The sequence below is a fragment of the Cysteiniphilum marinum genome, assembly GCF_014857925.1.
Taxonomy (GTDB): Bacteria; Pseudomonadota; Gammaproteobacteria; order Francisellales; family Francisellaceae; genus Caedibacter; species Caedibacter marinus.
The window spans coordinates 1-56,661 of sequence record NZ_JACYVZ010000017.1 but is presented as its reverse complement, the minus strand read 5'-3'; the positions used below and the strand labels follow the sequence as shown (position 1 = coordinate 56,661).

The following is a 56,661-nucleotide window of genomic DNA, read 5'->3' as shown; positions in this document are numbered from 1 at the left end:
TTTACAGGGTCAATACGCCCTAAATTAACGATCCAATCTATCATCTATCTGCTCCAACCAAGTTAATATTATACACTTGATTAGAATTAAACCGGTGAGCTGTAGATTTAATCATCTCATCTCCTTTGTTGTAATTAGTTCAAGGTGCACGAAATATAAAGTAACCGTAGTTTTCCCATCTCGGCTCTGTTAGAGAATGAAACAATATCAAACACAAATAAAGAATCGAATAATAACAAAAAGTAATGGCTAAATTTATTAAAGTTCGCCCTTCATTAAGCAGGGCTGTTTGCACTCTAAAGAATTTCATCGGTTATACTAAAAGAGCTGGACTTCCCCAAGTTTTTATCAAACGGCAATCCCAATAATCATTTGAATCCATGAATTTCTATGCTTTTTAGCTCAGATCCATCATTTTGACAAACCCTGAGCTTATTCTGGTGCTTATCAATAACTTTCGTGCTGTAGAAAAGGTGTATTGAGGTTTAGTGACATTATATACGTTGTAAACGTCATGTTGACTCACAACTTGCTTAGAAATCGCTGATCATAGCACAACTTAAGATGTTTTATAACACCAATGCCAAGGTTCATAAATAAACCCGTACACATTGTCTCGTGGATAGCTTAAAGTGAATTGGAACTCATGGGCATGCTTTAATAACCATTTAAAAGCTTTGGTTTGCTCAAAGCTTTCTGTTAGCACTTCATCCTCCTCATCTGAGGTAAAATCCAAAGCACAGCCCGTGTGATGCTCACTAAATCCAGGTAAAGCTGATACTTTTAAAATATCCTCTAGCAATAAACCTTTATTTAACTTATTTAAAATAATATTGGCTTGATATAGGTAACTACGAAATGCTGAAACGATCATCAAGTTAACACCCTCTTGCAAAGCACTTTGCTGCATTTTCAGCCATGCATGATATGCCTCATGTTGCATATAATAATCTCGATCAAACACATCTTTACCACCACAGATGAGCGTCGACTCTGGGCATTCTTTAAAAAATGGTTGATTTGCGTTATCGGCAAATGCTATTGGCAAAATCGCATAAGCACTATCAAGCTTGTGATGATTATGAGGCATTAGCTGGCTTTCCTTGCATAAATAAACTCTCGGCAATTTCGATTAATGGTTCATGCAATAGCTCAAGCGGTGTTTTTTCAAACCCTGGCATTTTTGAGCTTGTGCTATTAATATGCACTTCATCAATAAGCTGGTTCGTTCTTAGATCATATATTTTAATACTTAACCCAACTTGATCAGCAACACCAGTTAATAATGTGTAACTTTCTGTCCATTTATTGATTCTAGGCAAAATAAAATAGTCATACTTCTTATCACGTGCTGCTAAATATTCAAACTGTGCCGACTGAAAATGTGATGCTAGCGTCAGTGTTTTAAAATGATCTTTTAGTGCATCGTTTAGTGCTAATAACGTTTTCTTCGCACTTTCTGGATAACTATGCAAATCATCATAGCCATTATTAGGATACGCCATATAAGCGCTGGAACCATTGGGCAACTTTACCAAGCCATCACGAAAGTGAATATCATTACGCTGTGCTGCGACTGTCTTTTGCATCGAGTTTGCAACGATTTCATGCGTGCTTGCACAACCTGTCATTAAAAAGCAAAGACCTAAAAAAAGCTTTTTCATTCTTGTTAAAAACAAAACTAACGATACAAATATTATACAGGTTATAATACTAAGACCAAGTAAACGCAGCGCTTTTTTTGACTTTTCCTACAGTCCTGAAATCAGTGACATCAACTCACTGCGGCTTTTCTCATCTTTTCTAAAGATTCCTCGCATACAACTTGTCACTGTTGATGTTTCAGATTTATGCACGCCTCGTGTAGTCATACACTGATGCATTGAATCAATAATTACGGCAACACCTTTGGGTGCTAGTGCTTTTTCAATCGCCAAAGCAATCTGCATAGTTAAGCGCTCTTGTGTTTGTAGGCGTTTGGCAAACACATCTAACACACGCGCTATTTTACTGATGCCTACAACTTTACCATTCGGCAAATAAGCAACATGCGCTTTACCAATAATTGGCACCATGTGGTGCTCACAATACGACTCTAAGCGCATATTCTTTAAAAGCACAATCTCATCATAGCCTTCAACATCTTCAAATGTCTTTGATAGGATCTCATCAGGGTCTTCCTCGTATCCCTTGAAAAATTCAGCATATGATTTAATAACACGCTTGGGTGTTTCAATTAACCCTTCACGATTAGGGTCTTCACCAATATATTCTAATAACGTCTTAATTGCTTCTTCAGCTTGTTGCACGTTTGGCTTTTTTATCATATTTTCTACTTCGTTATTTATTTTTATCAAATGCTATTTTAATACCCTGCAACACCAAATCCGGCACAATGGCATCAAATAACCCAGAGACATTAAATAATTGCGAAAACCCACCCGTTGCAATCGTTATTACTGTATTTGGGTCTGTTTTCAATTCCTGAATCATTGCTGATTTAAGCTCTTTTAATGCACCTAAATGTCCATAGTAAATACCCGATTGCAGATTAGTATCAGTATCCTTGCCTATTGCCATCATTGGTTTGACAATACTCACTGACGATAGCTGAGCAGCATTACTACTTAATGCTTCAAGTGAAATACGCACGCCCGGCAAAATAGCGCCACTTAAATAGGCTTTATCTTTACGCACCACATCAAAAACTGTCGCTGTACCCAAATCAATCACCAAAATATCTTTATTGGCAAATAACTCAACAGCAGCAATGCATCCTGCAATTCGATCAGCACCAACCTCTTTGGGTGTTGCCACTTGCATCTTTAGTCCTGTTTTGACACCAGGTTGCAAGAAAAATGGTTCAAAATCAAAATACTTTAAAATGGCAGAACGCAGTGAATAATTAATTGCCGGCACCACAGAGGCAATAGCAACACCCGTTATTTTATTTGGATCAAGACTATTCTCACTTAGTGCTTGCCTTAGAAAAATACCTATTTGATCTGAGCTGCCATGCGCTGAAGCTGTGTTATAACGAAACTGTAATATCAACTCATCATCATCAAAAACACCCGCATGAATATGCGAGTTGCCAACATCTAAAGTAAGTAACATTTATCTTTTAAATATTTCCGCTTAGTTTGAGTCGCAGTATATACCCATCATTAATTCATTTACAGCATTAATCAATGTTTTTTAAGTGTCTGAGGCTATTATTTTTTACGGTTTGCGTTATGATGGCGACAAGTTTATTCGACACTACATATTGAAGTATAAACATGGCTAATTTTGATCGTCATTTTTATCGCATTTTATTGCTTATTATTTTGCTGACTGCCGCAGGGCAAATGACTAATACCATTTATGTGCCTGCACTCACACAGATGGCGCATGAGTTTTCCGTTAGCGTTGGTCGTATGCAAGCCGTGATTGCTTGCTATCTATTTCCTTATGGTTTGCTCCAATTCTTTTATGGCCCTTACTCCGATCGCTTTGGTCGCAAGCCAATGATTTTAATCGGTATTGTCTTTTTTACACTGGGATCTATCTTAGCTATTTTTGCAACGCACTTTATAACCCTTTTAATTGCAAGCTTCCTACAAGGAAGTGGCATTGCTGTTGCCGGTGTTATGGCGCGAACTGTTATGCGTGATTTATATTCTGGCACGAAGCTGCATAGTGCTAATAGCATTATGGCAATTGCACTTATCTTTGCACCCTTACTTGCGCCTTTGTTGGGAGGTTTTTTTACTGATCTTCATAGTTGGCGTGCTATCTTTATCTTTCTTACAGTTTACGGCATTCTGCTTCTTATTATTCAATGGATTTTCTTCCCTGAAACTAACCAGCAGAAATCAAACAAAGGTAACCTCTTAGCCAAATATAAAACCGTATTAACCAATGGTAACTTTATCATCAATCTTATTTTATTGATCGTTGCCAATGGAGGCATCGCTGTATTTGAGGTCAGCTCAGGCGCCTTGTTTACTTCTGTTTTAAAACTTTCTCCAGCAGTTGCTAGCTTGTTGTTTATCATCCCTCTGCCTTGTTATATGTTTGGCAGTTTTCTCTCAGCACGCCTTGCACGACGCTATAGCCTTGATCGCTTATTACTCATTGGTTGTTTTACCCTTTTGATTAGCGGTATTGCACTTGGTTTGTCCTATTATATATTTGGTGTAACAAGTCTGAGCATTATTCTACCAGGCTGTTTGTACTTCTTAGGATGCGGGCTGATTTTCCCTACCGCAACCACCAAAGCATTAGAAGAATTCCCAAGTATCGCAGGAACAGCAGGAGCTGTTTTGGGTGGTGCGCAAAACTTCGGTGCTGGATTATTAACGGCATTAGCTGCCTTTATTCCTTTAAAGAATCAACTACCTTTGGCAATTATATTATCCACTTTGTCTGTATGCGCTTTAGTTAGCATAATGATGAGTCAGCGCTCACGCATTGTGAGAGTAAATTAAAAGTTCAAAGACATCTTTTGTAATTCGCTTACAGGCACTTTTTTTACTTCTTTTTGCACTTTGCCATCTTTACCCAACCATTCTCTTGTTACCGTAGCAGTCTTGCCGTCTTGATTAGTTTGAATGCTTACGGAATTAAATGAACGCTGCATCTGATTAGCATTATTAGCATTCGGACTTGCATTTGATGCTAGCGTTTTTGGTGCAGGCTGGACTGCTGCTTGTGCTGGTGCATTTTGTGATTGTGCTTGACTCATTTGCTGCTTTAACTGCTGCATTTGCTGTTGAAGATTATGTGCTGCCTGTTGATATCTTTGCTCAAATGCCTGACGTTCAGCTTCTAACTGTTTTTGTTGCATATTAAGTGCATTCACGGCTTGTTGGTATTGTGTTTGCATTTGCGCATGTTTAACTTGTGCCGTATTTACCCACCCCACTTGTCCTGTTTGTGTGTCCGCAACTTTAATCCAGTTGTCTTTTTGGAAGAATTGAATATATTGATTTTGATTCTGATCAGTTAGCTCAGATACCACTTTAGCATTAGTATTTGGCTCATTGTAAACTTGATAAGTCGCGGCAAAAGCAGCACTAGAAGTTGCAATTAAACCCAAAGATAATAATAGTTTTTTCATGTTAATTCCTTAAGTGTTAAGTTAATTTAAATCGTCAATCAAAAGATTGATTATGCTTAAAAACACAACAAAATTAAAAGGGAAATCTTAACAAAAACTTAAGGGTTCAAGCACTAGATATAAAAGACTGAAATTCATTCATACAAAAGCTCTAACAGATACTATCGAAACTAAAACCATTTCAATAACAAACGAACAAATTGACGTGTTTTAGCACTATATAACTTAGGCGTATAAAAGCTACCTGCAGTGCGCTTACTTAGCTCACTCAAAGTCGGATAGGGTGCAATGAAACTTGCCATATGTTTGACTTTTAATTTATTCTTAATGGCAATTGTCCATGGTGTAATAAGCTCTCCGGCACTCTCACCCACAATTGAAACGCCCAATATATGACCTTTACTAGTGACTGCCACTTTGATTAAACCATTAGTTGCGTGACTTGCTTGTGCCCGATCATTATCGGCAAAGCTTAATTGTAATATTTGGGCTCCCTGTTTTTCAGCTTTTTTAATCGCTAACCCCGTATGCGCAATTTCAGGTGTGGTATATGTCACCCAAGGAAAGCTGGAATGATCAACTTTAGCCGGCAGTTTAAACAGCATATTCTGAATAACAATGCCTGCATGATAGCCCGCCATATGCGTAAATTGTAATGGACTGGCAATATCTCCAATAGCATAAATATGTTTATGATTAGTGCGTAAGCGTTTATCGACATTAACGCCATGTGGCGAATAGACAACACCTGCTTTATCCAAATCAAGTTTCTCAATATTTGGCATGCGCCCTGTCGCCATTAAAACATGGGATGCTTGAAGTCGTTTTTGTTGCCCATTATGCTCGTAATCAATATATTTAATATCATTATTATCTTGGCTAAATGATTGAATTTTTACATTCGTCATAACATCGATACCAAGCTTGACAAATTCATCCATCACGATGGCTTTGCAATCACTATCGGCAGGACCCAGTATTTCAGAGGCCGCTTCCAACAATGTTACCTGTGAACCAAGTAAAGAATAGCTTTGGGCAAGCTCACAACCTATTGGACCGGCGCCAACAATCACTAAATATTGTGGCAATTCGGTTAAATCAAAAATGGTTTCATTCGTCAGATAGTCAATCTCAGATAATCCTGTTAATGGCAAAATGCGTGCACGTGACCCGGTTGCTAATACGATATATTTTGCGGTGATACGATACTCACCTGCTTCAACTGTTTTTGCATTGATAAAACGAGCATTGGCATTAATCACCTGAACACCAAGCGATTCAAAGCGTTCAACCGAGTCATGTGGTTCAATTGTTGCAATCACTTGATGAATGTGCGCATGAACTGCTTTGAAGTTCACCTCTCCATGTGCTTTGACTCCAAATTGTGGCGCTTTGTTTATATGATGCTGTATGCGTGCTGCTTCAATCAGTGCTTTAGATGGCACACAACCATAATTCAAACAGTCGCCACCCATTTTACCTCCTTCGCACAATACCACTTGAGCACCCATTTGTGCAGCGCCCGCAGCAACAGACAAACCACCTGATCCGCCGCCAATAACACAAATATCTGTTTGTATATTTCTTATCATCTGACAAAATCCCTACTATCACATAACAATAAAGTTTAACATTTAAAATGCGTATAACAATAAATGATCATTTATCTAATCCGCATCTGAGATTCGCGGGGACAGCAATATCCATATATTTTGGATTAGGTAGATTTAAATTTGCCATAAGATCAGCATATTCATGGGCACTATTAACCTGTAATCTTGGATTGAAGCGTTTTTCCTCATAAATACTGCTTGAAGTATGGCCGTTATAGTCGTGACCTGGGTAAACGATTAAATGATCATCAAGCTTTAATAGTTTGTTTTTAATGCTGTCATATTGTGCATAAGCATCACCATTTTGAAAGTCAGTCCTGCCTGTTCCACGAATAAGGAGGGTGTCTCCTGTAAAGACAAAGCCATCTAAAACAAAACTATAAGAGTCATCTGTGTGCCCTGGCGTATATATGGCTTTGAGTTTAAGTCCATCAAAATTAATAGTTTCATCTTCTTTGATTTTAATAGACACACAATCAGCTCTAGACTGCTCACCCATTATGCTTTGACAGGCCAGTCGTTCACGAAGTGTTCCAAGTGCAGTAATATGATCAGCATGAACATGGGTATCAATAGCAGCAACTAACTTCAAACCCAACTCATTAATTAATTTTTCATACATATGCTCATGACCTTTCACTGGATCAATAATCACGCCTTCGCGCCCAACACCTGATGCAAGTAAGTAGGTATAAGTATAGGTATCAAAATCAAATAATTGTTTTAAAATCATAATTATCCTTCCTTGTTTTTTATTTTGTTAAACGGTAGAAACATTAATACGTTTGCAAGCGCACAAGTGCCAGATAGTCCTGCAAATAATAATCCTGCACCAAAAAAGGCGCTTAAGATATTAAACCAAGGCGAAACGGTATAAGAAAGAATAATACCTAGCACCACCATAAAACCAACAATGATTTGTACTTGACGCATAATGGGAAAAGGTGCTTTAGCATTAATAACGGTTTGCAGAGTTGCTTTTTTCCATGCATTGATTCCTCCTTTCAGGATATATACTTTTTTAAGGGGAAGTTTTGCAAAAAAACCTTCTGCTTGAAGCGTTCTATTACCAGATTGGCAATAAAATACAACAATCTCATCTTCTGAAAAAACATGAGAATTCAACTCGTTTAAGGTTTTGTTTATAGCGCCTTCTATATGTTCTTTTGTATATTCATCAGGTGTTCTGATATCAATTAATTTAACACGTTGATTTTGGCAAAGCTCATTATATTCATTGATTGAGATATTTTGACAATAGTTCATTCGTTTCTCCTTTATATAGATTGTTCTAAATTAGAATATTCTAATGTTTTTGCTAAATTTTTTTATTTACAGTAAATTTCATAAAGTGTATCAATAATCTTTTTAACATTTGGATCTTTAAGCTGATAATAAACTGTTTGTGATTCTTTTCTTGTGGTGACAAGTTTCTCTTTGCGTAGCACCGATAAATGTTGTGAAAATGCAGATTGACTTAGGTTTGAATATTCCGCAAGCTCACTCACAGAAAGCTCTCCTTGTGTTAAAAGACAGAGAATCATCAGCCTTGACTCATGTGAAATAGCTTTTAGCAAGTTGGCAGCTTTTTGCGCATTCTCACGCATAACAATTAAATTGGTCATACTATAAAATCAATTATTCAGTTACATTAGAATATTCTACATTAGACTTTATTAATATATCAAGCTATTTTTATTCTCTGATCAGTGAAACATTAATTCACTTGGAAATTTTGTTTTTGTGAAAACGCTCAAAAGCTTGATATTAAAGGGGTTGTGAAAAGTATACTTTCTAAATTTGACTAAACACATATGACGATAAGCTATATGAAACAAGGGTTAAGCATCATATCTGAAAAAAACTAATGCCATCTGGAATTAGCTCCTACTAATCTATATACTTTCTTCTTCAAATATCACTAACCTAAAGAGAAATACAAATATGAGTAAGCAAGAAAACAAAAAACTAGTTGTGATCACTGGTGCCAGCTCTGGCTTTGGTGCAGCAATTGCTAAAAAATTAAGTGCCGATGGTTTTCCATTACTACTAATTGCAAGACGTTTAGATAAACTTGAAGCACTTAAGTTACCTAATACCATTTGTGCTAAAGTTGACATTACTGATCGCAATGCTTTTGAAAAAGCTGTAAGAGACGCTGAGCAAAAGTTTGGGAGAACCGACTGTCTAATTAATAATGCAGGTGTCATGCTACTTGGTCAGATTGACAGTCAACATGCAAGCGAGTTCTCCAAAATGCTTGATGTTAATGTCAACGCCCTACTTAATGGCATGCAAATTGTTCTTTCTGATATGAAGCAGCGCAATGAAGGAACAATTATTAATATTAGTTCAATTGCCGGAAGAAAAACCTTTCCTAATCATGCTGCTTATTGTGGTACTAAGTTTGCCGTGCATGCAATTAGTGAAAATGTTCGAGAAGAAGTTGCCGAACATAATGTCCGTGTAATCACTATCGCACCAGGTGCTGCTGAAACTGAATTATTAAGCCATACTTCATCATCAGAGATAAAAGCTGGTTATGAAGCATGGAAAGATGATATGGGTGGCGTTTTATCTGCTGATGATGTTGCTAATGCCGCTATCTATGCTTATATGCAACCACAAAATGTTTGCATTCGCGAAATTGTCATTGCGGCAACAAAACAACAACCTTAATTGATATATATCCATCACAAAGTGATTCGTGGTGGGATATTTATCTGACTTTAACCTTAAGCCGCACGTCCATTTTGTGATTTGGCAAGTTTAGCTGAAGAGTAAGCCATCACACGCCATACCTTGCGTTCAGTTTTGAATTTACGCTTTAGCTCTTTGTAACGCTCTTTTAACTGGATAACTTGTGTTGAAGACAGTTTATCTTTCTTTGCTTGCAAACAAGCTTGTTTGGCTTTGGCCCAATCTTTAATGCTATCAAAAAGCAATTTATACTGCGTCTCTAAGCGCTGTTCAAAATCAACAACCAGCTTGATATAACGCTTATCTTTAAGCTTATTTTGTGCATGTTTCAATTGCATCGACGCGCGTGCCGCTTCAATCACGGGCTTTGGTGTGGTTTTTAGATCATATGCCCAACCGATTCTTGATGCGCTAAAAATAATCCATTTAGAAGGATCAAAGTCATACCATTTAACACCATTGCGATAGTCTCCAGCATACTTGTGATGATAGTTATGATAACCCTCGCCATAAGTGACCAATGACAAAATAGGATTATCACGTGCGGTATTCTCATCAGAGTATTTCTGTTTACCCCAAACATGCGCCAATGAATTAATAAAGAATGTAAAATGGTGATTAAGTACTAAGCGTAGTAAGCCCGCTAATAACAAACACCCACCGATACTGCCATAGGTAGCTCCAATAAGCATTGGCAATAATACACACATAAAAATAGCTAATGGCACATAGTATTTATGTTGAAAAGCAACGATCTTATCTTTCTCAAGATCATTTACGTTTTCAATTTTACTCACTTTTCTTGGCAACTCTCTTAGCATCCAAGTGAAATGACTATACCAAAAGCCTTTGGTTGCTGCATAAGGGTCAAGTTCCTTATCGTCAACATGACGGTGATGCTTACGATGATCCGATGACCATTTGATAATACTGTTTTGCAAAGCTGCCGCACCAAATAGCATAAAAAAGATCTTAAGGGGTGCTTTTGCCTTGTAGGCGCGATGCGACCACAAGCGATGATAGCCTGCAGTAATCGACAAGCCAGTTGCTATCATAAAAAAGGCAAACCAAAGCCAGTCAGCCAAGGAAAAGCCATAAGTTACGGCATAATATGGAATAAATATTAATGCCGCAATCGGTGTTAACGTTAAAATCAGCACACTTTTCATATCAAGTGGTCGTTTTTCTACATTGTTTTGCATACGTATCCTTTTCTAAGTTAATTCAGCAAAAAAACAAAAATGCGAAAACGCAAAGAGAAAAATAAATTTCCACTGCTCATCTTATCGCAAATCTCTAAAAATACTAGGATTATTTTTCGCACAATGACAAGGCAAAAGCACTAGCCCCTTTAATACCCACATCAGTATCCATCACAACAAAAACCGGAATTTCTTTCATTAGCCCCGTCATACGTCCTTTATCATGGAAGTTTTTCATAAAGCGACCATCCTGCATTTGTTTAATAAGCTTGGGCGCAATCCCTCCGACAATATAAAGTCCACGTTTTGGTAAAGTGGCTAGCGCCATATTTCCAGCGACTGCACCATAAACCCGAATAAAGATATCAACAGCTCTTAATGACATCGGGTCCCCCTTTTCAACGGCATATTGCGTGATCAGCTGTGCTTGATCGCCACCTTTGTGCATATCACGTCTTAGTTCAGGTGACTCTGGTTGATTATATAAAGGGTTAGCTACGACGTATTTATAAATATTAACAAGACCAGGACCGCAACAAATACGCTCAATGGAAACACGATGAAGCTTCTTCTTTAAGAATTGAAACAAGCCAATTTGTTCATCATCAACAGGTGCAAAATCTTGATGCCCTCCTTCGCTTGGGTAAACAAAGGTCTTGTTATCATGTTTGGTAACGATTCCCATACCAATGCCAGTGCCCGCACCAACCATTGCAATCGGTGCATTTTGATCAATCGGCGCTTGTTGCAAACAGACTAAATCTTTAGTCTCTACCGAATCTAGACCATAGCCAATTGAGGCAAAATCATTGATCAACTTAACCTTACTAATATCAAGCGTTAAGACTTCAGCTAATTCAGTTTCGGTAAGTCCCCACGGTAGATTGGTAAATTCAATCGCACCATTTTTAACAGGGCCTGCCACAGCAATGCAAGCAGCTTTAATCAGCGCTTTATCAATCGCCGATTCGGCAAGAAACTTCTCAATAATGGCGGATAAGCTTTTAAAATCAACGGCTAAATACTTCTTGGCAAATAATACTTTTGACTTTTTGTCTTTACACTCAGTCAATTGCAAACGTGTATTGGTTCCACCAACATCACCAGCTAATACAATCATCTATTTTATCCTTGTTGTTTAACAAATTAAATCATGGCTAATAACTCACTACAACGGATGTAGTAAGTCAAATATTTTCTCAGCAAGCATCTTTTGTGCTTTGGTTGTTGGGTGAACATAATCCCAAAATAAATGTGTCTGTGGATCATGTTCAATGGGAATATCTGTTTGGATTTCACCATTAGCATCAACACCACCAAAGCTTCTAATGCAGGCTTCCGTCGCATTATCAAAACCAAATGCCATCGGGGTTTCTAATGCTTCGTGCAATAAAGCATAAGCATCAAATAAATGAAGCTGCACGAAAGGATATTTTTCTTTAAGTTTATTAACACCTATTTCAAGCTGCTTATTCTGCTTGATAATGTTACGCTTGATATATTTCTTAAGCCAAATAACTACAGGCTTTGGAAAAGGTGTCACCTCATAAGCGGGTGCAACAGTCACATCTGGCACATTCCAAACAACAATCCTCTTAGCACCAAGCTTAATCACGCGATCAATACTAGAAAGTAAATCACTGGCAACGCGATAGACCGCGGGGAAGTTTAAGAAAGGTTTTTCATTATGCACAGCAAATAAGAAGTTATTGCCACCACCATTTAGCATAATAAGCGCATCATCGGCAAAGCGCCCTTGTCGTGCAACATAGCGATCAATCTGATTTTGTACTGAAAAAGAATGCGCTGTTAATAGTGATTTTGGATTTTTACCTGAAGTGCATGCGCCACCTATGGCATAATTATTTACTTTAATATCTGCTGTTGTTTGCTGCTTTTCCTTGAGCATCTTACCAAGATACTCACAAGCAACCAATCCATCACTAAAACGGCCACGGTCATAAGGTACTCCTGGAATTTCCAGTGTTTTAATTAAATTGCCATTATCTTGTAGGCTATCGCCAAATACTACAATACTACCAACAGTCATCGTTAGCTCCTTCAAAAAAATTAACCATCCACTGCGCAACTACCCTACCGTGATCACGCACTCTCAAGCTATCTATGCCTGATTCAAAGCAATGTGATAATACTTCTTTTTGCTCTTTTATTAACAAATGATTATGTGCACGCAACATCTCTGGATGTGCTTGCATTCCCCACACTAAATTTTCAATGACAAACATTTGTACAGGACAAAAGGTGTTTGTGGCAATCAAAGTGGCATTTTGCGGCAGCTCAACCACTTGATCTTGATGATAAAAAGCCAAGCTCAAATGATCGTGAAACGGGCACATCCAAGCTTGTCTTTCAAGTATTTTAATGCACTGCACACCAACACCCCAGCCTTTTACAGAGCGTTCAACACGTCCACCTAAGGCTTGCGCTAGGATTTGATGACCAAAGCAAATACCAATCATCTTTTTGTGTAAACCAAACAGTGTCTTTATGTAATTTTCTAGGACACAGATCCATGGCAGACGTTCAAATGATGTTGCTTTGCTACCGGTAATAATAAATTTGTCATAATGATTGATATCCTTTGGGTATTCACCAACGGTCACATCAAAAACATCAATATCGACAATGGTTGAGACTTTCAAAAAAAGATTGGCAAACATATCAGGGTAATTGCCTCCTGAGACACAGTGGCGATATTCCGGAATATGATCAGCTTGCAGTAAGGCTATTTTCATTAAGATCTCTTTGAACCCCAACTCTTTAAATCATCTCTTTGAGCTGCATTAACGCTGCTTTTGATAACTTGAACGTATAGAGTTTACTGGCGTGTTCTTTATCTGCTTTAAAGCCAATTACCCCATCATCTAAGTTCAAGATCTCTTCAATCTGAATTGAGTTTTCTTTGTCGTCAAGCTTATCTTGTTTCTTATACCATGTTTCTTTAGCACGCTTAATCGCTTGACGATAAGCGCCATGAATTTTATTCTCTCGCACTTTTTGCACAAATTGATTGGCAACTTGCGGTAATTCATCTTCAAGCTTTTTCAATTCATACAGTGTACGCACATCATCGATCAAACCATCTTGACTTAACAGGCGAATTGCTTGTGACGATTTGGCAAGTTTTAAGCGCATTGATACCCAGCTTGGTTCACGCCCTAAAGACTCAGCAACTTCTGCTTTATTCACTTTACGCTTCATCACAAGCTCAGTTAGCGCATCGGCCTCTTCAAATGGGGAGACTTTTTCACGTTGCTCGTTCTCAAGCAATTGAATAATTAAAATATCATTATCTGCTTCATCACGTAAAATACATGGCACATTTTCAAGTTTGAGCTCTTTTGCTGCTCTAAACCTGCGCTCACCAGCAATAATATGATAAAAGCCATCATCCTTTTTAGGCGTTACAATAATCGGTTGAATAATGCCCTTTTGCGCAATACTCTGCGCCAAAGTATCAATATTTCTAAAGATTTTACGCGGCTGATTGGGATCAGGCATTAATTCATTTAAATTAATATTAAGCAATTCACCTGATTGTGCCGCATGCTCGTTTAAAGTTTTAAGCTTAAGTGCCAATAGCGCTTCTTTTTTATTATCAGCGCTGCCATCAGTGCTCCCCAATTCATGCACCCTTTTTCTATTGGCTAAGGATATTTTGGCACTCATGCAGTCACCCTTAAGAATGAAGCCACGATTTCCTTAGCTAGTCTTCTAACTTGAACATGGACATTGCTCTCAGGCGCGTAATCACCGATATACATACCAGAGGCTTCAGCTTCGACAAACTTAACACTTTGCGGAATAAACGTGCTAAATGATTTACCTTCTTCTTCTAGCACATTAAGCAAGCTACGCGACATATTTGAGCCTTTAACAACGCGATTAGCAAGTAGCTTATAAGGGCGATCAGCAGTTAACGCCAGATCTTTTGCTTCAAGAAGACCTGATAAATCCATACCACTGGGTGCCGCCGGAATAATCACTAAATCTGCTAATAAAGCGGCCTTTAAGGCAGCCGTTTGGAAATTCGGTGGCGTATCAATGACGATATAATCCACCTTTGATTTGACTTCTGCAATTGCCTCTCTGGCATGCTTTTCATCCACCTGAATAACATTATCAGCCGAGTCTTCATTTTTAGCTGCCCACGACCAAGCATCTGGCTTGTCTTTATCCATATCAATAACTAATACAGAATGACCTAATTCCTTAAGTCCACCATAAATATTCATTGCGGTTGTTGTCTTACCAGAGCCACCTTTTTGTTGTAAAAGGGCAATTACTTTTGCTGTCTTCATCTTCAACTGATTAAGTTACGTTTAATGCTTGTGCCAGTATATAACACTCATCAAGCATTTTACAGCCTTTCTGCCATGGCTTTTTTGCTTTATTCCGTATGAAGCTTAGTGTTTATTTTGATTCACCGGCTTAGTTTGACTATACTCTCCTCCAAGCTTGACCCAATAACAAAAAACAAGGATGCATTATGCATAACAAAGCCTCAAGTAAACCCACTAAATTCGATTCAAATAAAGCCAATGAGCTCGATGATCTGCTTCTTAATTTATATCCGGAACCCGCCGATAATTTTGATAAAGATGAACATATTTTCTCACTATCCATGTTAGATGGATATCTCACAGCCGTATTGCTTTGCCCTGATATGATAGATCATGAAGATTGGTTAGAAGGTGTTTGGCAAGAAGATGCACTACCTCAATTTAAATCTGAAGCAGAAAAAGAAAAACTGATCAAGCTATTAATTGCTGAACATAGTCGTGTAAAAAAAGCATTTGCCAATGAGCTAACTGAGTTTGAACCACTTGTTTATCACGAGATGCATAATGATCAAGCATTGCCCGCGATTGATCTATGGCTTGATGGTTTTGAGCGTGGCTTTGAGTACTTCGTAGACGCTTGGATATTAAATCCGCAAATTGAAGCCGTGATTGATGATATTTTAGGGTTTGATGATGATTGTGATTTTGAGCATCTGTCATTGGATCAACGTAATAAGTCACTAGAAAGACTCACTGACTTAATTATTCAGTTATATGCATTAATTTGCAGCAACCCGAATGCCAAATAAAATAGGACGACATTTGTATGATGAAGAAAGATCTTGCTACAACATCTTTTTGCCTTTTGTTGGCGCTTTCTGCGCCTGCATATTCTGACACGCATACTTCAAACAACAATACAAAGACGATCACTGCGACTGATGATACTAAAACGAAACAATTCAATAATGAATACAAAGCATTCAAACCGGAAGCATATCCTTTTGGCATCGGCTTTGGTGGTATTTTTTCGCCAAATCCTTATAAAAACACCTCGCCAACCATCTTACCCATCCCCGTCATTAGCTATCAAGGAGAAGATCTCTCGATCAATGGACCATATATTGCTTACCGATTTTTAAATACCAAGCACACTAAAACACAAGCGCAGTTATTTTTATATCCTGAAACATTTAGGGCCAGTCAAAGTGATGATCCGCAGTTACAACAGCTTGATAATCGCAACTACCTTGTAATGTTGGGACTCACCCAGGGCTTCAAAAGCACTTATGGGAATTTAGCATTCGCTGCTAATATTGATGTTACAACGCGCACCAATGGTTATTTGCTAAGTGCTGAATATAGTAAGCGCTTGATATTGCCAGTAAATACAAATTTAATTTTCTTTGTTACACCTTCGACTGGTTTAAGTTATAGCAGCAAGGAAATCACTGATTATTACTATGGAATTACAGCGCCTGAGTCACAGAAATCAGGGTTGCCACAATACACAACAAATGGCACACTTAGTCCTTATATTGGTTTGATGACAGCAGTAAACTTTTCAAAACATTGGAATATCTTCATTGCCACCAGATTAAACCGTTTATCAAATGAAATTTATAATAGCCCAATGGTCAGCAATCAATATATTTTTACAACTGTTGTTTCCTTTACTTACAACTTTGCTTTATAGTTTAGGTTTATTATTTAGATTGTTTGATTGCATTTAAATTGAGCCACCCACTCAATCACACCATATTTTTACTTCAATAGACGCCTTTTTTGATAAACATAGTATACAGCGGGTAGTAGCAATAGCGCTAAAATAGTTGCACTAATCATGCCTCCCACCATCGGTGTTGCAATGCGCTGCATAACCTCTGACCCAGTTCCTGTTGCGAACATAATAGGAATCAAACCAATAATAATCGTCGCCACCGTCATTGTGATTGGGCGCACGCGCATTAATGCTCCTTCAATAATAGCGAGTTTAATATCATTATCTGTCAATGTTTCTCTATTAAGGGATTGTATCGTTTGATTCATATAAACCAGCATCAGCACACCAATTTCAACGGCAACGCCAGCTAATGCAATAAAACCAACGCCTACAGCTACTGACAAATTATAATTCAAAAGATAGATTAACCAAATACCACCAACGATAGACAATGGCAAAGTCAATACAATCATCAATACATCAGCGACTCGTCGGAAACTTAAATACAATAACAATAAAATAATTGCCACAGCAATGGGAACAACTTTTAAAAGTTGTTGATTAGCGCGCTGCATATACTCATATTGCCCTGAAAAGCTCAGTGCATATCCAGTTGGTAACGGTAGTTTTTGATCCAATAGCGCTTGTGCTTGATGGATATAACTGCCAACATCGCCCTTGATATCAACCAACACAAGTCCTGTTAAACGTCCATTCTCACTTTTAATCATCGGTGCACCTTTATCGATATAAATATTAGCGACTTCCGATAAAGCAATATGTGCACCTGTTGGTGTCACAATCGGTAATGCTTTGAGTTTTTCTAAAGAGTCTCTATCGTATTGTGGAAATCTTAAGTTAACAGGATAACGTTCCAACCCTTCAACGGTTTCGGTGATATTCATCCCCCCTACTGCCATGGAGATGAGTGATTGAATTTCAGCAATGGAAAGTCCATAGTTCGCCGCCTTTTTGCGATTGATATCAATATTGATATAACGTCCACCTTCAGAGCGATCGGCATAAACTGAGGTTGTGTTAGGCAACTGATTTAACAGCTTCTCAATCTTGCTACCTAAAACTTGAATCTCTGCTAAATTATCACCTGATATTTTAATACCAATCGGTGTTTTAATCCCTGTTGACAACATATCAATACGTGTACGAATTGGCATCACCCAAGCATTGGTGACACCTGGCACTTTAACGACTTGATCAAGTTCTTGTTTGATCTTTTCAAATGTCATGCCTTTGCGCCATTGTGACTTAGGCTTAAACTGAATCACTGTTTCAATCATGGTTAAAGGTGCTGGATCGGTTGCCGTTTGCGCACGACCAATCTTACCAAAAACAGTTTTAACCTCAGGAACTGTTTTAATCAAACGATCTGTTTGCTGCAATACCTGCTGCGCTTTTCCAATGGAAACACCTGGCACAAGTGTCGGCATATACATCAAGTCCCCTTCATTCATATCAGGCATAAACTCATAACCAATATGCTTTAACGGATAAAGCGTTATTGCCACAATAATTAAGCATGCCAATATCGTTGTTTTTGGAAACTTAAGCACCCCATTTAAAAATGGCTTATAAGCTACCATTAGAATACGGTTTATTGGGTTTTTATGCTCAGGCACGATCTTACCACGGATTAAATAGCCCATCAGTACCGGCACTAATGTAATTGAAAGACCAGCTGCCGCTGCCATGGCATAAGTTTTAGTATAGGCTAAGGGCGAGAAAAGCTTGCCTTCTTGAGCTTGCAAAGCAAATACGGGCAAGAAGCTTAAAGTAATAATTAATAATGAAAAGAAAATAGGCGGACCGACTTCAGCAGTAGCTTTGGCAATTAGCTGCCAGCGATTATCTTTGGTCACCACATTATTTTCAAAGTGTTTATGCACATTCTCAATCATCACAATAGCAGCATCCACCATTGCACCAATAGCAATGGCAATCCCGCCAAGGGACATAATATTAGCATTGATCCCCTGAAGGCGCATAATAATAAATGCGCATAATATGCCAATTGGCAAACTGATTAACACTACGAGTGAAGAACGAATATGAAACAAAAATACCAAACAAACCAATAATACGATGATCAGCTCTTCGATCAATTTATCACTTAAATTATCAATCGCATTATGAATAAGCGTGGATCGATCATAGGTTTCAACAACTTCAACCCCAGCAGGTAGGCTTTTTTGTAAAGACTGTAGCTTAGCTTTAATCGCCTTAATGGTTGCCAATGCATTTTCACCATCACGCATCACAATGATGCCGCCAACACTGTCGCCCTCGCCATTTAAATCAGCAACGCCTCGGCGCATTTCAGGACCGATATTAATCGTTGCAATATCTTTAAGCAGTATCGCTGTACCATTTTGCATGATACCAACGGGAATGTCTTTGATCGATTGTAAATTTTTCAGATAGCCATTGGTTCTAACCATATATTCAGCTTCTGCCATCTCAAGCACTGAACCACCCACTTCCTGATTAGCATCAATAATGGCTTGCTTGATTTTATTTAAGTTTAAGTTATAAGCACGAATGGCATTAGGGTTTAAAGTGATTTGATATTGTTTAACCATACCACCAACGGTTGCAACTTCTGAGACGCCAGGGACAGTTTGTAACTCATACTTTAAAAACCAATTTTGCAAGCTGGTTAGCTTTGAAATATCCATACTATTTGATCGATCAACTAAAGCATATTGATAAATCCAGCCAACCCCCGTGGCATCTGGACCCAAAGCACTTTTTGCAGATGCCGGTAACTTATTTGAAATTTGGCTTAAAACCTCTAGAACACGTGAGCGCGCCCAATAAGGATCTGTGCCATCTTTGAAAATAATATAGACATATGAATCTCCAAAGAATGAATAGCCTCGCACGCTCTGGGCACCTGGTACTGATAACATTGCCGTTGACAATGGATAGGTCACTTGATCTTCAACAACTTGCGGTGCCTGTCCTGAGTAATTGGTTTTGACAATGACTTGCACATCAGAAAGATCCGGAATGGCATCAACAGAGGTTGTTTTAATGGCGTAAATACCTGCAACAATTAATGCAATTGTTGCGACGATCACTAAAAATCTATTCTTGATTGACCAGTAAATTATATTTTTTATCATAGCCCATCTCTTCCTTAATGTATTGTGATTTTAGTAATCACATAGTCATTGGCTTGTTTCTCAAACTCAAAATGAATACGTTCAGAGGGTTTTAATGCATCCAAGTCAACCTTATTTGAAACACTAAAAGGCATTGTCATGGCAGGCCACTTAAGTGCCTTTATTGGTTCATGTGATAAGATGATGACATGCTTTTCTTTATCTATTTTTTGCACTACCCCCATTCCTTGATAAAGACTAGATTTTGATTGTTTTGACATCTTATCCATTTTTGCTTGAGGCGGATGATTGGCATTAAGACGTTTTAAGCTTGCTTGAACATTGGATTCTGAGTCGATTAAAAATAGACTTGAGGTAACGATATTATCATTTGCTGTCAACCCTGCCAAAATTTGCGTATAACCATTTGCTTCAAGCCCTAATTTCACTTCTTGTGCGCTAAATTGAGCTTGTCCATTTTCTAAGATCACATAATTAAGATCTTTCAAACGAATAATTGCCGAGCTTGGTACTGTTAAAGATTTATCTAATTTTTTCGATAAAATGCTAACATCCATATAAAGATTTGGCTTAAGCAATTGATCTTTATTATCAAGTGTTGCCCGAATTGTCACGGTTCGCGTCACTGGATCAATTGTTGGTGAGATAAATGTAAGTTTGCCTTTGAAAATTTCATTAATACCATTGATCTTGCCACTGATTTGATCACCAATATTAAGATACTGCACCTGACTAGGGAAAACTTCTGCATTTAACCATACGGTGCTTAAATCAACAATAGACATAATGTTTTTATCTGGTGTGATATACATACCTTCTTTGGCTTCAAGCTCAGAAACTACGCCCGAAATTGGCGCATAAATATCAATGAGTACATCGGCTTTTTTGTTTTTTTCAATACGCGCTATCTGCCCATCTGAGATCCCTAGTGCGCTAAGTTTAAGCTTAGCAGCATTGATATAGTCTGTCTGATCAGTATATTGTGATGTTTCTGAGCTAGTCGCAATAGGTTTGCTTTGTAGCGCAAGTACAAATTCCTGTTCTGCCTCTAATAATTTTGGCGAATAGATCTGGGCTATTAGCTGACCTTTTGTTACTTCTTTGCCAACTTCAGCAACTTGAAGTTTACGTATCCAACCATTTTCATAGGTGTGCACATGTTCAACATAGTTATCATTTTCTTTAATAACACCTAATGCATCAATGTTAATACGCAAGCTTCGGTATTTCACGGGTTCCACTTGCACACCAATATTATTCATCACATCAGGTGAAATTTTCACACCATTTGCTGTAGATGACTCAGCATAAACAGGCACTAAATCCATCCCCATTGGCGACTTTCCTGGCTGATCTCTTTTGTAGTTTGGATCCATTGGTGCCACCCAATACAGTGGTTTTTTAGCTCTCTGATCCACATTTTCTTTGTTGCTTTGCTTACTTTGATCTAAAGGTAATGCATAAAAAATGGCAAAACCAATCACCCCTCCTAAAACAATTAGCCCAAGATTTTTAAGTTTTACATGCTTATTTTTTGTGATTTCTTCCTGCATTTATCCGCCTCCAAATACCCTATTAACTACGCTACAACGACTGTGCCTTGATACATATTCATCTGACAACTAAAGTAATATACCCCTTTGGGGAGCTTACCAAGTTTGATATGAAAAGATTCTTGCAATGGTAATGTGTATTGTTTATTAAGCTCTTTAAAAAAGATGACTTCAGCACATGCACTTTTATCAATGCGTAAGAACTCAAGATTGATCTCATCACCAACATTAAAATGCAGACTTGCTGGTGTATATACCCCATCTTTAACAGTGATAATCGCTATATTATTTTGTATTTTTTCAATCTTTGCTTGTGACAACCAAAACCAATACACGACAAAAATGGCAGCAATAATTAATACAACATTCACAATAATCGTAGTCATGCTGCTTCTCCTTGAATTATGCTATTGTTTTTTATTTTTTTAACTTTAAAAAACCGTAAGCGATTGGCATTAGTAACAACCGTGAGTGATGATGCAGCCATTGCAGCTGCTGCAATGATCGGACTTAAAAGCACGCCAAACACTGGAAATAAAATGCCTGCCGCTACTGGAATACCCAAGCCATTATAAATAAAAGCACCAAACAGGTTTTGCTTGATATTCTTCATTGTAGCGCGTGAGACTAAAATGGCATCAGCAACACCGATTAGTGAGCTACGCATCAAGGTAATATCCGCACTTTCTATCGCAATATCCGTACCATTCCCAATCGCAAAACCCACATCTGCTTGTGCTAATGCTGGTACGTCATTAATCCCATCACCAACCATGGCAACCGTTTCGTTTTGTTGTTGTAAAGCTTTGATATGCTTAAGTTTATCCTCTGGCATACTTTCGGCTAAGACATTATCTATACCAAGCGTTTTAGCAATTGCTTGTGCGGTTTGTTTATTATCACCTGTGATCATCGTAATTTGGATATTATTGCGCTTAAATATATCAATGGCTTCTTTGGCATGTTCTTTAACAGGGTCAGCAACGGCGATAATGCCGCTTAATATCTTGTTAATTGCTACATACATGACCGTTTGACCTTGATGACTTTTAGTTGCAGCAAGTGCTTCTAGCTTGAGATTTTTAAGCCCATGATTTGCCATGATTTTATGATTACCAATAATAACAGGCTCATTATTGACCTCTCCGGTCACACCAAGTCCGGTATGACTCTGGAAATTATTAATGGGTAATAACTCTGCTGAATTTAACGCTTTTTTGACAATTGCCTCAGCTAATGGATGCTCAGAATGTGCCTCTAAACTCGCCGCTATTTTTAATAAATCCTGTTCATTAACACCATCAACACAAGCTACACTTACGACCTCAGGTTGCCCTTTGGTAATCGTACCGGTTTTATCAAGCACCACGTGTGTTATTTTACTGGCAGTTTGTAAGGCTTCACCATTTTTGATTAAAATGCCTAGTTGTGCGGCTTTACCCATCCCGACAATAATAGAAATTGGCGTTGCCAAGCCTAGTGCGCATGGACATGCAATCACAAGTACTGTAATACCTGTGACAAGGACAAAACCAATACCAAATCCCAAATTAAACCAGACAAGTGCTGCTGCAATTGCGCATAATATAACAAAAGGGACAAAATATCCTGATACCGTATCGGCAAAGCGCGCAATAGATGGCTTGGTATTTTGCGCTTGTTTTACCAATGCAATGATCTGCGCAAGTATCGTATCTTCAGTGAGTTTAGTCACCCGATAGTTAAAGCTCCCTGTTTTATTGAGAGTACCTGAGAACACTTTGTCTGACATCGACTTTGCAACAGCTATGGGCTCACCAGTTAACATAGACTCATCAACATAAGAGCTACCCTCGATAATCTCACCATCTAGTGCAATTTTAGATCCCGGCTTAACACGAATCACATCACCTAGCTTCAGCTGATCAATGGCAACCTTCTCCTCTTGCCCATCAGTATTAATACGATAGGCAAATTTAGGTTGCAAACCAATAAGTTGTTTAATAGCTTCGGATGTTTTACCTCGCGCCTTGTGCTCTAACCAAGCACCAAGATTAACCAGTGCTATGATAATAAGTGCTGCCTCAAGATAATTATGTCTGGCATTTTCAGGGATTATTGCTGGCACCATAATCACAATTATTGAATAAATCCACGCAGCTATCGTGCCTAAACTAATCAGCGTATCCATTGTCGCATGATGCTGCAAAAAAGCTTTATAGGCCGATTTATATAAATGTGCAGCTGATGTAACCATAATAACAAGTGTAATCAGCGCCATAATAAGCCAAAATATATTGATACTATGCGGCATAATTACTGGCGAGTATGAGCTCATACCATAAAACATTAAAAACAAGCCAAAAACACCAGGGATAATTACCTTCTGCCATAGCTTAGGTTTTTCCGCTAATGTGGCTTTCTCTGAGCCTTCGGTGATTTCTTCAGCAATATAACCTAATTGTTTTAAGCATTGAATAATATCTAGTGCTTTAAGACTTGTTTCAACCTGAAGGGTTCTATCGGCAAAATTAACGCGCCCTTCTGTGATTTCTGGCATTTTAATAAGCGCTGATTCAATCTTGCCAACACAGCTCATGCATGAGACATTTTTCAATGCAAACTCATACTGATTTATTTCTGCATTACTCATGATTTTTTTTGCTCCTTTTTACTTCTTGTTGCTCCTTGCAGCTTTTTCCCATTTTTCTGATTTTGATAAAGGTCTTTCAAAATCGGACAGTCTTTGCTTTCTGCCTTACCATCACAAGACTGCTCAAGCTTTGTAAGATGCTGCTTTAGCTGCGTCAATAGTGTAATTTTCTCATTAACATCTTCTAGTTTCTGCCAAACTTTTTTCTTAACCTCCACGCTTGATAGATTCTTATCCTCAATGGCAAATAGCTCAGAAATTTCTGACAAACTAAAACCAATATATTTGGCATTTTCAATGAAACGAATCTTATCAATGATCGATTGATCATATTGTCGGTAACCACTAGCACTTCGTTTGGGCTTTAATAAACCAATCTTTTCATAATGTCTTAAAGTGACCGTTGTAATCCCTAATTGCTGCGAAAGCTCACCAATATTCATAACATCTCCAGAGGATTATCTTTCGTTAGTATAGTCAATATAAGATTAACCTTAGGGTTAAGGTCAATGAATTAGTTTGAAATATTTTATCTGCTGACTCTCCTAATAAAATGTTACATACCAATACATCTTATCTAAATAAATATTCTTACATCTTTGGAATAGTATTGATCAAAGGAACTTTTGTTTAAGTGAGTGAGGTAGATAATGAGTAAATAAAAAGATGCTAAGTTTAGAAAAAGCAACTGTTATCACCACTAAGCTCAAGCGATAGCAGGTGAAAGCTTGAATAAAATATATGATCACATTAAATTTAAAGAGGTAAATGATGTTTAAAAACAAAGTCTTATACACTACGACACTGCTGACAAGTTTAATTTCCTTGGGCTTTTCTCTTGAATATCAAGCCGAAGATCTAAGAACTCGACCATTGCAGTGGGAGGATCAGCAATTTTGGTATAATTTACACGCATCCCAATCCGTTTGTTCTTATTTTCGAGATGGCAAAACACGAACTGCAGATCAAGTTGACTTTCAGTTTGTCAGAAGTTTAGCGAGATATGAAAATAATGACCCTCGTTACATACATGTTATAGAGCGAGGTATTGGGAATGAGTGGATACCTGTGGGCACAGTAGTTTTAGGTGGATCAGAAAAACCTAATTTCTTAGAATGTGCAATACTAATGCACCCTATCTATGATTCAAAATCGAAATGTTTCATTGATGATAAAAACATCAACTCTTCAGAACAGGTTCAAAAGCGTGTTAGTGAGGATACGCAATTAGTCGCAATTTGGGGAGAGGGAATTGCTTCGCGTATTGCTAAATGGGGTCTAAATGAATACACTCAAGATTTAAGAAAAAAGTCCGTATCATATAAATGGTTTGAAAAATCGCATGAGTATCATGAAAGCTTTGATGGTAATAGTATTTTAGGTATTCTTGCCACAACATCTCACCCAATATCTAAACATTTTCTAGAAAAGCACGGTTTCTCCTGCCAAGGTGAAAAAGAAGACTGTAAATGGGGGCAGAAGTATGTATACGAATATAAATTTAGTAACTAACAACCTTTAGATCATTGCAATAATTAACCATACTTTTAGGGTGTCAATCAATATTCTAACGGTGAAAACATAAATTTAACCTTCAGCATTTTCCTGCATCAATTTTTTATACTTCTTCTCGATCATCTTACGCTTCAGTGCCGATAAGTGGTCGAAGTAAGTAATTCCATCTAAGTGATCAATCTCATGCTGAATACAGCGTCCATGATAACCATCACATTCCATTTCATATGCTTCACCAAACTCATTTAAGGCGCGCATTTTAACCCACTCAGCACGTTTAACTTTAGCTGAGACGCCAGGGAATGACAAACATCCTTCCTCATCATCAATTTCACCCTTGCGTTCGATGATTTCAGGGTTAATGGCTACGATTTTTTGATCTTTATTCTCAGAGCCATCCATAATAAACAAACGCATATTAAGTCCCACTTGCGTGGCAGCTAAGCCACCACCATGCTCTGCGTACATTGTTTCAAACATATCAGCAATCGTTTGACGTAACGCATCATTAATCGCATCAATAGCAACAGGATCTGCCTTTTTCTTTAAAAAGGGATGTGGATATTTTAATACAGTTAATCGTGCCATATTGATAAAGCTTCATTTATAACAATTTGTAATATGCGCGTTAGTCTACCATAAATTGCTTTTGAGCTTAACCACTTGTCTCACACTTTCCAATCAATTGGCAATAAATCATGCGCTAATAAATAATTATTTGTTTGAGAAAAGTGTTTCGAGCCAAAAAAGCCACGATGCGCCGACAAAGGTGACGGATGTGGAGACCTTAAAATAAAATGTTTATCGTGATCGATTAATTGTGCTTTTTTTTGCGCAGGAGCCCCCCACAATAAAAAAACAACATGACTTTTATTCTGGCTAATCTGACGAATTACATGATCGGTAAATTGCTCCCAACCTTTATTAGCATGCGAATGTGCTTGATGCGCCTCTACTGTTAAAACGGTATTGAGCAAGAATACACCCTGCTTTGCCCAAGCACTTAAATCGCCTGTTTTCGCAATATCGACATTCAAATCATTGTGCAACTCTTTATAAATATTCATAAGTGACGGCGGTAGTTTAACACCTGCCTGCACTGAGAACGCCAAACCATGAGCTTGATTGATATTGTGATAAGGGTCTTGTCCGAGAATAACAACTTTTAGCGATTCAAATGGACATAATTTAAATGCATTGAAGACATCTTCCTTTTGCGGAAAAATTTGTTTTCCTTGTTGTCGCGCATTATTAACAAAAGCCAAGGTTTCTTTAAATTCAGTGCTTTTTTTATAATCAGCCAAAACATCTGACCATGAGAGCAATGAGATATCTGCTTTCATCTTAGTTATGCCCTGATGACATTAAGCTCACTGGCCATACGAAACCACTCAGCTGCCATTCTATAATCACCACTATTATATGCGTGCAAACCACGCAACATCGGTGATTTATTATAGGCATTACGTTGCACGCCAATATAATACCAAAGACTAGCTGTTTTCATATCTTTGGCAACGCCACAACCAAACTCATACATATAGCCAATCACTAAAGTGGCATTAGTATCCGCACTTCGCGCAAAAGGCAAAAGCTGCTGATAAGCAAGAGGGCAATTGCCTTGTTCAAAATTATGATACCCCAACTGATAGTTTTGTATCTCATCACTTGTCAATTTAATGGAAGATAATAAGGCACTGGCATCGGCTTGAACCTGACGTTGCGAGGTATTTAACGTCAGCTTACTTTCATAACGACTATGCAAAGCATCTACCATAATGCCCGCAAAGATAAACAACAAAATGACCAGAATAACCCACTGCATAGGCTTTGATTTTTTTAACTTCAAAACAATCTCCTAGTTTGAATTTTGCGCCAATAACTCACGGCGCTGACGCACGACCTCATACATAGCAACACCAGCTGCAACTGAGACATTGAGACTCGATACTTGACCTTGCATTGGCAGTTTAGCAAGATAGTCACACATCTTACGCGTACCAAAGCGAAGACCTGAACCCTCAGCCCCCATTACCAAAGCAATCGCACCGCTAAACTCGCTATCATAGATCAAACTCTCAGCTTCACCAGCTAACCCTGTAACCCATATACCTTCATCTTTTAAGACGCCAATAGCACGCGAGAGATTAGTGACTGAGACAAGCTTCATGCTACTTACTGCACCACTGGCAACCTTCTCAACCGTTGCATTGATCGTCGCACTGTTATCTTTTGGGAAAACGATAAAATCAACCCCCGCAGCTTCAGCACTTCTAATGCATGCACCTAAATTATGCGGGTCTTGAACGCCATCAAGGATTAAAATAAAAGGCGTTTTTGAGCAACTTGCGACAAGGTCGGATAAATCACTTTCTTCATACAACTTAATGTTGCTTTGGCAAGCTGCCAATACATTTTGATGCACCACATCTTCAAGCTCATGAGACTGTAGTAATGATTGAAATTTCTCCTTATTGACAAGCTTAAACTCAATATTTTTCTTGGCCATCAATGACTTTAATTCACCCAATCTTGGGGATGTATCTTTACCTTTAAGACAATAGATCACTTTAATACCATCGGCATGTAGTTTAAGACGCGCCTTGATCGCGTGTATTCCATAAAGTAGTGACATAATTAATTAAAAACTCTCTTTTCTTTGACCTTTCGGCGCACGTAAGTATAAGTGGCCAATTGGAATTCCTTCAACATGTAACCCATGGGTAATCCGATCAACGATTTCTTGGCATTTTTCTTTACACTCCTCACCACGAAACCCTTTGGTTACTAACCAGTCTGCAATTTCATTCAAAAACATCTTAAGCTCAGATAATAATTTTTTATTGCGTTCATTCGGACTATAGCGAAAGCGATTAAAATCAAGCGGTTGACTCCACTGACGATACAGATTACTTAGCTCAAACACCACATCCGTGACCATTTGCTCAATCGCAAGCTCAAGCTTGCCCTCGGGCATAATATGCATTTCACGCATCGATTGAATCTGCTCACGCCTAACATCTGCAATGGTTCTCACAGGCTCATTTTGCAGCTCACTTAAACGCTTCCTGTTCGATAAAGTGACTTTATTTTTGGACATAATTACTTAGCTTATGAAGATATATGTAAGGCATTATATACTTAACACTACATTTTTTGCAGCGTTTTCTTGGCGTTTTACACCAGCCATTAGCTCACCATTTGGTACTTGAATGATATTTAAATAAATCAGCAAAATTTATAATGATTTTTATCCATAGACTGATACGATATTGATGTCTAGGGTATAAAATATTAGGGAGATTACTCAAGTGCAAGCACACAAAGTAGGATTATTTTCAGCCATCGCCATTCCAGTCACATCAATGGTTGGTTCTGGTTGGCTTTTTAGTGCACAACTCAATGCACAATTAGCAGGAAATTACGCATTTATTGCGTGGATAGGTGCGGCTTTTATCGCCATTATTGTTGGATTATGTTTCGCAAAACTTTGCGCACTTTTCCCTGAGCGTGGATTAAATGCCAAATGCGTATCACTAAGTCATGGTAAAGATTTTGGTATGGTCTTTGCTTTTGCCATCTGGTTTGGACTGTTGGCGATGATTCCAACTGAGGCACAAGCAACAGTGCAATATTTAAGTCCATTTATCAAGTTTACGACTTTATATCATGGTGAGAGTCTAACTTGGTCAGGTAAGCTATTTGCGATTATTATCTTAGCGGTTTATTTTATCGTGAATTACTTTGGCATTAAGCTATTAGCCTATGTCAACAACATCTCAACTGTTTTTAAAATCAGCATTCCAACACTAACTATTATCGTTTTATTAGCTGCACACTTTGATACCACGAACCTTAATCTTGCGGTTAATCACTACACAGCAAGCTCGATTCAAACCGCACTGATTGGTGCGGGTCTTGTCTATGCGTTTAACGGCTTTCAAGTGGTTGCATCATTTGCCAGCGAGATTAAAAACCCAACGCGCAATATTCCATTAGCGATTATTATCTCTGTTATTGTCACCCTGATCTTGTACATGCTACTGCAATTTACTTTTATGACGGCAATGCCGCATGATGTTGCAGCTAAAGGTTGGGCGGCTCTTAATTTCTCAAGCCCTTTAGTTAACTTAACCATGCTCCTTGGCTTGAATTTCTTAACCATTTTATTAATTGCTGATTCGATCGTGAGCCCATCAGTTACTGGCTTAACCTATATGGGTTCTTGCTCACGAATGCTTTATGCGATGGCTGAAAAAGGACAAATGCCACGCTGGATTGCTAAGTTATGTCCAGTGCATCATCTCTCTAAACGTTCGTTATTTTTAAACTTCATTATTGGCATTGTTATTTTGTTAAATTCTGCAAGCTGGGCATCATTAATGGTAATCACCACGGGCTTTAACATATTAGGTTATATGGGTGCGCCACTTTCATTAGCTGTGTTAGGTAGTCGCAAACTATCAACCAAACTGATGACTTTATTTGTCTTTATTGTACTGGCGTTGCTATTAGCCACCCTACCAGAAAAAGACTTTTTACTGAGTAATCTTGCTGTTACTGTCATGATGACAATTTATGCTGTACTGCAAATAAAACAAGGAGGCTTTAACTGGTTTGCAGTAAGTTTTGTCATATTCTTGTGGATTTTGATGATAGTGGCAAGCTCAGCAATTGCCACTATTATCTTGGCAATTGTGTTCTTTTTAATTGTCACCAGTCAACGTTTCGTGACCAAATTAGGGCATTCACTGAATAAATAAAGATTTATAAAAAGCTACTTTGGATAAAATGACGCCAATATTTCTTGGTCTTTATCACTCTTTATCTTGTATGACTTAATATGCTGATACAATTCACTATATTCCACAAACTCACCTTTAGCATATAGTGCTTTGTTCACAGCAGTAAGCATTACCTTAAGCGCTTTATTATCAATGACAGAAGCAACATCCATTGCACTGTACAAGCTTTGATTGAATAAAGCATTACCCCAAGAGACAATTGCATTATTAACTGCCACTAAATCTTTATGATCGCATGCGCGTTTTATCTCTTTAAGCGTCTGATCAATATCAGGCTTCTCAAGTGATACTTTTTCATGTGAAGTTGGTGATACTTTCTTAGATTTAAACTTGCTAATAATAGTAAGCAATAGGATCAATGTAACTAACCATAAGATTGCAAAGATAATCGTTAACACCATCCATAATTTGCTATGCACTACCTTAATGACTGTTTTTGCAGGCTGTGCTACAGAAGCTGTATTTATCGCACTGGTTTGCACAGGTGTTATCACTTTGCCAGGCAGTACTTTAAAGGTTTGGGCGGGCAAAATCGCTGTTTGCATAGTCTGTGATTTCACATCAAACCAATGCACTGTAATCTTTGGAAACTCAATAATACCTTTCTGTGTTGGGATATAAGCAACCTTAAAGACTTTACTTGCTGCCGGTAGGTTATTCTCCACATAATCTTTGCTTTGCGCTTTATCTGGATATGCATTCACACTATCAGCATGTGGAAAGGTTAAATTAGGCAAGCTAGCTGCTTGTACACCTGTTGCTGTTAATACAATCGTGCGCGTTACCGGCTCACCAACGGTTAGCTCATTGGAATCACTCGACCAGCTATCCTTTAACGTAACTGAATTGGCAGGTAACCAATCATTAATGTCAATATTTTGTGGAATTGGCTTCACATGCAACGTTAATGGATTTGACTTCACCAATATTGGTTTGGCACTTTGCATGGCAAAAAATGAATTTGGGTTGTTTTGTAGAATCGCTGCCTGAATGATGCTTTGTGGAATAGTAATCTCACCTGCCTGATTGGCTGTAATTAAAAACTGCTGCTCAACCACATTATAGGTTTTACCATTTTGTTGTGCTTGATATTGACTATTTTTGCCAAAAGACTCAATCGTTGCATTAGCTAATTGTAGTGGCTGCATACTTAAATTAGATAATGGCTCTGCATAGTATAGTTTCAAAGTATAGAGCACTGGTGTATTAACATAAGCACTATCACTGGAAAGAGATGCATCTAAAAAGACATTTGCCGTTTGTTTACCATGAGATCCTTGTGCTGCCTTTGTTACCGTAATTGTCAATGGCTTAGTTTGCTCACGCCCAACAGTTAATGCTGGAATGGTGATGTTTCCAGTTTTTTTAGGTAATAAAGTCACAATGTAAGAAATATCTGAAGTGCTTTTGCCATTAATAACGCTCGTCTGACTACTGGTACTGGTACCATAAACATCAAAATCTTTCTTCAATGGTGCCAAATCAGGATGTTCATTCATATCATCAAGCTTAATCGTTAGCGTCAAACTCTCACCATCTGCTACCTGTGTGCGATCAACTGATGCAGAAACAGCAGCATGCAATGGTTGCACCATAAACATAAATAACGCAGGTATAAGTATAAGAATACTCATTGTTCTTTTGATCTTTTCCATCTTGTATGCCTTATTTACTCTGCTGATAAATCTAATCATTATTCCCTCCATTTTGCGATGTTTGACGTCGCTCATAGTCTCTTAAGAATTTCTGCTTCAATAATCCACCTGGATCATCTGGAATCTGTGACAAAATCGCATCAACTTTCTTCTGACGCAGTGCATCTTCACGTGCTTGTGCACTTGAAATTGCTACCTTTTGTGACTGATCATGATCATCTTCTTTGTCTTTTTTATCTTTTTCATTCTCTTTTGCTAATGCTTGTGATCGCTGATCTTTTTGACTCTTATCATTATCTTTGTTTTTCTCACTTTGAGCACTTTGAGCATTTTCAGTCGAGGATGTATTATCCTGTTGCTCTTTTTGACCTTTTTGACCTTTTTGACCTTTTTGATTTTTTTGTTTTCTTTGCTCTTGCTGCTGATCTATATTCTGCTGATCATTGCTATGATTACTTTGACTCTGTTCATTCTGCTTATTTTTCTTATTTTGCTCATTCTTCTTACTATCTTGATCACTCTGTTGTTGATTAGCATGTGACTGATCTTGTTGATCTTGTTGATCTTGTTGATCTTGTTGATCTTGTTGATCTTGTTGATCATTTTGATTCTGATTATTTTTATTACTTTGTTTATTTTGCTTACTTTGGTCATCTTGCTGATTTTTCTGATCACTATTTTGTTGACCCTGCTGATTCTGCTGATTCTGCTGATTCTGCTGATTCTGCTGATTTTGATCTTTTTGATCTTTTTGATCTTTTTGATCTTGCTTATTATTTTGATTGTTTTGACTATTTTGCGTATTCTGTTGTTTATTCTGCTGATCTTTATTCTCTTTATTTTGAGAATTTTTCTGATCCTGCTTTTGCTGATTTTTTTGTTGTTGTTGCTGTTTTAATAGATTCTCAATATACTCAAGATTGGCCTTAGCATCAGCAAAGTCACTCTCTTTGGCTAACGCTGCTTTATAGGCGGCGATTGCTTTTTGATATTCATGCAATTGCGCTAAAGCATTACCTTGATTATACAATCCAACGGCTGAATCATCTTTTTCAAAAGCACTTAATGCCGCTTTATAATCTTTCGCACGATATAATGCAGCACCCTGCCAACGACTATCACTAAACATCGCTGCTGCTTCTTTGTTTTTGTGCTCATTAAATAAGTTTTCAGCCTGTTGATTTTTATTTAACCACAAATCCTGCCAAGTGTTTGCCAACAACAGTGTCGGCAATAATAACACTGCAAACCCACTGATACGCTTTATCGACATACTTTCTCCAACCAACCTTTTCGTGCAATTAATGCCACCACAATAATCAATAACCAAATAAACCAATGTCCTTCATCTTTCCACAATGCATTGGCTTTTTGTGCTTCTGTTTTTTGTGTCTTGCCATCACCATCATTACTTAGCATTTTGGTGACGTCCTGATCATTATCGGTAATTAAACTAAATTGCCCATCACCTGAGCTTGCAAGTTTTTGTAATTCAGCAGCATTCATATTAGCAAAGACAATTTGTCCCTTTTTATCAGTAACAAAACCGCCATCACTATTTTTGATTGGCCCACCTTGTGCTGTACCAATTGCTAATACAGAGGTTTTAATACCTTCTTTTGCTAAATTTCTGGCTTCTATCAATGCTGCAGATGACGGTGTACTATCAGTAACTAAAACAATTTGACCGTGAGCAAATCCCGCCTGTTTGATGAGTTTTGCTGATTCTACTAATGCTTTTTCGATATTATCACCAGCAACAGGAACAACGCTTGAATCCAATGAGGGCACCATATTAGCAATCGTATTGCTATCAGCCGTCAAGGGCGATACCACAAAGGGCTCACTCGAGAATACAATCATTCCTGTTTGTCCCTCTTTGATCGATTTAAGTAAATCCAATACCTTAAAGCGTGCTCGCTCTAACCGTGTAGGCGGGACATCATTGGCATTCATAGTTTGTGAGACATCTAGGGCAATTACACGTGCTGCCACTTTTTGATAAACCGGTTGTGGGTACTGTGACCATGTTGGTCCTGCCAATGCGACAATGCCAATACACCACAATAAGAAAATCATCACTGGTAACATCCGAGTCTTACGTGCCTGCTGCCCGACTAATAGATGCTTTAATAAGTGTGGATCACAATGCGCACTCCAGTTATTGCCACTGCTCTTAACTCTTAAGATCATAATGAATAAAACAATTGCAGGAATGATCAACAAAAACCACCACGGACGTAAAAAGTGAAATGAGTTAAATAAGTGAAAAAAATGAAAATCAGTAAAACTCATATAACACTCCTTTGACTTCTTTTAATCCATAACAATGCCAGAATAAAACTTAAGATCATCGCAGCCCCCAAAGTCCATGGATAAAACGGTGTTATCGGACGAATGGTGATTTTATCGGATTTCACTGGCTCCAACTGATTGATTTTATTGTAAATCGCTTGCAACTCTTTACCATCTTCAGCACGGAAGAACTCACCACCGGTCATCTGTGCTATTTTTTTCAAGCCATCAATATCCAAATCACTTGATGGATTAACAACTTGCGGACCAAACATCGTCTGCATCGTCATCTGCTTTGCACCCAAACCAATGGTGTAAATCTTGATATGTTCATCTTTGGCAAGCTTGGCTGCCATATCAGGATCAATAACACCGGCGTTATTGCCACCATCAGTTAAGAGAATCAGCGCGCGTGATTGTTTGGGATAATGCATCAACTGCTTAATCGCAAGAGCAATCGCATCCCCTATCGCCGTTTGAATACCTGCAATACCAACGGTCGCATCATTTAGCATTTGTCCAACAGTTTTGCGATCAAAGGTTAATGGCGTTTGCAAATAGGGTTTAGAACCAAATAAAATAAGTCCCAAACGATCGCCCTCGCGCTTTTGAATAAATTCATTAGCAACTGTTTTCACCAAATCAATCCTTGACTCAGCCTTGCCGTTAACCATCATATCTGGTGTACGCATACTGCCTGAGAGATCAACCGCCAACATCAAATCCCTACCTGTTTGTGGCAAAGTTAATGGCGCACCTAACCATTGCACACCAGCGCCTGAAACAACCAATAAAAACCAGATGATTAATAGTAAATGTTTAAACCATGACAAATGAAGTGTTCGTTTAGCCTCACCTTCAGTCATTGTTTGTTGCAATGAGGTATAAAACGGAATTCTAAGCCCTTGTTTCGCATCACTATTGTTTACTCTTGGTAACACAAAACGCAAGATAATGGGTAATAAGAGTAAAGCAAAAATCCAAGGATAAGCGATGGTCATCATAACACTTTCCTTAACCATTTTTTCGTTAATATAATCAGTGCTTGTTGCTCATCAATACTGACTTCTTTTGATGTATAATTAGCTAATAACACACGCCCATCACCTTGACTAAAATCATTTGTTTTAAGCTGTTGATCTAGGAACTTCAACCAATCCTCACCGAAGTATAGATGTGCATTATCAACTTTAAGCTCTTGCATAATAACTCGCTTTAAAAAAATAGAAACCTCTGATATCAACGCCTGTGGTTTTTCTAACTGAGCAGCTTGCGTTGTTTTATCAAACATCTTTATTATTGCTTGCTTGTGGCGATATGCTTTAATCCTTTTGACTAAGAACCATATCATTAGCGCAATCACAACTAAGGCAACAACGGCCACAATATACCAACCCACTGCCAACGGCCAAATCGATACCGCAGGCGGAAGATGAATGTCTTTTAGTCCTGCTAATACATCAGTAGCCATAGCGCATTACCCCATGATTTAAGGTTTTAACTACATCATCATTCGTTGCTAATGCGACAAATTGCATATTGTGTTTGCTTGATAATGCTTTGATCCTATCTAGGCGCTGATTAAATGGCTCGGCATAGCGCTTATGCACGTCTTTATCCGCGGCATTTAGCTCTAAGAAATGCAGCTGTCCATCACTAAAGCAGTATTGCCCTCTATCAGGTAAACTCGCTTCTAATGGATCATAAGTAAATACTTGGATAATCTCACTCTTGCGATTAATTAACTTCAAATACTGTTCAGCTTCATCATCAAAATGCACAAAGTCACTGATCACAATTACAACACTGCCACTTTTAAGTGTTTTTGATAGATTCTTCAGTGTCATTGCCATTGAGTTGCTATTTGATGGTCTTAGCATATTCTCTGGGTCACTCAGGCATTTGAAAAACTTCAATAAATGCGTGCGACTACGTGCTGGTGTTAACTGATATAACCCTTCATCTGAAAATACCACACCACCGACTTGTTCATGATGATTGAGTGCCGCCCAACCTAATAATGCACATACCTTAGCCGCTAGTACACTTTTAAAGCAAACGCGCGTTCCAAATTGCATCGATGCAGTTTGATCAACGATAAAATAAATCGCACGTTCTCGCTCTTCTTTATATACCTTGGTGTAAGGTTTACCAAGCCGCGCGGTTAGCGGCCAATGCATTAAACGAATATCATCACCTGGTTGATAATGTCGGACCTCTTCAAAGTCCATTCCTCGTCCTCTGGCGCGTGAGACATGTTGACCGACCTGATTGGTATTAACACGTTGACTATTAAAGAATTGAATATTTTGCGCCTGAAAACGCAAACTCAATAATTCATTAATATCTGCCGTTATACCTTGTTGATCACTTGTGTTTTTTGAATTCATCAGCGTTTCCCCTCTTCCACTTATGGAATCGGCACGGCTTTTAAAAGTGCATCAATGACATCATCACTGGTAATATTATCAACTTCAGCTTCAAAGCTTAGCAATATTCTGTGCCTTAATACTTCATGTATCACCGCATGCACATCATGAGGTGATACATAGTCTTCTGCATTAAGCCAAGCATGCGCACGTGCCGCACGCTCAAGCGCAATCGTGCCACGTGGACTTGCCCCAAAACGAATCCATTTAGCTAAATCTTCATTGTATTTCGCGGCATCGCGTGTGGCTAACACCAATTGAATCATATACGCCTCAACGGCACTAGACACATGCAGATCTAACACTTGTTGTTGCGCTGTAAATATTTGATCTTGTGTTATCAGTGGTGGTTTTTGCAAGCTCACTGAACGATTGCCACGGTTTAATGCCAAAATCTCTTTCTCCATTGCTGCATCTGGATAGCCGATTTTGACATGCAGCATAAAGCGATCTAATTGTGCTTCAGGTAAAGGATAAGTCCCCTCTTGCTCAATCGGGTTTTGTGTTGCCATCACTAAGAATAAATCAGGTAATGCATAGGTTTGTTTGCCAATGGTAATCTGCTTCTCACCCATCGCCTCTAATAATGCTGATTGCACTTTAGCAGGGGCGCGATTGATCTCGTCAGCCAATAATAAATTATGAAACAAGGGACCCGTTTGAAACTCAAAGCTTTGACGCTCAGGAATATAAATCTCAGTTCCTGTTAAATCCGCAGGTAACAAATCAGGGGTGAATTGAATACGGTGATATGAACATTCAATACATTCAGCTAACGTTTTGATTGCCGTGGTTTTAGCAAGACCAGGTGCGCCCTCAACCAATAGGTGCCCTGATGATAATAAGGCGATTAGAAGGCGCTTTGTCAAAGCGCGTTGCCCAACAATACGCGCATCTAAATACGCTAATAAACTGTCAAAATCCTGATATACCGACATAAACTCTCCTAAGGCTTTAAAAACTTCATATAGTTAACGGTCTTTATTTTATAAATCCGTTTATGAATTTCAAGCCTCGTTTTGCTTATGTCATCATTTTCTAGACCTTATCCCAATAAACTTTAATATCTGCAACGACATTTTGTGGAATACCAACATAATCAAGTTTTTGAGCGATCTTGTCACCTTGCTCAGAATAAGCAAACGTAAAGAATTGCTTAATGTCTTGGTTAATGCCTTGCTTTGCTTTCTCAGGTAATAAAACAAAAGTCGTGGCAACAATTGGCCAGCTGTCATTGCCAGGTTGATTTACTAAGAGCAGATTATAATTATCCTTTGCCTGCCATGATGCATATTTTGCAGCACTTGCAAAACTATTTAAATCAGCAGTAACTGTTTGACCACTTTGATTAATTAGTTTAACGGTTGGGATATTCGCGGTTTTTGCATAGGCATACTCAACATAACCGATACTATCATCCACTTGCTGTACTTGTGCTGCCACACCTTGGTTACCTTTAGCACCAATTCCTACCGGCCATTGCACTGAAGTATCAACACCAACTTGTTTCTGCCATACAGGGTTAACGGATGCTAAGTATTGCGTAAAGTTATAAGTTGTCCCTGAGCCATCGGCGCGATGTACCGTAATAATCGCACTATGTGGTAACTTAAGCTTTGGATTTAACGCAGCAATCGCTGGATCATTCCAATATTGGATTTTACCTAAATAAATATCTGCTAATACTTTACCACTTAAGACAAGCTCATTTGTCTTAATACCTTGCACATTAATAATCGGCACAATCCCACCAACAATTGCAGGGAATTGTAATAAATTGTACTTACTAAGTTCTGCATTACTCAATGGTTGATCTGATGCTGCAAAATTAACCGTACCTGCAAAAATCTGGCGCTGCCCGCCACCTGAACCAATTGGTTGGTAATTAATTTTAACACCTGTTTGATTATAATATTCATTTGCCCAACGTGACATCGCAGGATAGATAAAGCTTGAGCCTGAGCCCATAATAACTGATTGAGTTGATCCTGATTTACCATCACTTTCATGTGCCTTTTCACTGCATCCTGATAATGCCAATATAGCCATAGCACTGCTTGCCAGAGCACCAATCAATATAGTTTTCTTAAATTTCACTCGTTTCATTCATTTATCCTTACATCTTAAGTTATAAACCGTTAGCCATTAAAATCATAACTTTATCTAGAATATCTAATTCCAGTTATTCATTATGAATATAATCAACCGTTCGTGGATCCTTGGGTGCATTAAAGAATACATCAGTTGGCGCATACTCGACAAGCTCGCCATTAATCATAAACATCGTACTGTCTGATAAACGTTCAGCTTGTTTTAAATTATGTGTCACCATCACAATCGTATATTGAGCCTTTAGCTCTGTAAGTAACCCTTCTATCTTCTTGGTAGAAATCGGATCAAGTGCTGATGTTGGCTCATCTAATAATAAAATCTTAGGTTTTACCGCCAATGTACGCGCAATACACAATCGTTGCTGTTGCCCACCTGAAAGACGTGTGCCTTGTTGTTGCAATTTATCTTTGACCTCATCCCATAAAGCCGCTTGCTTTAACGCCTCTTCAACACGCTGTTGCAACTCAGTCTTAGATAACTTTTCATGTAACTTAATGGCAAAGGCAATATTATCAAAAATACTCATGGGAAAAGGTGTTGGTTTCTGAAAGACCATGCCAATTTCTTTGCGCAGTTGATTCAAATCGATATTTTTTTCTAAGACATTTTGCCCTTGTAACAAAATCTGCCCTGTGGCTTTTTGCTTGGGATATAACTCATAAATACGATTTAATGTTCTAAGCAAAGTAGACTTGCCAGAACCTGAAGGACCGATTAATGCGGTAATTTTATTTTGCGCGAAGCTTGCATTAATATCATGCAGTGTCTTGCTGTCACCATAATAAAAGTTAAGATTCTTTACTGCTAAGTACTGCTTATTTGGCAAATTTAACACCCTCCCTTGAGTTTCAAATTGACTATCACTATGATCAGTTTGAGCTTGTGCTATGTTTTCTGTATTTTCTGTATTTTCTAAGTTTTTAAAATCTGTCGATTGTTGCATAATCATCTCTTATTCTTTATTTTATTACTAGCTATTTATCTTTTGCAATCCAACGCGCTGTTAAATTCATCACCAATACTAATGCGGTAACAATAAGTGCCGCCGTCCATGCTACTTGTTGGAACTCAGGATATGGTTGCATCGCATTTTCAAAAATCATCACCGGTAAGCTCTCAATCGCTTGCCCCATATTAAAGCTTAAAAAACTGTTTTTTGCTGAGGTAAACAACAATGGCGCACTTTCGCCCATCACTCTTGCCGTGGCTAATACCACCGCAGTAATGAGTCCTGTCTTTGCCGAGCGATAGCCAATCATCACAATCACACGCCACTTTGGCACACCTAGTGCAATAGCTGATTCCTTTAGCATAGGGGATATAAGATATAACACATCCTCTGCTGCACGCGTAATCATCGGCATCGCGATAACCGCTAGCGCAATGATTCCGGCATAGCCTGAAAAACTGGTGTTAACGACAATAAGCGTATAGATGAATAAACCAACAATCACTGATGGCGTGCTTAACATCATATCATTGATAAAGCGTAGGACTTTAATCGTGCGTCTGAATTGTCGAAACTCAACAAAGAAAGTCGCCGTTAAAATCGAAATCGGTGTCGCAATGACGATGGCGCCAACTGTTAACATCAATGAGCCAACAATCGCATTTCTAAGTCCTAGCTCTCTTGTGTCATGTGTAAAAAGATACGTGCTAAAGCTCGGCATACCTCGAATTACCAACTCATATAAAATGCTACACAAGAAAAAGATACTAATAATCGCACTTAGCCAGCACAGTGAGACAAAGATATTTGATTTAATACGGCGCTTAAGCGCTACTTGTCCAATTATACTCATTATGCCACCCCTACTTTGTAACGCTTCAAAATCCAACGTGATATCAGTAAAACCACCAAAGTGATTAAGAATAATATCAATCCTGTTTCAACCAATGCGGCAGGATACAATGTGCCTAATGCTTCATTAAACTCATTGGCAATGGCTGATGAAATGGTTGCACTTGGCATAAATAAACCTTGCAAACTATGGACATTGCCAATCACAAAGGTCACTGCCATTGTCTCACCTAGCGCACGGCCAAAGCCTAAAATAATCGCACCCATCATGCCGGGTAAAGCATAAGGGAAAATGACATTTTTCGTCACTTCCCACTTGGTCGCACCAATACCAAATGCTGCTTCTTTCGTCACTTGCGGAATTGCACTGATCACATCACGCATCACCGATGAGATTAAAGGGATCACCATAATGGCCAAGATAATGCTCGCAGCAAAGATACTACTGCCCGTTGGTAGGCTTTTGATAAAGAACATAACAAGTGGCTCAAAGTGTGCCCAAAATGAGCCACTTTCAGCAAGAGCTGAAAACTTAGCCTGCCAAGATAGTGATAAAGGCATTAATTTTAATTGCAAAGATTTCACCCATGGCAAAAGCACGAAAAGCCCCCAAATACCATAAACGATACTTGGGATTCCTGCCATTAACTCAATTAGTCGTGCAAGAATCCTACCTATGCGTCTGGGCAATAACTCATCAATTAAAAGTGCAACACCCAAGCTAAAAGGCACAGCAATCACAAGTGCCAAAATAGATGTAACCAACGTACCAATGATAACTGAATAAGCACCAAATTGCTCAGTCACAGGATTCCACGCATCACTCCACAAAAAAGAGATGCCATACTCACGAATACTTGGCCAACTAAATACAATAAGACTCATTAATAGCAACACAAAAATAATGAGTGTCAGCGATGCTAAAGCTATTAATAACTTCAAAAAATTTTTATCCCCACTTTGCCTCAAAACCTATCCTTCCTACTTAATTAAGTCGTTGCTCAGCATAAATATCAATTGTTACAGTTATGTTACAAATGATGGCGATGGTTGTTTTAAATTGAATTTCTCATATTTCTCACTATTATTCCATATGAACATAGGACTAAACACTAAGGAATATTTATGTTTCATATTTCAGAACGTAGAAAATGGTATATTGGCTTTGGCATTGTCTTACTTATTATCCTTGCGTTGTTAGCATTACTACACAGCAAACTTACCGTAGGCATTATTATTATCGCACTTATTGTTATTGCCATTTATGACGTCACACAAAAAAAGCACACCATACTACGCAACTTTCCCATACTTGGGCACATGCGTTTTATCTTGGAGTTCTTTCGCCCTGAGATTCAGCAGTATTTTGTTGCGACAGATCAAAGCGAGCGCCCTTTTGATCGACAAACTCGCTCTTTAGTTTATCAACGTGCTAAAGGTATTGAAGACACACTTCCCTTTGGTACCGAGCGAGATATTAATCAACCAGGTTATGAATGGGTACTGCATTCATTAGCCCCCATTCACCCAAAAGATGTGGATCCTAAATTTCAAATAGGCAATCATCAATGCACCAAACCTTATATCTCATCACGTTTAAATATTTCGGCCATGAGTTATGGTGCCTTATCCAAAAATGCGATTATGGCACTTAATAAAGGTGCTAAGCTTGGGGGCTTTTGTCACAACACTGGCGAAGGTGGTTTAACAGAGCATCATCGCCAAGGTGGAGATATTTGTCTGCAAATTGGGACAGGATATTTTGGTTTCAGGACTAAAGATGGGCACTTTGATCCAGATAAGTTTGCCATTCAGGCGCAATATGATGATATTAAAATGATTGAGATCAAACTCTCACAAGGAGCAAAACCTGCTCATGGAGGTGTGTTACCCAAGGAGAAGCTCACTCCTGAGATTGCTAAAATTCGTGATGTGCCGATGGGTGAAGATGTTTTATCTCCACCTGCGCATACTGCTTTCTCAACGCCTGTTGAGCTATGTCAATTTGTACAAAAATTGCGAGAGCTCTCAGGTGGTAAACCCATTGGTTTTAAACTATGCATAGGTCGCAAAACCGAATTCTTTGCTATCTGCAAAGCCATGTTAAAAACACAAATCTTCCCTGATTTTATTACCATCGATGGTGCAGAAGGCGGTACAGGGGCTGCTCCTGAGGAATACGTTAATCATATTGGTGTGCCACTTGAAGATGCTTTAGCATTTGTGCATAACGCATTGGTTGGTTCTGGTATTCGCGAGCATATTTGTATTATTGCCAGCGGTAAAACGGCGACAGGCTTTGACATGGTCAAGCGTATTGCCTTAGGTGCTGATGTAATCAATAGTGCCCGAGCCATGATGTTATCCTTGGGATGTATTCAATCGAAACAATGTAATCGCAATACCTGTCCAACAGGCGTTGCCACACAAAGTCCACGATTATATAAAGCGCTAGATATTGATGATAAGAAGCAGCGCGTTTACCGCTTTCATGATGCAACCGTTAAAAGTTTTACTGAACTTGTTGGTGCGATGGGACTTACAAACCCAAGTGAACTTTCAGCCTCACGCGTTATTCGTCGCATTGATGAAAAAACCGTGCAATCACTTGATGAAGTCTATCAATACCTTGAAAAAGATAGCTTACTAGATGATAATAACCTACCAATGCAATATGCTAAATATTGGCAACAAGCATCGGCTGAGCGCTTTTAAAAAAACAAAAACAAATAGGAGGTAAAATGCACAAAACAATAAGTTTTATTAAAACCGAATATGGTGTTATTTTGCCTATCATCCTCTTTGTTCTATTAAATATGGTTTTCTCAAGTCTCGATCCATATAACATTAGTCATTTTGCCACGGCAGCAACAACTTTTGTTATCTTTGCCGTGATGCTTGTTTGCGCCTTTAATGTCGTTAAACATGCCGATTGGTTAGCAGAAAAATTTGGTGAGCCTTATGGCACCTTGATTCTAACCCTTTCTGTTATTTCAATTGAAGTGGCATTAATCATCACGATGATGCTGATTGGTAAAGGGGACCCAACCCTTGCCCGAGATACGATGTTTGCCGTGATTATGATTGCTGTTAATGGGTTTGCTGGACTTAGCCTATTAACCGGAGGCATCAAACATAACACACAAATGTATAATACCGAAGGTGCGAGCACCTATATCTCTTTGCTTATCCTATTATTAACCGTTTGCTTAATACTTCCTAATTATACTGTTGCGACTGATGCTGGTACCTTTAACTTAAGTCAATCCATTGTTGTCATTATTGTTTGCGTAATTCTTTATGCTGTTTTTTTGATTAAACAAACCGTAACACATAAAGATTACTTTCAGTATCGACATGAAGACGACGATGATGAGGAACATCACAACCCGATGGGCTCAGTACTTTATCATGTCATTATGTTGCTACTTGGTCTTGTCGTGATGATCGCCTTATCAAAAAACCTCGCAAGCTTTCTTGAGTTCAGCATTCAAGAGGCAGGACTTCCCAGTAAACTAGGCGGTTTTATTATCGCCCTCTTAGTTTTAACCCCTGAAGGTGTGAGCGCCATTCAATCGGCATACAAGAACCAACTACAACGCTCTATCAATCTATGCATGGGCTCTGCCGTTGCCACTATTTGCCTTACCGTGCCATCGGTACTTGTCATAAGTCTTGTCCTTGGGCAACCATTAGTTCTTGGATTAAATAGCACATCGATTGTCATTATGGTACTAACCTTTTTAATTGCTTTAGTTACCTTCACCTCACGACGCACCAGTGTCTTTAATGGCATGGTACTTCTGAGTGTCTTTATCGTTTACTTTGCGCTGATTTTCGATGTTACTCAACCTTTATCCCAGCTATAAGGGTTCTGCTGTAAGTAAACAGCAGGATAACCTTCGTAATTGGCAGATCAAGAAAATGCAGCAAGGTTTACAACAGGCTCAAAACGATCAAATTGCAACTGCAGATGATGTTTTACGCGTTTTTAATAAATGCAAAAAATGAAAAAGTAAAAAAGTAAGCTACTGTATATTTTCCTAGGTGATATACTGTTGACATTAATTAGCACGACACTTTTATTTGTTAATGTCAAAAAACAAACATAGCAAAAGCAGCAAACGCTGGCTTGATGAACATCATAATGATCATTATGTTAGCCAATCTAAAAAAGATGGTCTAAGATCACGCGCAGCTTACAAACTCATGGAATTACAGCAAAAAGATAAGCTATTCAAACCAGGCATGACCGTCGTTGATCTGGGTGCGGCTCCTGGTGGTTGGTCACAGGTTTTAACAGATTTTGTTGGTTCTAAAGGCAAGGTGTTCGCCTTAGATATTCTCGAAATGGACCCTTTGCCTGATGTGACCTTTATTCAAGGAGATTTCACCGAGGATGAGCCCTATGAAGCCTTGATGCAATTAACTGAAGGTGAGTCTATTGATTGGGTTATCTCTGATATGGCGCCAAACATGAGTGGCAATCGTAATACCGATCAAGCAGGATCAATGTATCTGGTTGAACTAGCACTTGATTTTGCTGATAACACACTAAAATCACATGGCAATTTCTTAGCTAAAGTTTTCCAAGGTGAAGGCTTTGATCCCTTTGTAAAGGCAGTTCAACAACGTTTTCAAAAAGTCATTATTCGCAAACCTGACGCATCTCGTGCGCGCTCGCGCGAAGTTTATATTATCGGTTTTAATAAACGTTAAAGGAATTATTTATGGGTCATAGACTATCCAAAATTTACACCAAAACTGGAGATAAAGGTACCACTGCTCTCTCAGATAATATTCGCATTGATAAATGTGCACCAATTATTGAAACCATTGGTCAGATTGATGAGCTAAATGCTGCCATTGGTGTGATTGTCTCCTTTTCAAGTAACCTTGAAATAAACAACCAACTACAGAATATTCAACATCACTTATTCAATATTGGTGGTGAGCTGTCCTTCCCTCAATTTAGCCAACTAACGGATCAAGCGATTACTGCCCTTGAAATCCAAATTGATCAGTGGAATAAATCTTTGCCACCGTTGAAAGAGTTTATTTTACCTGGTGGCTCACAGTGTGCGGCTTTAACTCATCAAGCGCGTACCATAGCACGCAAAGCGGAACGTCACTATGTTGCCTTGATCCAAGATCAGACAAAAGCTCATAATCCGCTTGTTTTAAGTTTTTTAAATCGTTTATCTGATTATTTATTTGTGTTGGCACGCTTTTTTAATCAGTTGGATCAACATGATGAAGTGTTATGGAAAAGCCATAGAAGTGACAAAACACAGGAAAAATTATGAAAATTATTATTTTAGGTGCCGGACAAGTCGGCAGCTCATTGGCTAAGAATTTACAAAAAGATCATAATATTAGCGTCGTTGATGAAAGAGCCGAACGACTAAGACATATTCAAAATCACTTTGACGTCAAAACAATCTGTGGCTCAGCATCACACCCTAACATTCTTGAAGAGGCAGGAGCTAATGATGCAGATATGATCATTGCGGTAACAAATAACGATGAAGTAAATATTGTTGCCTGCCAGATTGCTTATAGTCTTTTTAAGATTCCAACAAAAATCGCGCGTTTACGTAACAAAAATTACGCGCGCTACCCACAAATATTTAATAATGACAATATCCCAATTGATCTTATTATTAACCCTTCTGAATTAGTTACTCAACGTTTGGTACGTTTAGTTGAGCATCCTGGCAGTTTTCAGATTGTTGATTTTGCTAATGGCCGCTTGCAATTAGCAGGAAGCGAAATTGCCGAGGACTCACCGCTTCATGGCATGAGTATTCGTGAGTTTAGACAAGAGCTTCCTGATATCGATGCACGTGTTGTTGCTATTTATCGCAAAAAACAAAACTTACTTATATCCGCTGATACCGTTTTGCAAAAAGAAGATGAAGTGTTTTTTATTGCTGAGCGAATTAATATTCCTGCGATTTTACGCGAATTTCAACCGCAACAAACGGCATGTCGCAAACTCTTTATCGCTGGTGGTGGCAATATCGGTATAGGACTTGCTAAGAAGCTTGAGAATGATTATTTGGTTAAAATCGTTGAGCGTAATTATGAGAACTGTCACTTAGCTGCTGAGACACTAAACAATACCACCGTACTCTCAGGGGATGCCTCGGATGCTGAGCTATTAAATGCCGAGAGCATTGATGATACCGATCTTTTCTGTGCGGTAACCAATGATGATGAAGCCAATATCATGTCGGCAATGCTTGCTAAGAAAATGGGTGCTAAAAGCACCATTGCTCTTGTTAATAGCCTAAGCTATGCGGCTTTAGTTGATGAAACACACACGATTGATCGCGCAATTTCACCACAGAGAATCACCATTGGTGTGATTCAAACCTACTTGCGCAAAGGTGACATGCTAAATATCTATTCACTCTACGGCGGACATGCGGAAGCTTGCGAAATTGTCGTACACGGTACAGCTGACAGCTCACCAATTGTCGGTAAGAAAATCAGTGAACTGAATTTACCAAAAGCGATTATCATTGGCGCCATTGTACGTGATGATACCGTATTGGTTGCGCATGATCATTACACGATTGAGTCAGGAGATCATGTCATTGTTACCATTACCGATCTTGATCATGTTTATACAATTGAAAAGCTCTTTCAGGTACTGCCGGTTTTCTTATAACCAACTTTCAAATCATTTGCACAATTACCGTTGTTCCATCAACCGTCTATGAGCGCTAAATATAGTAGATTACTAAGCAAACTTATTATCAGGCTGACTGTCTTCAGCCATTGCGGCATGAGGATCCTGAAATAAATCATCAATTTTAATCCCTAAATATTGCGTGATACTATAGATTGTCAGCAAGTTAGGCATACATTTGCCGTTAACAATCTTACTTACTGTCCCCGTAGAAACGCCTAAATTATTATGAAGCTCAACGCTATTAACGCCTTTAGCAAACATAGATCGTCTAAGATTAAAGCCAACAAGCTTAAGCTGTTGTTCGGACTCAATACCATTGTTGGTATAAGTTAAATCAGAGGCAAGCTGTTTCATATTGCAAAGCCCAAAAGTCTTGTAAATAAGAAAAAATTATAACTAAATGCAAAAAAACGCAAGTTTTTATTGCCATAGGACTAAAGACCCGCTACGATAATAGCGGGTCATAGTTAAGCCCCCATCTTAACCGCGTCAGCCCCCATAATATAGATGGAACTATACGAGACGCAAGGAATATGACCCAACCACCCCAAATCTTCCACAAAGAAGATAATACACCCTTCTCAACCAAGTGCAATAGTTTATTGCTATAATTTTTAATTATTTCCCACATTGATCTATTTACAAACATTATACGCACCTTTAATAACCCACCCCTCTTTAAATCAAAGGTTTGTATGCAGAATTTACATTTTTATCATCAAGCAACTGCAACTCAATGGTATTATATATTTAGCTTATAAGTGATGCTGGATGGGAGAATCTGTTTTTTATAGAGCACGTGTTATTGACGTGATTTTTCTTAATCGAAAAACAGTGATTACTCAAATGCTTAATTTATAAGTTTTACTTATCACTAAAGGTGTTGCAATGCAAGATCATAAGGTAATGGGTATATATATTCAACATTAATAAATAACTAAGGGGGAACTAGTTATGAACAGCAAACAAGTATTAATCAATAAAAACAATGCATACTGGTCTGATTATTTAAAAGGCTGCACACAAAATGATATTGTTAAACCCACTAATACTATAGAAAAAAAAAACAATTATTATTGGTAACACTGGACTTTGTCTAGAATGTTGTAAAATTATTTTTACGTCGTATGATTATGACCTAATTGCTGTGGTTACTGAAGAGGAAAAAATACAGCAATGGTGCCAACAACAAAGCGTTTGTACACTATCTTATCAAGAATACCAAGAAAGTAATTACCAAGGTTATGTGTTATTTAGCATTGCAAACAACCACATTATCCCAAGAAATCTTATCGAAAAACATAAGGTTCAGCATGCAATCAACTACCATAATGCATTGCTGCCTAGCTATGCTGGAACTAACCCTACAACTTGGGCAATTATTAATGGAGAAAAAAAACACGGAGTTACTTGGCATAAAATCTCTGATGAAATTGACGCTGGCGATATTATTCGACAAGAGGAAATAATAATTTCAAGAGAGGATACTACGTACAGCCTTAATATTAAGTGCACTCAAAAAGCACTCGCATTATTTAAAATACTATTATCCGATTTGTCAAATAATCAACTACGATTCCAAGCTCAGGCTTTAAATAAAAGAAGTTATTTTTCATTAGATCACTCGCTGAAAAACTATGGCTTTATTAATAGTTGTGAAAGTTTAGCGCAAATATCTCGTTACTGCCATGCACTTGATTTTGGTGGTGATCAATCAAATCAAATTGCTACAGCTAAGCTTAGTTTCAAAGGCTCAGTTTATTTATTGGGTGTACCTATATGGGTTGAAAAACCCAAAAGCTTTCTTGATTTACAAGGCTTATACATTGTTTCAAAGGGCAAGGCTAAAGCACTGCACTTTTCATCAATTTATAACTGTTATGGCATTGAAAAAAATATAAGTAAAATAATTAGTCTTGAGGAGTTACAAAAACACAACATTACATTAGACGATAATCAGTATCATCACCTAAAGTATATCAAAAAACAAGAACGTAGTTACGCATTAGCTATCAATTCTTTGAAAAGCAAAGTAAATTCCACGCTTCATTTATCAATAAATCATACGATACAAGAGTCATTAGAATATTCGATTGATACATTAAACTTAAGTACTACGCAGATTATTAGTGCTATTTCATTAGTTTTATTACGCATTTTTCATCAAAATAACTTTCTAGTCTCTTGTTATGTCGAAGCCCCCTGCTTAAGGCATTTATCCAATTTAGTCGATACCAAATATATGATTGAGCTAAAGCAGATGTTTAACGAAGAAAAGCTACTAAATTTTCAAGAATATATTCAAAATCACTCACAAAAGAAGCAAAACATTACCAAAGATTTTTATTATCGTTATAACTGTATGGAGTTATTAACTGATATTGCCATTTATCACGGTAATAGCTTTAATACTATATTTGCGCATAAATTGAATTTTGTTATCAATAATGGGCAGCTTAATATTACTGGCATTAAAACCGATTCGATTGAGCTTAAAGGTATTGTTAGCGCCCTAAAAACAATGTTTAAGCAATATAAATCTTATTTAAATGGTAGCGACTCTATTAAAGATATTCCTCTTTTGTCAAAAGAAGAATATCAGAAAATTATTATTGACTGGAATAATACTGATAAACCTTACCCAAGGGATAAAACTATTTGCCAACTATTTGAAGAGCAAGTTGAAAAGACGCCCAATCATATTGCAATTGTATTTGAAGAGAAGCAGTTTACTTATAAAGAACTAAATGCCAAATCTAATCAATTAGCAAGATATTTACAGACATTAAGCAATATTCAACCTGATGATTTAATCGCAATATGCTTGGACAAAAGCTTAGAAATGATTGTTGGAATTTTAGGTATTTTAAAGTCGGGTGCAGCTTATGTACCTATTGACCCTAATTACCCCAATGAAAGAGTTAAGTATATACTTAATGATACTCGTGCCTCTTTGCTATTATCACAATCACAATACACCTCTAGGCTCAAAAATATTTCAAAAGCAATCATTATTCCTTTGGATGAAGCTTACTATGAAAACTTTTCAATGTGCAATTTAAACAGTTTAAATGGATCAAATAATTTATCCTGTGTAATTTATACTTCTGGCACAACTGGACGGCCTAAGGGTGTGCTGTTAACGCATAAAAATATTCCTAGTTTAGTTGCTAATAATTATATAGAAATTAATCAACAACATACTTTTGCTTACCTATCATCACTGGCCTTTGACGCGTCGTTTTTTGAAACATGGACTCCTTTACTTTCTGGGGCAAAATTGATTATTCCTAAGAGACTTATAGACTTGGTGAGTGATATAAAGGCATTTAAATCATTTCTAGGCGATCACAATATTAATGTGTTGTGGTTAACAAAATCATTGTTTAATAGTTTGTTTTTAAGTAATAATACAATTTTTGAGAATATTAAATACCTCTTAGTTGGTGGTGAGGCGCTGGAAGCTGATGTCATTAACAAAGTTTTGAGATGTGAATATCGACCACAATACCTTATTAATGGATATGGACCAACTGAGAGTACTACATTTACCACAAGTTATCGTATAAATAAAAAAATTGCTTTATCTTCTGTTCCCATTGGAAAGCCTATAAATCACCGTAAAGTATATGTTTTGGATAGCAACCAGCAACCCTTATCAACTAATATTATTGGAGAATTATATATTGGCGGGGAAGGCCTAGCACGCGGTTATTTAAACCAGCCTGAGCTTACGGCAGAAAAATTTATCCCCAATCCTTTTACAAGTGAATATGGCAAAGAAAATACTCCTTGTCGCTTATATAAAACGGGTGATCTAGTCAGGTGGCTATCCACTGGTGATTTAGAGTTTATAGGACGTAAAGATACTCAAATTAAGTTGCACGGATTTAGAGTTGAATTAGCAGAAATTGAAAGTATCGTAATGACTATTGCAAGTATTAAGCAAGTCATTGTAATTAACAAAGTAGTTAATGATGAACAACATCTTTTTGCCTATTTCACCTCAAATAGTCAAATGCAACCCGATTTAATAATAGAGCAACTGAAAAGTAAACTACCACACTATATGATACCTAGTGCTATGATGCAGATACCTGAAATACCCCTAACTACAAATGGTAAAACTGATATAAATGCTTTACCTGACATTAACTTTAGAAGTTCTCAAGTATATATAAAACCAAGAAACGAACAAGAAAGCGTTATTTGTCAGGCTTTTTCTAATGTTTTATCTGTCGATAGAATAGGAATTGATGATAACTTTTTTTCATTAGGTGGCGACTCTATCAAAGCAATTCAGCTCACAATGATTTTACAAGAAAAACTGAAAATACAAGCTTCAGAAATATTTGAGCTAAAGACGCCCAGAAAGCTTGCACATAATAAGTATATAACCAATAATTTTTTGGGAGTTAAGCTAGAACACATTAAACATAGTTATAACAAACAAAAGCGTGAATTTATTAAATCAAGTGCATTACTTAAAAAAGAGCAGTATTTGTCAGAGATAGCAAACATGCCAGTCATAAATAATACTTCCAAAGCAATTAATAATATTTTGCTCACTGGTGCTACTGGCTTTTTAGGTTGTAACCTACTGCATCAGTTACTAATTTCAACCAACTATCAAATTTATCTTTGTATTAGGGCTAAAAATGAAATACATGCAATGCAGCGTATGGCTAAAAAATATCAGTTTTATTTCGGATCATCTCTTGAAAAGCGATATGGCGAGCGTATTACTTATATTGCTTGTGATTTAGAGAAAAAACAAATTGGATTAAGTAGATCTGAATATTGTAAGTTAGTAGAAAGTATTGATAGTATTATCCATTGTGCTGCTTTAGTAAAACATTATGGTAGTGAAGAAGTCTTTTATAATGCCAATGTTCAGGCAACTATTAATTTACTTGAGTTCTGTGAATTAACCAAGCTTAAAGATTTTCATTATATTTCAACGTATTCTGTTATGCATAGGGTAGATTCAAGCCAAGATGACGTAGTTCATGAAGGTGACTTTCCTAAGCTTCACACCCGAATGACTGTCTATAATAGAACAAAAGCACTGGGAGAAAGTAAAGTAATATCAGCAAGAGAAAAAGGTATTACATCAAATATTTATAGAGTAGGTAATATGGCTTTAATGTTACATAATTTTCAAATTCAGGAAAACTTTAATGACAATGCCTTTAATAATTATTTACAGTTTTTATGTGATGTAAGGCGAGTTCCTATAGGCAGTAATATTGTTGAAGTTTCACCGGCAGATTTAACAGCTAAAGCCATTATCACGTTATTTGACAAAGACAGTCTAAAAAATCAAATATTTCATCCTTTTACCCCCAATAGGTTTGATATTTCGAGAGTACCATTAAAGGGTGGGAAAATTCAGGCAGTTAGTATGCAATCATTTATTGATACAATCACCAACAATATATATCAAATGAGTGAAAATAGATTATTTAGCCATTTTTTCTTGCATTTAGGGTGGGATTTTCAAGATAAATTTATTGATAAGTTCAGTGTGAATATTCTTCAACAAAAAACAACTCAAATTTTGGCAGATCTTGGGTTTCAATGGGGAGAATTATCTGATGAATTCCTTGAAAATTATTTTGAAATATTATCTAATCAATTCCTAAAAAATAATACTGATAAAATAAAAAAGGTATATGCGTGATAGACATCTTAGTCAGAAACGGTCTAATCTGCGAGGTTAAATTAGATGACCATTCCCACCTTGAACATATTATAGGAAAACAATATAGCAGGGTCTTCAAAAAAACAGATCAAAACGGTTACCCTAATAATATTCTTGTGATGAATCAAGACGAGAAATTGTCATACTTTCTAGTTATTAAACTAGTCAAAACTGACGAGGGAATACTACACAGTTTAATTCAGGTTAATGATCTAATGAGCTACTTCAATAATAAATTAAATCAAAAAGAACAAGAATTAAACTCGATTATAGATATGATCCCAGGGATTTTATATTGGAAAGATAACAAAGGAAACTACCTTAAAACTAATAACTCAAATCTAGCTGGAGGCATGAGTGCTTCTGATCTAGTGGGAAAAAATGACCTTGATATATGGCCAGATAAAGCTGAAGAATTAAAAGCACATGACCTAAAGGTTATTAATACCCAAAAAACCTCAATACAAGAGGAAGTAACAATAGAAAACGGTATAATAAAATACTATCTTGCTCAGAAATCACCCTACCTTGATCATAGTAATAACACAACTGGGGTTATTGGTTTATCTATTGATATTACCGAGCGTAAAAAACTTGAGCTTGAGATACGAGATAAAAAAAATCAGCTTGAGAAAAGACTTGCTTTTCAAAAGCACTATATTAAATCCTATGGCTATGACTATATTAATGCGCTTAAATTAATTTCTGATTCGATAGAAAACATTGAAGCGCGATTAATGCAATTAGATATTCCTCAAACTGTGCGTAGTGATCTAAACGATGAGTTTTATCAAGTAAATGAAAGTTTATCTGAGATTTATACACTATATCAGAAGATTAATACAGCCGTTTTGCAGCAAGACGAACGTGCGAAAATCGTGACTATTGAGTCAACTTTGGAAGAAATAATTGAGAATGAAGTCGGTCTTGCCAATACTTTTATCAGCAGTGATTTAAAAACTGAAGTGACGTACCAGATTAAACCATTAGCGCAACAACAACTTTTGATTGACTATGATAAGCTGCGTCATATTATCCGAACATTTCTAGCTAACTTCACAAACTCCGTGAGTGCACAAAATAGTCATGACATCAATTTAACTGTTACTGCCAAAGCAGGCTTAAGAAGTAATACCTTGTATGTCACTTTTTCTTTTGATGGTGGAACGCCTTTTTTAGAGTTTGAGGGCGATACGATTCGTGCTGAGCATTTGCTTAATCATTCGTTAAATCATATCCCAGGCAGTAAGCATAGTCTGGCTTATGAGCTAGCATTAGCAAAGTCTTATATCGAACTACTATGTGATGGCGAAGAGTTAAATGACGCTATATTTGATCAGCAACAGTTATCATTTACCTTACCATTTAAAAAAGTGTATTATAAGAACAAAGCACCAAAGCTCACAGCAATCATTAACGAGGTCAATGATTAAATTTAACTACGCTAGAGAGGTTATGGATGAAGCTAGCAAACAATAATCAATATTTACAGCAAGCATTTCAAGAGACTCAACAGACAATGATACCATTTGAAAAGCAACTGCTTGATTGTGGAGATGTATCTTATGAACTACAGCAAGTAATTGATTGTCTTGATGCTCATGTTTATTGGAAGGGGCTGGATGGTGAATATTTAGCTTGCAATCAGGTAGTTGCTATATTTCATGATAGATGTGATGTGAAAGAAATTTTTGGTAAAACGGATAAACAGTTACTTTCTGAGCATGTTTCAAATATGGTCAAGGAGCATGATAATGCAATTATGATATCACAAAAAACCACTCTCTATGATGAGTATGAGAGTGATAAGAAGTTACATTTTTTATCAAGAAAAAGCCCCCTCTTTAATAAAAACCGTGAGGTAATCGGTATTGTTGGTGTATCTATTGATGTTACCGAGCGTAAAAAGTTAACGCTTGAATTACAACAAGCCAAGGAAGGTATATTCACCTTTGAGCATGATATCGAAGTCATCGCAGACAGCGATTTTCTGCACAAAGATTTGCATAAAAAATCACAATACCTAACAAGTGGTACCGCCATTAGCTTAAGTGTTGAGGCAAAGAAATTTTATAGGGATGTGATCAACGAATTATCGATCAAACAATTGGATGTGCTTTATCTGACTTTGTCGGGTTATAAAATGAAAATGATTGCTTATCAAATGAATATTGGTATTGAAACGGTTAAAACCTACATTAAGCAAATCAGAGTGAGACTTAACTACCACTGCACGGCAACGATGCTTGAGGATTGCTTTAAATATCGAATAAAGTATCAGTTTGAACGATCACAAGCCCTGATGAATAAGTTTCACCGCTAATATTTAGTTACTCATTTCTCACTTGAAGTTTTTTCCTTTTTGTAACATCCCTACTTTTTAGGGATATTGTTACATCTTGATACATATTAAAATGCTCTAACGCTTTATGAGTGTTACATCCAACTTTATATGGCTCTTAACTGCTGTCTTTGTCTCGCATTTGTATTATATATCAATAGTACGGGCTTATTACTACCGATTTTTGTTAGTAAGGCAATGAACAGCATTACCGATTATAAAGGCAGTGCGAGTTCCATCTATGGTACTTTTTTATTTTTGGGTGGGACGTTAGGCACATTTGTCGTCATTTTTTTTACGAGGTGAATTTATGAAAAAGAAAGCCAATAAAACACAACGTATGGTGTTTCAAAAACTACGTCAAGAGTCAGGATTAATTGTATCCTTTAAAAACGATGCGGTTTCGGTGGATTTGGTCGGTGGTGTTGTATTAAAAACAAGCATAACCGAAGATACCCTTTATGTACAAAATAGCCCACATCATTTCCATGTGGATTGGTCACGACTAACTCAGGTGACTTATGACAATAACAATCAATATCATGAAGGCTGTTTGACATTTATGGATGATGAGACAATTATCTTCAAAGTGTTTAATCCAAGAGGTGAGTTTAATGCTGAGATAATGCATCTATTTGAGAATAACGCCACAATTGAATTGGTGTATTAGGGTAGCAAAACTCAATGATCTTGTTTTTATAACTACAAGGAAACATAATACTACGCGGTTTACATAAGGAGCTCTCGTGTCATAGGGTTATTAAGTCAGATAGGCAAATTGACGGATACGCTGACAGTGTTGCCTATAAGCGACAATTACTTAAGATGGAAGGAAATAATCCATGCAACAACCCCCTACTTTTTAGGGATATTTTTATCAACTGATATCAACTAAAATCTTTACATATTCCAATATACGACTCTGCTTGGGGCGAGGGGCAGATCGACACAGTTTAAAAATAGGTATTGAGCAATCATATCAGCTGACCAATATCGTTCCCCTTTTTAGACTGTGTCAGATCATTAAAGGCATCTGCCATAGAAGCAGAAATTGGTAAATCAATATCTGCAGACACGATTATTTGCTAAAACTCTCCAGTAAGTGCTAAGCAGACAGGCTCTACTCCAGTTAATTAAATCGCGCTTTTAACTTAAATTTTTGTACTTTACCTGTTGAGGTTTTTGGTAATGATTCAAAATAAAGGGAGTGTTCATAAAACTGTGTCAATTTAAATTTAATATTGATGTAATGTGTTATTGCTAGAATAAACAGAGCAACTGTCAAGGAGGAACGCAGCAACGTGTTGCGAGTAGTCCTTGATGGTTGTGA

Annotated in this window: 54 protein-coding genes; 17 read left to right on the top strand and 37 right to left on the bottom strand. The window is 37.6% G+C overall.

The genetic code is table 11. From position 1 onward, the window contains the following. Positions 1-559: 559 nt before the first annotated feature. The 4 genes from IE867_RS08910 to IE867_RS08895 all read right to left on the bottom strand — a co-directional run bounded on the left by IE867_RS08910 (position 560) and on the right by IE867_RS08895 (position 3,117). Positions 560-1,090: a M15 family metallopeptidase gene (locus IE867_RS08910; RefSeq protein WP_192484369.1), complete on the bottom strand. Its 531-nt coding sequence runs from the start codon at positions 1,088-1,090 to the stop codon at positions 560-562. After that, on the bottom strand, positions 1,080-1,664 hold the full coding sequence (locus IE867_RS08905; protein WP_192484368.1) for a DUF4823 domain-containing protein: 585 nt from the start codon (positions 1,662-1,664) through the stop codon (positions 1,080-1,082). Before IE867_RS08905 ends, IE867_RS08910 begins: the two co-directional genes overlap by 11 nt. A gap of 87 nt (positions 1,665-1,751) precedes the next feature. Beyond that, a complete protein-coding gene (folE, locus tag IE867_RS08900) occupies positions 1,752-2,327 on the bottom strand; it encodes a GTP cyclohydrolase I FolE (protein ID WP_192484367.1) in 576 nt (191 codons plus the stop codon). 13 nt (positions 2,328-2,340) lie between these two features. Next, positions 2,341-3,117, bottom strand: a complete 777-nt coding sequence (locus IE867_RS08895; RefSeq protein WP_192484366.1) for a type III pantothenate kinase — start codon at positions 3,115-3,117, stop codon at positions 2,341-2,343. A gap of 164 nt (positions 3,118-3,281) precedes the next feature. Between IE867_RS08895 and IE867_RS08890 the strand changes: the two genes are divergently transcribed. Beyond that, positions 3,282-4,472: a Bcr/CflA family efflux MFS transporter gene (locus IE867_RS08890; RefSeq protein ID WP_192484365.1), complete on the top strand. Its 1,191-nt coding sequence runs from the start codon at positions 3,282-3,284 to the stop codon at positions 4,470-4,472. On the opposite strand, the gene IE867_RS08885 is transcribed toward IE867_RS08890, so the two are convergent. From IE867_RS08885 to IE867_RS08865, 5 genes are all read right to left on the bottom strand, one after another. Then, positions 4,469-5,104, bottom strand: a complete 636-nt coding sequence (locus IE867_RS08885; RefSeq protein ID WP_192484364.1) for a hypothetical protein — start codon at positions 5,102-5,104, stop codon at positions 4,469-4,471. The genes IE867_RS08890 and IE867_RS08885 overlap by 4 nt on opposite strands. 170 nt (positions 5,105-5,274) lie before the next feature. Then, on the bottom strand, positions 5,275-6,696 hold the full coding sequence (locus IE867_RS08880; protein ID WP_192484363.1) for a dihydrolipoyl dehydrogenase family protein: 1,422 nt from the start codon (positions 6,694-6,696) through the stop codon (positions 5,275-5,277). 67 nt (positions 6,697-6,763) lie between these two features. Further along, the gene (locus tag IE867_RS08875; protein ID WP_192484362.1) at positions 6,764-7,450 is read right to left on the bottom strand and encodes an MBL fold metallo-hydrolase; all 687 of its coding nucleotides are present in this window, start codon (positions 7,448-7,450) and stop codon (positions 6,764-6,766) included. Between the two features lie 2 nt (positions 7,451-7,452). Further along, entirely contained in the window at positions 7,453-7,983 is a 531-nt protein-coding gene (locus IE867_RS08870; protein ID WP_192484361.1) for a rhodanese-like domain-containing protein, read from the bottom strand. A gap of 62 nt (positions 7,984-8,045) precedes the next feature. Continuing rightward, complete coding sequence (locus tag IE867_RS08865) at positions 8,046-8,342, bottom strand: ArsR/SmtB family transcription factor (RefSeq protein WP_192484360.1); 297 nt, start codon at positions 8,340-8,342, stop codon at positions 8,046-8,048. A 319-nt stretch (positions 8,343-8,661) separates the two neighbouring features. Between IE867_RS08865 and IE867_RS08860 the strand changes: the two genes are divergently transcribed. Next, entirely contained in the window at positions 8,662-9,396 is a 735-nt protein-coding gene (locus IE867_RS08860) for an SDR family oxidoreductase (protein WP_192484359.1), read from the top strand. A 56-nt stretch (positions 9,397-9,452) separates the two neighbouring features. On the opposite strand, the gene IE867_RS08855 is transcribed toward IE867_RS08860, so the two are convergent. The 6 genes from IE867_RS08855 to IE867_RS08830 form a co-directional block, all read right to left on the bottom strand. Next, positions 9,453-10,619, bottom strand: a complete 1,167-nt coding sequence (locus IE867_RS08855) for an acyl-CoA desaturase (protein ID WP_117001297.1) — start codon at positions 10,617-10,619, stop codon at positions 9,453-9,455. A gap of 109 nt (positions 10,620-10,728) precedes the next feature. Next, a complete protein-coding gene (locus IE867_RS08850) occupies positions 10,729-11,739 on the bottom strand; it encodes a glucokinase (protein ID WP_192484358.1) in 1,011 nt (336 codons plus the stop codon). A gap of 48 nt (positions 11,740-11,787) precedes the next feature. Further along, on the bottom strand, positions 11,788-12,669 hold the full coding sequence (locus IE867_RS08845; RefSeq protein ID WP_192484357.1) for an SGNH/GDSL hydrolase family protein: 882 nt from the start codon (positions 12,667-12,669) through the stop codon (positions 11,788-11,790). Further along, positions 12,656-13,375 (bottom strand): glutamine amidotransferase-related protein, encoded by a 720-nt coding sequence (locus IE867_RS08840; RefSeq protein ID WP_192484356.1) that lies wholly within the window; start codon positions 13,373-13,375, stop codon positions 12,656-12,658. Before IE867_RS08840 ends, IE867_RS08845 begins: the two co-directional genes overlap by 14 nt. Positions 13,376-13,400: 25 nt before the next feature. After that, positions 13,401-14,309 (bottom strand): ParB/RepB/Spo0J family partition protein, encoded by a 909-nt coding sequence (locus IE867_RS08835; RefSeq protein WP_192484355.1) that lies wholly within the window; start codon positions 14,307-14,309, stop codon positions 13,401-13,403. After that, the gene (locus IE867_RS08830) at positions 14,306-14,947 is read right to left on the bottom strand and encodes an AAA family ATPase (protein ID WP_192484354.1); all 642 of its coding nucleotides are present in this window, start codon (positions 14,945-14,947) and stop codon (positions 14,306-14,308) included. Before IE867_RS08830 ends, IE867_RS08835 begins: the two co-directional genes overlap by 4 nt. Positions 14,948-15,129: 182 nt before the next feature. On the opposite strand from IE867_RS08830, the gene IE867_RS08825 reads away from it, so the two are divergent. Together IE867_RS08825 and IE867_RS08820 are read left to right on the top strand one after the other, a co-directional pair. Beyond that, positions 15,130-15,732 (top strand): UPF0149 family protein, encoded by a 603-nt coding sequence (locus tag IE867_RS08825; protein WP_192484353.1) that lies wholly within the window; start codon positions 15,130-15,132, stop codon positions 15,730-15,732. 17 nt (positions 15,733-15,749) lie between these two features. Continuing rightward, complete coding sequence (locus tag IE867_RS08820) at positions 15,750-16,619, top strand: MipA/OmpV family protein (protein WP_192484352.1); 870 nt, start codon at positions 15,750-15,752, stop codon at positions 16,617-16,619. Between the two features lie 68 nt (positions 16,620-16,687). Here IE867_RS08820 and IE867_RS08815 read toward each other — a convergent pair whose 3' ends face one another. From IE867_RS08815 to IE867_RS08795, 5 genes are read right to left on the bottom strand one after another with little or no spacing between them, the layout of a single operon-like run. Next, on the bottom strand, positions 16,688-19,789 hold the full coding sequence (locus tag IE867_RS08815) for an efflux RND transporter permease subunit (protein WP_192484351.1): 3,102 nt from the start codon (positions 19,787-19,789) through the stop codon (positions 16,688-16,690). Between the two features lie 14 nt (positions 19,790-19,803). Further along, positions 19,804-21,342 (bottom strand): efflux RND transporter periplasmic adaptor subunit, encoded by a 1,539-nt coding sequence (locus IE867_RS08810; protein WP_192484350.1) that lies wholly within the window; start codon positions 21,340-21,342, stop codon positions 19,804-19,806. 26 nt (positions 21,343-21,368) lie between these two features. Beyond that, positions 21,369-21,728, bottom strand: a complete 360-nt coding sequence (locus IE867_RS08805; protein WP_192484349.1) for a cupredoxin domain-containing protein — start codon at positions 21,726-21,728, stop codon at positions 21,369-21,371. Further along, positions 21,725-23,974 (bottom strand): heavy metal translocating P-type ATPase, encoded by a 2,250-nt coding sequence (locus IE867_RS08800; protein ID WP_192484348.1) that lies wholly within the window; start codon positions 23,972-23,974, stop codon positions 21,725-21,727. Before IE867_RS08800 ends, IE867_RS08805 begins: the two co-directional genes overlap by 4 nt. Beyond that, positions 23,971-24,417: a heavy metal-responsive transcriptional regulator gene (locus tag IE867_RS08795; protein WP_192484347.1), complete on the bottom strand. Its 447-nt coding sequence runs from the start codon at positions 24,415-24,417 to the stop codon at positions 23,971-23,973. Before IE867_RS08795 ends, IE867_RS08800 begins: the two co-directional genes overlap by 4 nt. Before the next feature lie 325 nt (positions 24,418-24,742). Between IE867_RS08795 and IE867_RS08790 the strand changes: the two genes are divergently transcribed. Continuing rightward, entirely contained in the window at positions 24,743-25,486 is a 744-nt protein-coding gene (locus tag IE867_RS08790) for a hypothetical protein (RefSeq protein WP_192484346.1), read from the top strand. Between the two features lie 75 nt (positions 25,487-25,561). Here IE867_RS08790 and def read toward each other — a convergent pair whose 3' ends face one another. The 5 genes from def to IE867_RS08765 form a co-directional block, all read right to left on the bottom strand. Further along, the gene (def, locus tag IE867_RS08785) at positions 25,562-26,077 is read right to left on the bottom strand and encodes a peptide deformylase (protein WP_192484345.1); all 516 of its coding nucleotides are present in this window, start codon (positions 26,075-26,077) and stop codon (positions 25,562-25,564) included. A gap of 80 nt (positions 26,078-26,157) precedes the next feature. Beyond that, a complete protein-coding gene (gene ung / locus IE867_RS08780) occupies positions 26,158-26,832 on the bottom strand; it encodes a uracil-DNA glycosylase (RefSeq protein WP_203249875.1) in 675 nt (224 codons plus the stop codon). Positions 26,833-26,837: 5 nt separating this feature from the next. Continuing rightward, positions 26,838-27,338, bottom strand: coding sequence for an SEL1-like repeat protein (locus tag IE867_RS08775; protein ID WP_192484344.1), 501 nt, complete (start codon positions 27,336-27,338; stop codon positions 26,838-26,840). 9 nt (positions 27,339-27,347) lie between these two features. Then, the gene (rlmB, locus tag IE867_RS08770; RefSeq protein ID WP_203249874.1) at positions 27,348-28,124 is read right to left on the bottom strand and encodes a 23S rRNA (guanosine(2251)-2'-O)-methyltransferase RlmB; all 777 of its coding nucleotides are present in this window, start codon (positions 28,122-28,124) and stop codon (positions 27,348-27,350) included. Between the two features lie 6 nt (positions 28,125-28,130). Further along, a complete protein-coding gene (locus IE867_RS08765; protein WP_192484343.1) occupies positions 28,131-28,589 on the bottom strand; it encodes a hypothetical protein in 459 nt (152 codons plus the stop codon). A 211-nt stretch (positions 28,590-28,800) separates the two neighbouring features. Between IE867_RS08765 and IE867_RS08760 the strand changes: the two genes are divergently transcribed. Further along, positions 28,801-30,252 (top strand): APC family permease, encoded by a 1,452-nt coding sequence (locus IE867_RS08760; protein ID WP_318779339.1) that lies wholly within the window; start codon positions 28,801-28,803, stop codon positions 30,250-30,252. Between the two features lie 14 nt (positions 30,253-30,266). On the opposite strand, the gene IE867_RS08755 is transcribed toward IE867_RS08760, so the two are convergent. The 11 genes from IE867_RS08755 to pstC all read right to left on the bottom strand — a co-directional run bounded on the left by IE867_RS08755 (position 30,267) and on the right by pstC (position 41,528). Further along, positions 30,267-31,988 carry a BatD family protein gene (locus IE867_RS08755; RefSeq protein WP_192484342.1) on the bottom strand — a complete coding sequence of 574 codons (1,722 nt, stop codon included), beginning with the start codon at positions 31,986-31,988 and terminating at the stop codon, positions 30,267-30,269. Then, positions 31,981-33,222: a tetratricopeptide repeat protein gene (locus IE867_RS08750; protein WP_192484341.1), complete on the bottom strand. Its 1,242-nt coding sequence runs from the start codon at positions 33,220-33,222 to the stop codon at positions 31,981-31,983. Before IE867_RS08750 ends, IE867_RS08755 begins: the two co-directional genes overlap by 8 nt. Further along, positions 33,213-34,244 carry a vWA domain-containing protein gene (locus IE867_RS08745; protein ID WP_192484340.1) on the bottom strand — a complete coding sequence of 344 codons (1,032 nt, stop codon included), beginning with the start codon at positions 34,242-34,244 and terminating at the stop codon, positions 33,213-33,215. The genes IE867_RS08750 and IE867_RS08745 overlap by 10 nt, the downstream gene beginning before the upstream one ends. Then, a complete protein-coding gene (locus tag IE867_RS08740) occupies positions 34,241-35,248 on the bottom strand; it encodes a vWA domain-containing protein (RefSeq protein WP_192484339.1) in 1,008 nt (335 codons plus the stop codon). The genes IE867_RS08745 and IE867_RS08740 overlap by 4 nt, the downstream gene beginning before the upstream one ends. Beyond that, positions 35,245-35,715: a DUF4381 domain-containing protein gene (locus tag IE867_RS08735; protein ID WP_192484338.1), complete on the bottom strand. Its 471-nt coding sequence runs from the start codon at positions 35,713-35,715 to the stop codon at positions 35,245-35,247. The genes IE867_RS08740 and IE867_RS08735 overlap by 4 nt, the downstream gene beginning before the upstream one ends. After that, positions 35,705-36,634, bottom strand: a complete 930-nt coding sequence (locus IE867_RS08730) for a DUF58 domain-containing protein (protein WP_192484337.1) — start codon at positions 36,632-36,634, stop codon at positions 35,705-35,707. Before IE867_RS08730 ends, IE867_RS08735 begins: the two co-directional genes overlap by 11 nt. A 20-nt stretch (positions 36,635-36,654) precedes the next feature. Next, complete coding sequence (locus IE867_RS08725; protein WP_192484336.1) at positions 36,655-37,611, bottom strand: AAA family ATPase; 957 nt, start codon at positions 37,609-37,611, stop codon at positions 36,655-36,657. 100 nt (positions 37,612-37,711) lie between these two features. Beyond that, on the bottom strand, positions 37,712-38,779 hold the full coding sequence (gene pstS / locus IE867_RS08720) for a phosphate ABC transporter substrate-binding protein PstS (protein WP_192484335.1): 1,068 nt from the start codon (positions 38,777-38,779) through the stop codon (positions 37,712-37,714). A 76-nt stretch (positions 38,780-38,855) separates the two neighbouring features. Then, complete coding sequence (pstB, locus tag IE867_RS08715; RefSeq protein WP_192484334.1) at positions 38,856-39,728, bottom strand: phosphate ABC transporter ATP-binding protein PstB; 873 nt, start codon at positions 39,726-39,728, stop codon at positions 38,856-38,858. A gap of 31 nt (positions 39,729-39,759) precedes the next feature. Beyond that, positions 39,760-40,587, bottom strand: coding sequence for a phosphate ABC transporter permease PstA (gene pstA / locus IE867_RS08710; RefSeq protein WP_192484333.1), 828 nt, complete (start codon positions 40,585-40,587; stop codon positions 39,760-39,762). After that, positions 40,587-41,528 (bottom strand): phosphate ABC transporter permease subunit PstC, encoded by a 942-nt coding sequence (gene pstC / locus IE867_RS08705; RefSeq protein WP_225630011.1) that lies wholly within the window; start codon positions 41,526-41,528, stop codon positions 40,587-40,589. The genes pstA and pstC overlap by 1 nt, the downstream gene beginning before the upstream one ends. Before the next feature lie 183 nt (positions 41,529-41,711). On the opposite strand from pstC, the gene IE867_RS08700 reads away from it, so the two are divergent. The 5 genes from IE867_RS08700 to trkA all read left to right on the top strand — a co-directional run bounded on the left by IE867_RS08700 (position 41,712) and on the right by trkA (position 47,262). Next, complete coding sequence (locus tag IE867_RS08700; protein ID WP_192484332.1) at positions 41,712-43,301, top strand: FMN-binding glutamate synthase family protein; 1,590 nt, start codon at positions 41,712-41,714, stop codon at positions 43,299-43,301. Positions 43,302-43,327: 26 nt separating this feature from the next. Beyond that, positions 43,328-44,455 carry a calcium:proton antiporter gene (locus IE867_RS08695; protein WP_192484331.1) on the top strand — a complete coding sequence of 376 codons (1,128 nt, stop codon included), beginning with the start codon at positions 43,328-43,330 and terminating at the stop codon, positions 44,453-44,455. A gap of 223 nt (positions 44,456-44,678) precedes the next feature. After that, complete coding sequence (gene rlmE / locus IE867_RS08690; protein WP_192484330.1) at positions 44,679-45,305, top strand: 23S rRNA (uridine(2552)-2'-O)-methyltransferase RlmE; 627 nt, start codon at positions 44,679-44,681, stop codon at positions 45,303-45,305. 11 nt (positions 45,306-45,316) lie between these two features. After that, entirely contained in the window at positions 45,317-45,892 is a 576-nt protein-coding gene (locus IE867_RS08685) for a cob(I)yrinic acid a,c-diamide adenosyltransferase (protein WP_192484329.1), read from the top strand. Then, positions 45,889-47,262, top strand: a complete 1,374-nt coding sequence (gene trkA, locus IE867_RS08680; protein ID WP_192484328.1) for a Trk system potassium transporter TrkA — start codon at positions 45,889-45,891, stop codon at positions 47,260-47,262. The genes IE867_RS08685 and trkA overlap by 4 nt, the downstream gene beginning before the upstream one ends. Positions 47,263-47,334: 72 nt before the next feature. Here the strand turns inward: trkA and IE867_RS08675 are convergent, their stop codons facing one another. Further along, positions 47,335-47,640, bottom strand: coding sequence for a helix-turn-helix domain-containing protein (locus tag IE867_RS08675; RefSeq protein ID WP_192484327.1), 306 nt, complete (start codon positions 47,638-47,640; stop codon positions 47,335-47,337). A gap of 600 nt (positions 47,641-48,240) precedes the next feature. On the opposite strand from IE867_RS08675, the gene IE867_RS14820 reads away from it, so the two are divergent. The 6 genes from IE867_RS14820 to IE867_RS14980 all read left to right on the top strand — a co-directional run bounded on the left by IE867_RS14820 (position 48,241) and on the right by IE867_RS14980 (position 56,216). After that, entirely contained in the window at positions 48,241-48,369 is a 129-nt protein-coding gene (locus tag IE867_RS14820) for a hypothetical protein (RefSeq protein ID WP_263971900.1), read from the top strand. A 64-nt stretch (positions 48,370-48,433) separates the two neighbouring features. Next, entirely contained in the window at positions 48,434-52,969 is a 4,536-nt protein-coding gene (locus IE867_RS08670) for an amino acid adenylation domain-containing protein (RefSeq protein WP_192484326.1), read from the top strand. Then, complete coding sequence (locus tag IE867_RS08665) at positions 52,966-54,423, top strand: PAS domain-containing protein (protein ID WP_192484325.1); 1,458 nt, start codon at positions 52,966-52,968, stop codon at positions 54,421-54,423. Before IE867_RS08670 ends, IE867_RS08665 begins: the two co-directional genes overlap by 4 nt. Positions 54,424-54,449: 26 nt before the next feature. Next, positions 54,450-55,313: a PAS domain-containing protein gene (locus IE867_RS08660; protein WP_192484324.1), complete on the top strand. Its 864-nt coding sequence runs from the start codon at positions 54,450-54,452 to the stop codon at positions 55,311-55,313. 328 nt (positions 55,314-55,641) lie between these two features. Then, positions 55,642-56,001 (top strand): hypothetical protein, encoded by a 360-nt coding sequence (locus IE867_RS08655; protein WP_192484323.1) that lies wholly within the window; start codon positions 55,642-55,644, stop codon positions 55,999-56,001. Between the two features lie 44 nt (positions 56,002-56,045). Next, the gene (locus IE867_RS14980; RefSeq protein WP_192484370.1) at positions 56,046-56,216 is read left to right on the top strand and encodes an MGMT family protein; all 171 of its coding nucleotides are present in this window, start codon (positions 56,046-56,048) and stop codon (positions 56,214-56,216) included. Positions 56,217-56,661: the final 445 nt, after the last annotated feature.

What these genes read in the sequence shown, in the direction of transcription:
- IE867_RS08675 (WP_192484327.1), bottom strand. Translation starts at nt 47,640, where the DNA reads ATGAAACAGCTTGCCTCTGATTTAACTTATACCAACAATGGTATTGAG.
- IE867_RS08730 (WP_192484337.1), bottom strand. Translation starts at nt 36,634, where the DNA reads ATGAATTCAAAAAACACAAGTGATCAACAAGGTATAACGGCAGATATT.
- IE867_RS08905 (WP_192484368.1), bottom strand. Translation starts at nt 1,664, where the DNA reads ATGAAAAAGCTTTTTTTAGGTCTTTGCTTTTTAATGACAGGTTGTGCA.
- trkA (WP_192484328.1), top strand. Translation starts at nt 45,889, where the DNA reads ATGAAAATTATTATTTTAGGTGCCGGACAAGTCGGCAGCTCATTGGCT.
- IE867_RS08750 (WP_192484341.1), bottom strand. Translation starts at nt 33,222, where the DNA reads ATGTCGATAAAGCGTATCAGTGGGTTTGCAGTGTTATTATTGCCGACA.
- rlmB (WP_203249874.1), bottom strand. Translation starts at nt 28,124, where the DNA reads ATGTCACTACTTTATGGAATACACGCGATCAAGGCGCGTCTTAAACTA.
- pstB (WP_192484334.1), bottom strand. Translation starts at nt 39,728, where the DNA reads ATGCAACAATCGACAGATTTTAAAAACTTAGAAAATACAGAAAATACA.
- folE (WP_192484367.1), bottom strand. Translation starts at nt 2,327, where the DNA reads ATGATAAAAAAGCCAAACGTGCAACAAGCTGAAGAAGCAATTAAGACG.
- IE867_RS08685 (WP_192484329.1), top strand. Translation starts at nt 45,317, where the DNA reads ATGGGTCATAGACTATCCAAAATTTACACCAAAACTGGAGATAAAGGT.
- IE867_RS08655 (WP_192484323.1), top strand. Translation starts at nt 55,642, where the DNA reads ATGAAAAAGAAAGCCAATAAAACACAACGTATGGTGTTTCAAAAACTA.
- IE867_RS08740 (WP_192484339.1), bottom strand. Translation starts at nt 35,248, where the DNA reads ATGATGACCATCGCTTATCCTTGGATTTTTGCTTTACTCTTATTACCC.
- IE867_RS14820 (WP_263971900.1), top strand. Translation starts at nt 48,241, where the DNA reads ATGAACAGCAAACAAGTATTAATCAATAAAAACAATGCATACTGGTCT.
- IE867_RS08805 (WP_192484349.1), bottom strand. Translation starts at nt 21,728, where the DNA reads ATGACTACGATTATTGTGAATGTTGTATTAATTATTGCTGCCATTTTT.
- IE867_RS08810 (WP_192484350.1), bottom strand. Translation starts at nt 21,342, where the DNA reads ATGCAGGAAGAAATCACAAAAAATAAGCATGTAAAACTTAAAAATCTT.
- IE867_RS08880 (WP_192484363.1), bottom strand. Translation starts at nt 6,696, where the DNA reads ATGATAAGAAATATACAAACAGATATTTGTGTTATTGGCGGCGGATCA.
- IE867_RS08845 (WP_192484357.1), bottom strand. Translation starts at nt 12,669, where the DNA reads ATGACTGTTGGTAGTATTGTAGTATTTGGCGATAGCCTACAAGATAAT.
- IE867_RS08910 (WP_192484369.1), bottom strand. Translation starts at nt 1,090, where the DNA reads ATGCCTCATAATCATCACAAGCTTGATAGTGCTTATGCGATTTTGCCA.
- rlmE (WP_192484330.1), top strand. Translation starts at nt 44,679, where the DNA reads ATGTCAAAAAACAAACATAGCAAAAGCAGCAAACGCTGGCTTGATGAA.
- IE867_RS08820 (WP_192484352.1), top strand. Translation starts at nt 15,750, where the DNA reads ATGATGAAGAAAGATCTTGCTACAACATCTTTTTGCCTTTTGTTGGCG.
- IE867_RS08695 (WP_192484331.1), top strand. Translation starts at nt 43,328, where the DNA reads ATGCACAAAACAATAAGTTTTATTAAAACCGAATATGGTGTTATTTTG.
- IE867_RS08885 (WP_192484364.1), bottom strand. Translation starts at nt 5,104, where the DNA reads ATGAAAAAACTATTATTATCTTTGGGTTTAATTGCAACTTCTAGTGCT.
- IE867_RS08700 (WP_192484332.1), top strand. Translation starts at nt 41,712, where the DNA reads ATGTTTCATATTTCAGAACGTAGAAAATGGTATATTGGCTTTGGCATT.
- IE867_RS08725 (WP_192484336.1), bottom strand. Translation starts at nt 37,611, where the DNA reads ATGTCGGTATATCAGGATTTTGACAGTTTATTAGCGTATTTAGATGCG.
- IE867_RS08745 (WP_192484340.1), bottom strand. Translation starts at nt 34,244, where the DNA reads ATGAGTTTTACTGATTTTCATTTTTTTCACTTATTTAACTCATTTCAC.
- IE867_RS08850 (WP_192484358.1), bottom strand. Translation starts at nt 11,739, where the DNA reads ATGATTGTATTAGCTGGTGATGTTGGTGGAACCAATACACGTTTGCAA.
- ung (WP_203249875.1), bottom strand. Translation starts at nt 26,832, where the DNA reads ATGAAAGCAGATATCTCATTGCTCTCATGGTCAGATGTTTTGGCTGAT.
- IE867_RS08855 (WP_117001297.1), bottom strand. Translation starts at nt 10,619, where the DNA reads ATGCAAAACAATGTAGAAAAACGACCACTTGATATGAAAAGTGTGCTG.
- IE867_RS08815 (WP_192484351.1), bottom strand. Translation starts at nt 19,789, where the DNA reads ATGATAAAAAATATAATTTACTGGTCAATCAAGAATAGATTTTTAGTG.
- IE867_RS08860 (WP_192484359.1), top strand. Translation starts at nt 8,662, where the DNA reads ATGAGTAAGCAAGAAAACAAAAAACTAGTTGTGATCACTGGTGCCAGC.
- IE867_RS08895 (WP_192484366.1), bottom strand. Translation starts at nt 3,117, where the DNA reads ATGTTACTTACTTTAGATGTTGGCAACTCGCATATTCATGCGGGTGTT.
- IE867_RS08825 (WP_192484353.1), top strand. Translation starts at nt 15,130, where the DNA reads ATGCATAACAAAGCCTCAAGTAAACCCACTAAATTCGATTCAAATAAA.
- IE867_RS08660 (WP_192484324.1), top strand. Translation starts at nt 54,450, where the DNA reads ATGAAGCTAGCAAACAATAATCAATATTTACAGCAAGCATTTCAAGAG.
- def (WP_192484345.1), bottom strand. Translation starts at nt 26,077, where the DNA reads ATGGCACGATTAACTGTATTAAAATATCCACATCCCTTTTTAAAGAAA.
- pstA (WP_192484333.1), bottom strand. Translation starts at nt 40,587, where the DNA reads ATGAGTATAATTGGACAAGTAGCGCTTAAGCGCCGTATTAAATCAAAT.
- IE867_RS08735 (WP_192484338.1), bottom strand. Translation starts at nt 35,715, where the DNA reads ATGGCTACTGATGTATTAGCAGGACTAAAAGACATTCATCTTCCGCCT.
- IE867_RS08865 (WP_192484360.1), bottom strand. Translation starts at nt 8,342, where the DNA reads ATGACCAATTTAATTGTTATGCGTGAGAATGCGCAAAAAGCTGCCAAC.
- IE867_RS08755 (WP_192484342.1), bottom strand. Translation starts at nt 31,988, where the DNA reads ATGATTAGATTTATCAGCAGAGTAAATAAGGCATACAAGATGGAAAAG.
- pstS (WP_192484335.1), bottom strand. Translation starts at nt 38,779, where the DNA reads ATGAAACGAGTGAAATTTAAGAAAACTATATTGATTGGTGCTCTGGCA.
- IE867_RS08870 (WP_192484361.1), bottom strand. Translation starts at nt 7,983, where the DNA reads ATGAACTATTGTCAAAATATCTCAATCAATGAATATAATGAGCTTTGC.
- IE867_RS08765 (WP_192484343.1), bottom strand. Translation starts at nt 28,589, where the DNA reads ATGTCCAAAAATAAAGTCACTTTATCGAACAGGAAGCGTTTAAGTGAG.
- IE867_RS08890 (WP_192484365.1), top strand. Translation starts at nt 3,282, where the DNA reads ATGGCTAATTTTGATCGTCATTTTTATCGCATTTTATTGCTTATTATT.
- IE867_RS08840 (WP_192484356.1), bottom strand. Translation starts at nt 13,375, where the DNA reads ATGAAAATAGCCTTACTGCAAGCTGATCATATTCCGGAATATCGCCAC.
- IE867_RS08800 (WP_192484348.1), bottom strand. Translation starts at nt 23,974, where the DNA reads ATGAGTAATGCAGAAATAAATCAGTATGAGTTTGCATTGAAAAATGTC.
- IE867_RS08790 (WP_192484346.1), top strand. Translation starts at nt 24,743, where the DNA reads ATGATGTTTAAAAACAAAGTCTTATACACTACGACACTGCTGACAAGT.
- IE867_RS08795 (WP_192484347.1), bottom strand. Translation starts at nt 24,417, where the DNA reads ATGAATATTGGTGAGCTTTCGCAGCAATTAGGGATTACAACGGTCACT.
- IE867_RS08875 (WP_192484362.1), bottom strand. Translation starts at nt 7,450, where the DNA reads ATGATTTTAAAACAATTATTTGATTTTGATACCTATACTTATACCTAC.
- IE867_RS08835 (WP_192484355.1), bottom strand. Translation starts at nt 14,309, where the DNA reads ATGAGTGCCAAAATATCCTTAGCCAATAGAAAAAGGGTGCATGAATTG.